Raw genomic sequence first — 52,960 nt, 5'->3', positions numbered from 1 at the left:
GCGCGTGTAGCCGCGGCGCTCGTACAGGCGCAGGCCGGCGCCGTTGTCGGCGCGCACCTCGAGGCGCAGGCGGGTGCAGCCGTGGCGACGCGCCTCGTCCTCCACCGCCTGCATCAGCCGGCCGCCGAGGCCCAGACCGGCGCGGGACGACGCCACCGCAATGGAGGAGAGCCGCGCGCTGCGGCTGTTGCGCCGCCGCTCCAGGGTGGCAGCCCCGACGAGGACGTTGGTCTCGTCCGCCTCGATCAGCAGGGCGACCAGAACCGTCATCGAGGGCGAGCGGATCGCGTGGCGGATCGCCCGGCGCTCGGCCCGGTCGGTGGAGAAGGTCGCGTTCTCCAGGGCGACCAGGGCGTCGAGGTCGTCGAGGCACGCGACCCGGACCTCCAGCTCGCCGTCGGCTTGCGGGTTCACGCGGTCACCCGCGACCGAATCGTCCGCCGTCTCACCCCGACCATGATGCCCGCCGCCCGCATTCCGCCGATTCCGATCCCGCGCCCCGGATGCCGCGGACCGGCAGGGCGTCGCCACCGTCGACCGGGGTGAGATGCCCGCACTTTACGCGCTTGGAAAGCCCGCCCGCGGACGGGCGCTGCGTTTTGGCAACAGGTCCCCGCAACACACGGGGATTCCCGCCGCTGCGGGCCGAATTCCGCTTGTGGTGGTGGTGCGCCGTTCGTATATGCGCCTTGCCCAATTTCGCACGTGCCTGTGGCCGCGTGTCGGTTGGTGGGCATCCGGCCAACTGCCGGACAGCCGCCAGGGGTCTTAAAGGATCGATGGTCGACAGGGTGGATCCCTTTCGGCCGGCATCCAGGTGGCGACACCGGACCCCGACAACAACCGGCAGCCGGAGGCGAAACCGGCGAACCCCGCTCTCCACGGGGGACGCAGCTTAAAGCAACGACGAACGGGCTTTTTTGGTCTCGTCGGCCCTCCAAAGGCCGGCACCGAAGAGGCTTGTTTCTCCTTGCCCGGCGTGCGGATGGGAAACCCCGTCCAATCCACGGCAGCCTCCGGGTGCTCGTCGCGCCCGCACGGATCGTCGCGTCTCCACAGCGCGGATCCGCGCGTCGCATCAGCCCCAGACGCCGGCGGTCCCTGAAGGGACCGTCACATCTTCGACGGCGCGCTCCCCCGTGGGCGGCCCCGCGAACCTGTGGGTTGGAACAGACATGACCGATCGCATCCGCGACTTCCTGCGCGTCCGCCGCGACCTCGGCCGCGACGAGGGCCCCGTGATGGTGCTCGACCTCGACGTGGTCCGCGACAACTACACCGCCTTCGCCCGCGCGCTCCCCGACACCCGCGTGTTCTACGCGGTGAAGGCGAACCCGGCCCCCGAGGTTCTGCGCCTCCTGGCCGACATGGGCTCGTGCTTCGACACCGCGTCCGTCGCCGAGATCGAGATGGCGCTCGCCGCCGGCGCCACCGCGGAGCGGATCTCCTTCGGCAACACGATCAAGAAGGAGCGCTGCGTCGGCCGGGCGCTGCGCCTCGGCATCCGCCTGTTCGCGGTCGATTGCGAGGCGGAGGTCGAGAAGATCGTCCGCGCCGCCGAGGCCGCCGGCATCGAGGCCGGATCGGTGCAGGTGTTCTGCCGCATCCTCTGCGACGGCGCCGGCGCGGACTGGCCGCTGTCGCGCAAGTTCGGCTGCGAGCCGGAGATGGCCGTCGAGGTGCTGGAGCACGCCCACCGCCAAGGCCTGTCGGCCTACGGCGTGTCGTTCCACGTCGGCTCCCAGCAGGGCAACACCGAGGCCTGGGACGGGGCGCTCGCCTCCGCCTCGACGATCTTCCGCGAATGCGCGCTTCGCGGCATCGGCCTGTCGATGGTCAACCTCGGCGGCGGCTTCCCGACCCAGTACCTCAAGAAGGTGCCGGGCGTGGAATCCTACGGCGACGCGATCTTCCGCGCGCTCACCAAGCATTTCGGCAACCAGCTGCCCGAGACGATCATCGAGCCGGGGCGCGGCATGGTCGGCAACGCCGGGCTGATCGAGGCGGAAGTGGTGCTGATCTCGAAGAAGTCCGCCTCGGACGACGAGGTGCGCTGGGTCTACCTCGACATCGGCAAGTTCGGGGGGCTGGCCGAGACCATGGACGAGTCGATCCGCTACCCCGTCCGCACCGAGCACGACGGCGACCGCATGAGCCCTTGCGTCCTGGCCGGCCCGACCTGCGACTCGATGGACGTGCTCTACGAACGCGACCACTACCCGCTGCCGGTCTCCCTCTCGATCGGCGACAAGGTGCTGATCGAGGGCACCGGCGCCTACACCACGACCTATGCCGCGGTCGCCTTCAACGGCTTCCCCCCGCTTCAGCAGATCGTGATCTGATCCGTGCCCCCCGCCGCCCGCCGGCGGGGGTTTCCCTGATGCACCGCGCGTTCCGTTCGGCCGGCCTTCATCCGAGGGCCGGCATGACGGCGCCCGGTCCCACGCGTCACATCACGACAGGGCGGTCACGGCCATGATCCAGATCCGGGCGGAGCACCATCACGACGTCGCGGCGCGCGAGCGCCTGCTCGACGCCTGCTTCGGCGCGAACCGCCGGGCCAAGACCTCAGAGCGGCTGCGCGAGGGGCGCCTTCCCGCCCGCGGCCTCGCCTTCGCGGCGGCCCGCCACGGGCGCCTGATCGGGACGCTGCGCCTGTGGAACGTCGCGGCCGGCGCCTGCCCGGCCCTGCTGCTCGGCCCGCTGGCGGTCGACCCGGCGCTCCAGCGCCAGGGCCTCGGCCGGGTGATGATGCACGCCGCCTTGGGGCGCGCCGAATCCCTCGGCCACGGGGCCGTGCTGCTCGTGGGCGATGCGCCCTACTACGAGCGCTTCGGCTTCTCGCAAGGCCTCGCCGCCGACCTCACCCTGCCCGGTCCGTTCGCACGCGAACGCTTCCTCGGGCTCGAGCTGCGGGCCGGCGCCCTCGACGGGGCCGCGGGCCTGGTCCGGGCGACGGGCCAGCTCACCCCAGCGGAGTTTGGCTTGGCGGGCGCGGCGGACGGACGACGACGCGCTGCCTGATCGGGCGAGCGTCGTCACCGGCGTCCCCCCGCATCCCGAATGAACCTCCCCCCTCCTCCCCGCGGGCGGGGAGAGGCCCGCACGGACCTCGTCGTGCAGCCGGGAAGCGGAGGCGAAGCCGAAGCGACGGTGAGGGGGAGCTTCCGGTAGAGCCTCATTCGGCGGCGCCCCCTTCACCGTCGGCTGCCGCCTCGCTCTGCCGACGACGGGGTCGGCAAAGCCCTCTCCCCGCTGGCGGGGAGAGGGGATGGGCGCACAGCGAACCGCCAGACGCGGAGATGTGTGAATCCGGGTGCCAGCACGGGATTGGCGGCTGCACCTGACGACGCGAATCCCGACCATGGAACCGAGACGCGCGCGCAAGAAATTCGCTTGGCTCAGCGACCGCCCGGCTCGATCGCCGGCAACTCGTTCGGGCCGAGCGCTCCGCCGGCGGCGGCCTGCGGGCCGGCGACGCCGCGGGCGCGGTTGGCCAGCGCCACGGTGAGCTTCTCGGCGGCGTCCGGCTGCATCAGCGCCAGCACCTCGGCCATCTTGCGCGGGTTCATCGCCAGGACGAGCGACACCAGCACCTCCTGCCCGAGGCGGTCGAAGACGCGGGCGGCGTCCTTCGGCTTCATGGTCTCGTACATCGTCACGAGGTTCTTCAGGCCGGCCTTCTCGGCGTCGGCCTTGGCCTTGCCGGCGGTGTCCACCTTGTCCTCGGCCTGCTTGAGGTCGCCGAGGCCGGTCTCGAGCTTGCGCTCGGCCTCGCCGAGCATCTTCTCGCGCAGTTCCAGCTCGTCGCTCTTCTGCTTCAGCGCGTCGCGCCGGGCGCCCAGCTTCTCCAGCAGCGCGCGCTCCGTCAGCGAGACGGGTTCCGGCATCGGCGGCTGGGCCTGCGGCGGCTCGGGCGCCTTGGCCTCGCCCTTCGGCGCCTCCTTGGGCGTCACCGACCCGGTGGTGGTGGGGTCGAGCAGCTCGTAGCCGATGCGGGCCTTGGCGAGCACCTGCGCGAGGGCGGGCAGTTCGGGCGCGACCTGCGGCGTCTCCACGAACATCCCGACGAGCTTCAGCACCAGCAGGCCGGCGGCGGCGAGCGTGACCGCATCGATCATCCGCAGGCGCAGCGGACGGATCTGGCGCATCCGTGCCCGCGCCAGCGCGGTCAGCGCCTTCGCGTTGTTGGCTCCCCGGACGGCCTTTGCCGCGCGCGCGCCGTCGGCCGCAGCGGGCACGGTTCGCGTCGGATCGGTCCGGGCGGGGGGCCCCGCACTCATGCGGCCCGGCTCCGCACCCGATGGAGGGCGCGCTCGGTCATGGCGAGGGCGGCGGCGGCGGCGGCGCCGAGGCGTTCGCCGTTCGGGCCGTCGGAGACCGGCGCCTCGCTGGCGACGTGGAGCGCCGGACGCGTCGGTGCCGGCTCGGGGGCGGCCGGTCGGGGCGCGGCACCACGCATCTGCGTGACGATCGCGCCGATGCGGGCGATCACGCCCTCGCCGGCCTCGACCTGAGCGGCGATGTCGGCGGCGTAGCGCTCGGCGGTGCCGAGGCGCTCGGCGAGCGTCCGGTCGCACTCGTCCAGGGTGTTGCGCAGCCCCGCGATGGCGCGCTCGGCGCTGGCGGTGGCCACCATGAGGTCGCCGATGGTCTGGCGCAGCGCCGCCTCGTCGCCCTTCAACTGGACGATGCGGCGCGACAGCTTCATCGACGACACGATGGTGGCGACGAGGAGGATCGCGACGAGGCCGTCGGCGGCGAGCGTGACGAGGAGGCTCATGACCGAAAATCCATCTCAGGCGTCGCTTCGGTTGTTCATCGAGGCCTCGTAGGCCTGGAGCGTGGTGCGCGAGCGCCGCAACGGCCGCGTCACCTGCACCGCGATGCTGTCGTCGACGCGCCCGATCCGCCCCTGCGTCAGCGCCCACTCGCCGCAGCGGACCGTGATCAGGTCGCTGGGCTTGGCGTCGAACATCAGCGTGTCGCCGACCTTGAGGGCCATGACGCGCTTCAGCGGCAGCATCATCTCGTGCAGCACCGCCTCCATCGTCATGTCCGCCTGCCAGATCTCGGTGGCGAGGTGCCCCTCCCAGACGTGGTCGCGGCCGAGCTTCTCGCCCATGAAGCTCTGCATGAGCAGTTCACGGATCGGCTCGATCGTGGCGTAGGGGAACAGGATCTGGAGCAGGCCGCCGCGCCCGTCCATGTCGAGGCGCAGGCTGATCAGGATCGCGGCGTTGGCCGGGCGGGTGATCGTGGCGAAGCGCGGGTTGGTCTCGATCCGGTCGATCCCGAACTTGACCGGGGAAAGCGGCTGGAACGACAGCTCGAGGTCGCCGAGGATGATCTCGACCAGGCGCCGCACGAGCTGCATCTCGATCGTCGTGAAGGGCCGCCCGTCGAGCCGGCTCGACGTGCCGCCGCGCTTGCCCCCGAGCAGCAGGTCCAGGGTCGAGTAGGCGAGGTTCGACTCCACCGTCACCAGCCCGGAATTCTCCCAGGCGTCGGCCTTGAACACCCCGAGCAGGGTCGGCAGCGGGATGGCGTTGAGGTAGTCGCCGAAGCGGACGGAGGTGATGTTGTCGAGGGTCACCTCGACGTTGTCCTGGAAGAAGTTGCGCAGCGAGGTCGACAGCAACCGGATCATCCGGTCGAAGACGATCTCCAGCATCGGGAGGCGTTCGTACTGGACGACGCCCGAATCGACGATGGCGCGCACGCCGCCCGCGCCGGATGCGGACAGCTCGCGCAGGGAGAAGCCGACGACGTCGTCGATCTCGTCCTGGCTGAGGATGCGGTCGTTGCCGGCGAGCTCGGGAAGGTTGTCGCTCTCCCCGTCCTCGATCATCGTCGCCCACTCGGCGGCGACGTCGCTGGCGTTGCGGGTGGTGCCCTGCTCGGCGAGCGCCGCGCCCCACTCGTCGGCGAGCGACGCGTCGCCGCCTTCGGCGCCCTGCTCGATCAGGGCCGCCGACCAGTCGTCCTCCACGTTCGGGTCGTCGGGTTCCATGGCGGGCTCGGTTGGGTTGCGGCGCGGGCGGTCTCGGCGGGGTCGTCGGCTACTGGACGATCACGTCCTTGAAGAGCACCGCCTCGACCTTGGCGGGGTAGACCGCGACGTTGACCCGCTTCAGCAACTCCTCGCGGAGGCGGTACATGCCGACCGACCCGGAGATGTCGCTGCTGCGCATGTCGCGCATGTAGACCTGCAGCGCGTCCTCGACGCGGGGCATCAGCGGCTTCACCTCGTTCTCGACCTTGGCGTCCTTGAGCTCGAGTGCGATGCGGAGCTTGGCGAACTTGGCCTTGTCGGAGCCGGGCTCGGGGCTGAGGTTCATCACCATCTCGCGCACGTCGAGGAACACGGACGGCTGCTTCACCTCGGCCTTGTCGGCGGCGTGCTCGGTCTCGGCCTGCGCGGCGGCGCGCTTCTTCATCATGAAGGCGCCCCCTCCCCCGCCGAGGAGCAGCACCGCGGCGGCGGCGATGATCACGAGCTTCTTCTTGCTCTTGGGCGCCTCGGCCTCGCCGGGCGCCCCCTCGACGGCTTCCGCTTTCTTGGGCTTCTTGGCCATGAGCGGTGTTCCGTGGTCCGTCGGCTGATGGCTGGGGTACCCGCCTATCGGGTGCGGGCCGGTTCGAGCCTCCGGTATCGGCCCGCAGGGTTAACGCGGCGTTAAGTCGGCACAATCTGCCGGGTCGGCTTTGCCGACGGTCCGATCCGGTCGTGCCGCAGAAACGTCCCGCACACGGTCAACGCCCTGATCAATCACGCAAAATCCAAAAAGATCGATCTGGCACGGGGGATGCGGATATCCCCTCGCCGCCACCGCGGCACGACGGATCGAGTTCAGATGCAGAATGCCCTCCTCGTCGGCGTATCGAGCCAAATGGCGCTTCAGCGCGAGCTCGACGTCATCGCCAACAACATGGCCAACGTCTCGACCACCGGCTTCAAGGGCCGCTCGACGCGCTTCGAGGAGTACCTCATGCCGACGGCGAGCGCCGACACCTTCTCGGGCGCCGACCGCCGCCTCTCCTACGTGATCGACCAGGGCACGACCCTCGACCTCGGCCAGGGCGCGATCGAGCCGGACGGCAACCCGACCCACGTGGCGATCCAGGGCGAGGCGTTCTTCTCGGTGCAGACGCCGCAGGGCGTGCGCTTCACCCGCAACGGCGCCTTCGAGGTGAGCGCGCAGGGCAACCTCGTCACCAGCGACGGCTACGCCGTGCAGGGCGAGGGCGGACCGATCACCATCAACCCGCAGGAGACCGGCCTCTCGATCGGGCAGGACGGCACGGTCTCGACCAACCTCGGCGTCCGCGGCCGGGTGAAGCTCGTGACCTTCGCCAACCCGCAGAGCCTGAGCAACGCCGGCGCCAACCTCTACGCCTCGACCGCGCAGCCGCAGCCCGCGGGCATCAAGGGCCGCCTCGAATCGGGGGCGCTGGAGAAGTCCAACGTCAAGCCGGTGCTCGAGATGACCCGGCTGATGGACGTCAACCGGACCTACGCGATGGTGTCCAGCGTGATCACGCGGCTCGACGATCTGCGGGGCACGGCGATCCGCCGCCTCGCCGACGTCGCCTGACCGGGAGCTAGACGATGCGCGCGCTCTACGCCGCCGCCACAGGCATGGCGGCCCAGGAACTCAACGTCCAGGTCATCTCGAACAACATCGCCAACCTTCGCACCACCGGGTACAAGCGCCAGCAGCCGCACTTCCAGGATCTGCTCTACCAGAACCTGCGCCGCGCCGGCGCCTCGACCTCGGACCAGAACACGCAGCTGCCGGCGGGCCTCGCCATCGGCTCGGGCGTGAAGACGGTGTCGACCGCCCGCATCATGTCGCAGGGCACGCTGACCTCGACGGAGAAGGACTACGACGTCGCGATCCGCGGCGAGGGCTTCTTCCGGGTGACGATGCCGGACGGCCGTACCGCCTACAGCCGCGACGGCTCGTTCGACCTGTCGGCGCAGGGGCAGCTCGTGACCCGCGACGGCTATCTCGTCGATCCCGGCGTCACCGTGCCGAACACCGCCACCGCCGTCACCATCAGCGCCACCGGCGCCGTGCAGGCGACGCTGCCGGGGCAGACCGCGCCGCAATCGCTCGGCCAGTTCCAGCTCGCCCGCTTCGTCAACAAGACCGGCCTCGAGTCGATCGGCGACAACTTGTTCATCGAGACCGCGGCCTCCGGCCCGGCGGTCGCCGGGCTGCCCGGCGGCGAGGGCTTCGGCAACCTCCAGCAATCCTACCTGGAGGAGGCGAACGTGAACGCCGTCACCGAGATCTCCTCCCTGATCGCGGCCCAGCGCGCCTACGAGATGAACTCGAAGGTCGTGACCGCCGCCGACCAGATGCTCTCCACCACCTCGCAGATGTTCCGCAGCTAGCGCCGCCCGGAGCCCGACGGTCATGTCCCATTCCTTCGCCTACGACGAACCGAGCCGCGAGGCCGACCTGCGGCCGATCACGCGCCGCGTCGCCCTGCGCACCGCACCGCTCGGCCTGCCCGTGCTGGTGCGCGCCGCGCTCGCCTTCCTCGCGCTGGCCATGCTCGGCGCCTACACCCTGCCGGCGCTCGCCGACGAGCCGATGCGCCTGCGCGGCGACGTCACCGCCCGCGGCGATGTCCTCACCCTCGAAGACCTCGTCGAGGGCGCGCCCGCGTCGGCGGCCAAGCGCCCGCTGTTCCGGGCGCCGGCGCTGGGCGCCACCGGCACGATCCAGGCGCGCCGCATCGCCGAGGCGGTGGCGGCCCTGAACCTCGGCGCCGTCGAGACCGGCGGCCGGCTCCAGGTGGCCGTGCAGCGCGCCGCCCGGCGGGTCGGCGCGCAGGAGATCGAGGCGGCGCTCCGCCGTGCCCTCCAGACCGCCTACGGCGTCGACGAGAAGTCGGTGAGCGTGCGCCTCGACGGCGACGGACCGATGCTGCTGGCCCCGATCGACCTCGACGGCCAGATCGTCGCCCTCGACCTCAACTACGATCCGCGCTCGCGCCGCGTCGGCGGACTGATGACGCTGGGCGAGCGCCAGGCCTCGCTGCGGGTGACCGGCGTGGTCATCGAGATGCGCGACGTGGCGATCGTCAACCGCACGCTCAACCGCGGCGAGCCGGTCACCGCCGCCGACCTGACCATCGAGCGCCGCCCGCGCGAGGGCGCGCCCTCGGACGCGCTCGCCTCGGGCGCGACGCTGGTCGGCGAGGTCGCGCAGCGCACGCTGAGCCAAGGCGCGGTCCTGCGGAACGGCGACACCGCCCCGCCGGAACTCGTCGCCCGCGGCGAGGCCGTGACCATCGTCTACGAATCGCCCGGCATCAGCCTGGCGATGCGGGGCCAGGCGACCGACGCGGGCCGCATGGGCGCCACCGTCAACGTCATCAACATGGCCTCGAAGAAGGTCCTCCAGGCGGTGGTGATCGGTCCGGGCCGCGTCTCGGTCGGCCCCGCACCGCTCCAGCGGCAGGCGAGCGCCGAAGCGCCGACCTCCGTCCGCTGACCGCCATCCTCGACAATCCAGGCAGAGCCGATCCGATGCGTCATCTCCCGCGCCGCCGCTTCCTGCGCCAGCCCCTGCCGCTCGCCGCCGCGCTCGTCGCCTGCGCCGGCCTCGGGGCCTGCAACACCGTCGACCGGCTCTCGAACGTCGGGGCGCAGCCGGCGCTCTCGGCGATCGAGGACCCGACCGCCCAGGCCGGCTACAAGCCCGTCCGCCTGCCGATGCCCGACGTGCAGCCGGTCTCGTATGCGCCGAACTCCCTGTGGCGCACCGGCTCGCGCGCCTTCTTCAAGGACCAGCGCGCCGCGCGGATCGGCGACCTCGTCACCGTGAAGGTGAACGTCACCGACCAGGCCAACATCTCCAACGAGACCAAGCGCTCGCGCAGCAACACCGAGAACTTCGGCCTGCCGAACGTCGGCGGCCTGGAGAAGAACGCCGCGGTGCTCGCCGCCGGCGTCTCGCCCGACAAGCTGCTCGCCGCCACGTCCAGCTCCTCCAACGACGGCGTCGGGTCGGTCCAGCGCAACGAGACCGTGTCGACCAACGTCGCCGCGATCGTCACGCAGGTTCTGCCGAATGGCAACCTCGTGGTCGAGGGCAAGCAGGAGATCCGGATCAACTTCGAGGTGCGCGAACTCGTCGTGGCCGGCGTTGTCCGCCCGGAGGACATCGAGTCGGACAACACCATCGAGTCGACGAAGATCGCGCAGGCCCGCATCGCCTATGGCGGCCGCGGCCAGATCACCGACGTCCAACAGCCGCGCTACGGCCAGCAGATCGTCGACATCCTGCTGCCGTTCTGATCGCCAGCAAGACGATCAGGTGGGCTCGATCATGTGTGCTCGGTGCCGGGCCGGTTGGGGCGCGGCGCCTCGCCATGGTTCGCGACGAAGGCGGAGCGGCTGGGGTCGTGCTTCTTCTGCGCGACGCGCGTGCGCTGCCAGACGGCGATCACCGTCGCGACCACGATGGTCCCGATGGCGAGGACCGGAATCAGAACATCGTTGCTCATGGAGGTGCCTTCCGATGATGTCATCGGATCAAGCACCGTCGAGCCCGTCGGTTCCAGGGCTCGACGTCGCATCTCGGGCAGTCCGGACCAGTCGAGACGGCGCTGTTACTGGACAAACCGATGCCGCATCGCAACAAAACTCAGTCGTCGCGGTAGACGCGCTCGCGGCGTTCGTGGCGCTCCTGCGCCTCCAGCGACAGCGTCGCGATCGGTCGTGCATCGAGCCGGCGCAGCGAGATCGGCTCGCCGGTCTCCTCGCAATAGCCGTAGGACCGGTCCTCGATCCGTGCCAGCGCCGCGTCGATCTTGCCGGTGAGCTTGCGCTGCCGGTCGCGGGCCCGCAGCTCGATCGCCCGGTCGGTCTCCGAGGAGGCGCGGTCCGCGAGGTCGGGGTGGTTCTCGTTCTCGCTCTGCAACGCAACGAGGGTGTCCTGCGCCTCGCGCAGGATGTCGCTCTTCCAGCCGAGCAGCTTGCGCCGAAAATACTCGCGCTGACGCTCGTTCATGAAGGGCTCGTCGTCGGACGGAACGTAGCCGTCCTCCAGCGTCACCTTCGCCATTCGTCGCCCTTCCATAGTCCCGTACGGCCGGTCCGCGGCGATCATTGCCTGCCGTATAGTCGAGGTGGATTGCTGCTACAACGCACCCACGTGCCGACGTCCGCACCTGCACGCGCTGCGCCAATTGATGCGGCAAAGACGCCACGGTGCGCGGCGACGAATCGAGGTTGATGTGCTCAACCCGGGATCGCCGGCCGAGCCCGCAGGCGATTGACTGCCGCGGCGATGGCGTCGGCGAGCGGCCGGGCGACCGGGAGCCGGTAATGGCTCTGGTCGAAGAACAGCGCGTCGTCGTGCGATTCGGGGGTGTCGCGGCGCTCGTCGAGCATGGCGCTGCGCGGGTGCGACGCCAGCGCCGCCGCGATCGCGGCCTTGCAGGCCTGCTCGGCTGCGGCGCGGCGCGTGCCCGGCCGCGGCAGGGCGGAGGCGTGGATGGGCGGGAACACCATCACGACCGGCGTCTCCGCTGGGACGCGGGCGAGGATCGTGGCAAGCCGCGCGGCCGCGGGGAACGGGCCGGCCCTGTGCGGCTCGGGCGTGTCCGGCGTCGCCGCCCCCGCGCCGGGCGCCGGGCGCGCGTCGCCGGCGAAGCCGAGCTTGAGGTAATCCGGCTCGTAGTTCCACCAGCCGTCGGCGGGGGCGACGGGACGCGCCCGGCGTAGCAGCCATCCGATCCGGCCGACGACCTCCTGCGCCACGTTGAAGCGCAGCAGGCCGAGCGCGTAGGCGACGGGGTCGCGCTCCAGCAGCCAGAACGGGAACGGCTTGCCCGGCGGCAGCGCCGGGTCGTCGGTGCACCAGAAGTCGTCGGCCGCCATCACCAGGGCTGCCGGCGTGGGATGGTGGCGCAGGTACCAGTCGAGGATCAGCAGCTGCTCGCCCGGTCCGGTCGCGGGCACGGAGAGCTGCACGAACGGGATGCTGGTAGCGGCCGCAAGGCGAGCGGGCTCGACGAGCTGGATGTGCGAGTTGCCGAGGATCGCACCTGAAAACGCCGGGTCGCGCCCGCGGACGGCCAGAGCCGTGCGTGGCCCCTGCGGCCGGACGGCGCCGACGGAGAACAGCCGCGACCGCCCGCTGTCGTAGGGGTCGATCGCGACGGCGAGCGCGAGGTAGCCGGACAGGATCGCGACCGCCGCGATCACGGCGGTGCGGGCGAAGGCGGACCAGGCCGTGGCAGGCGACGGGCTGCGCATCGGCTCAGAACTGGAAGTAGATGAAGTCGTAGTTGCCGTCGTCGCCGATCTTCAGCAGCACGACGACGAAGAGCAGCGCGAAGGCGGCGGCGATCAGCCGGCTCGGCGGCAGGCGGTGGACCGCCGCCCAGGCGCTCGGCCCGACCGTCGCCACGGCGGCCGCCACCGCGATCGTCCGCCACTTGAAGCCGGTGCCGGCGGGGCCGAGGCCGAACAGGCCCTTGAACACGATCAGCGCCGCCTCGAAGCTGGTGGCGCGGAACAGCACCCAGGTCAGCGCGACGAAGAGGAAGGTCAGCGTCCAACCGACCACGCCCGGCATCCGCAGGCTCGCCCGGCGGAAAAGGATGCCCGCGCCGAGGCCGGCCCCGTGCAGCGCCCCCCAGGCGACGAAGGTCAGCCCGGCCCCGTGCCAGAGGCCGCCCAGCGTCATCGTGGCGAACAGGGCGCCGACCTGGATCGCGAGGCCGCGGCGGTTGCCGCCGAGCGGGATGTAGAGGTAGTCGCGCAGGAACCGCGACAGGGTCATGTGCCAGCGCCGCCAGAACTCGCGCAGCGACGCCGACCGGTACGGCACGTCGAAGTTCTGCGGCAGCACCAGCCCGAACAGCAGCGCGATGCCGAGCGCCATGTCGGTGTAGCCGGAGAAGTCGAAGTAGATCTGGAAGGTGAACCCCAGGGTCGCCTGCCAAGCCTCCGCCATCGTCACCGCCTTGCCAGCGGCGGCGGCCTGGAACACCGGGTTGACGTAGCCGGCGAGCGGATCGCCGAAGAACACCTTCTTCGACAGGCCGACGACGAGCAGCATCAGGCCGCGCCCGATCCGCTCCGCCGCGTCCGGGCGCGCGTAGGGGCGCTCGTCGAACTGGTGCATGATCTCGCTCCAGCGCACAAGCGGGCCGGCGAGAACCTGCGGGAAGAAGGCGATGTAGAGCGCGTACTTGGTCAGCCCGAAGGCGGGCGCGCGGCCGGCCCGCAGGTCGGTCAGGTACATGATGTGGTGGAAGGTGAAGAACGAGATCCCCAGTGGCAGCACCCAGCCGAGCCGCGGTGCCTCGACGCCTGGAACCAGGCTGGCGAGGTCGGCGAAGAAGTCGAGGTACTTGAACAGCGCCAGCACGGCGAGGTTGGCGGCGATCGCCGCCGGGATCAGCCAACGGACCGGCGCCCGGACGAAGGCGCGGGCGACGAGCCAGTTCGCCAGGATCGAGCCGAGCAGCAGCGGCACGAACCGCACGTCCCACCAGCCGTAGAACACGAACGACAGCAGCACGAGCAGCGGCAGCCGCCAGCCCGGCCGACGACGCTCGACGAGGGCGTGCAGAGCGAGCGCCGCAGGGAGGAAGACGAGGAGGAAGACGAAGGAGTTGAACAGCATCGGCCAGGGCGGCGCGGCGGGGGACACCGCGACGGGCGGTCGTGCCGTCGGGCGGCCGCCTTGTCGGGGATCGGCCGGATCGCGTCAATCGATGCGGCGGCGCCTCAAGCCCCCGGACGGGTCGCGAGGTCGAGGGTGGTGGCCGTTCCGACCAGCACGGCGCGGATGCGGCTGTCGAGGCTGTCGGTGAGTTGGTCGACCCGCAGGTGCACCGTGCTTCCGGAATCCGAGCCCGTGACCCACAGGTCGTAGTTGAGCCCCTCGCGCCGGAGATGGCTGAGCAGCCGCTCCGATCCGATGCGAACGGCCTCGTTGTTCAGGGTGATGCAGCGCGCGTCCATGCCGTCTCCGATTGATCCGGAGAGTAACGCACGAACAGGGCCTATCGATCGCTCGGTAGGCGCTACCGAGGATTAAAGTCATCGACAGCGTGAACGACGCCCTCAGCGCGCAGCATAGGTGTGGTCTGCGGCGGGAAAGCGTCCGGAGCGGACTTCGTCGGCGTAGGTGCGCACCGCCTCCTCGATGTGGGCGCGCAGCGAGCCGAAGCTCTTCACGAACTTCGGCGCCTTGTCGCTCAAACCGAGCATGTCCTCGAGCACCAGGATCTGGCCGTCGCAGGCCGCGGACGCGCCGATGCCGATCGTCGGGGCGGTCACCGTCGGCGACAGCGCGATGGCGTTGGCCACGGGCTCGACGATGCCCTCCAGCACGATCGCGAACGCGCCGGCCTCGCTGATCGCGCGGGCATCCTCCATCAGAATGCGCTCGCCGTCCGGCCCACGGCCCTGCACGCGAAAGCCGCCCATGGTGTTCACCGATTGCGGCGTCAGGCCGATATGGCCCATCACGGGGATGCCGCGCTGGGTCAGGAACGCGACGGTGTCGGCGAATCGCGCGCCGCCCTCCATCTTGATCGCGCCGGCGCCGGTCTCCTTCAGCACACGCGCGGCGTTCAGGAAGGCCTGCTCGCGCGAGGCCTCGTAGGACCCGAACGGCATGTCGACGACCACGAGGGCCTGGGAGGTGCCGCGGATCACCGCCTGAGCCTGGAGGATCATCATCTCCAGGGTGACCGGCAGGGTCGATTCCATGCCGTGCATCACCATGCCGAGCGAGTCGCCGACCAGGATGAAGTCGCAATACGGATCGAGGATGCTGGCGGTGTGGGCATGGTAGGCGGTGAGCGCGATGATCTTGCGCCCTTCGGCCTTCCGCTTGGCGAGATCCACCGCCATCACGCGCCGCGATTGCACGACCTGCGACATGGCCTCGAACTCCGTTTGTCTTGGCGCGGCCGTCGGGAACGGTCCGGAACGCGATGCAGATCGGGAACGCCTGCACGTCCCTCATATAGGCTGCCGCGCGACAGGAATCCCGCTCGCGGTGCTCTTCGACCGGCTCACGCGTTCACACATCGCGGCGGATGAAGCGGGGGGGGGTCCCCTCTCCCCGCCCGCGGGGAGAGGCCCGGCTGCACCTCGTCGTGCAGCCGGGAAGCGAGAGGCGAAGCCGAAGCGGCGGTGAGGGGGAGGTGCCGGATGGGGCTCTTGCGTCGAGTCCCCCTCACCTTCGGCTGCCGCCTCGCTTTGTCGACGACACGGTCGACAAAGCCCTCTCGCCGCGTGCGGGGAAAGGGGATGCGCGCCTGCCGAGCCGACCGTTACGGGGATGCGTCAGAACGATCGGGCTCCATCGAATCGGCGCCGCGTCGTGATCTCCGCGGTTCAGCGGGCGGACGACCGCTCCCCTGCCGCAGGGTCGGCCGCCCATTCCGCATCCTGCCGGATCACAGCGGTGTCGTGCTTGTCCTGCCAGCCCTCGATGCCGTCGGGGAACCAGTGCACGGCGGTGTAGCCCTGCTGGACCAGGCGCTTGCCGGCGTTCCAGCTGCCCCAGCAATCGGGATGGCAGAAGGTGACGATGGGCTTCCCCTTGTCGCCGCCGGTCAGCGCCGCGACCCGCTTCAGGAACAACGCCTCGCGTTCGGCCGCGAGCGGTGCCGCGCCCGCGTTCGGCATCCAGACGGCACCGGGCACGGAGCGGTGGGCCGGCAGCCAGGGCCGGTCGGCCGGGAAGTTCGCCGGCTTGCGGTCGGCGAGCGCGACGTCGATCAGCACCGGCGCCTTCGCCATGAGCGCGTCGAGTCCGGCGATGTCGACCACGACGGCACCGCTCAAGGTCTTGGGGGTGTAGCCCTGCTGCACGCCCTCGTGCAGGCCCGCCGGCTCCGGCACGTCCACCGGCGAGTCGGCCGGCGCGGCCGCGAGGAATCCCGCGGCCAGAAACACCGTGGCGAGGCGGATCAGGCGATGGTCCCGGCCCGCGCGCATCAGTTGCTCGGGCTCGGCGCGTTGAAGCTGTGCTCCCAGCTGCCGCCCTGGCTGTCGGAGGCCGCGACCTTGATCGGCTTGCCCGGCTCCGGCACCAGACCGAAGTTGATCACCGGGTTCGAGGCGATCGAGATGTCCCCGTCCATGGTGAAGACCACCTTGTCGCCGGCGGTGACGACGAGCTTGTTGATGTAGCGTGCCGGCGTGTAGTCGCGGGTCACCTGGTTCATCTGCATGCCCGAGAAGTTCGGGTGGCGGATCATCAGCGTCGCCTCGATCGGCTTGCCGGCCTGCGCCTCGCCCGAGAACTTCATCCGCATGTCGCCCATGCCCTTCATCGCCTCCTCGTCGCTCATGCCCATCGGGGCCGAGCAGCCCCCGGAGGCCTTCACGAACTTCACCGCCTCGTAGAGGCCGCCGTCCTTCGTCTCGGCGACGGCGTGGACGTTGGTGTAGTTGTTGACGCGCACCCGGAGCTTCAACTCGCTCGGGTCGCCGGCCGGGCCGAAGGTGAAGTGCGCGGCATAGGGCGACGGGTTGTCGTCGATGACGAAGTGCACCGCCTTGATCTTGTCCTTCTCGGGCATGGTCAGGGTGATCGGCACCAGCGCCGCGTCCATCGCGCGGTTCGGCGCGTCGATCTGGATCAGCGTATCGGTCGGCTGGATCTTGCGGTCGCCGAACACCGACTTGGCGATCTCCTGCCAGCGCGCCGTGCGCTCGGCGTCGGTGTCCGAGGCGCCGGCCGCCAGGACCGGCCCACGGACGGCGGGGCCGGCGAGGATGGCGACCGACAGGCCGAGGCTCAGGATCAAAGAAAGGGCGGGCTTCATGGCGTTCCTCCGGTCGGATGAAAGATAAATCGGCTCGAGCCTCATTCCCACTCGAGCTCCTTGTAGGCCTCGGTGACGTTGCGGCCGTTGTAGCTGTCGAACAGGTCCCACTGTCCGCGCTCGGATTGCGCGACGGTCCGGACCGCCTTCTCGATCGACACGTCGGCGGCGATGGCCTTGCGGGTCTCGTCGCGCAGCGTGGTCAGGTAGCGGGACAGCGCGTCGAGGCCGGGCGCCAGATCGACGGAGACCGGGCCGTGGCCGGGGACGGCGCGGGTCGCGCCCGAGGCCCGCAGGCCCTCGACCTCCTTCAGCCAGCCGTTGAGGTTGCCGTCGAGCGACGGGATGCGCCCGACCGAGAGAAGGTCGCCGGTGAACAGCAGGCCGCTGGCGCTGTCGACCATCGAGAGGTCGCACGAGGTGTGCGCGGTCGCATGCGCGGTGAAGCGCAGTTTGCGGTCGCCGAGGTCGACCTCGGCGCCGTCCTTCACCTCCTGCGTCGGGTAGACGACGCTGCCAGCCTTGTCGGCGCCGAGGATGTCGACCAGGCGCTGGCGATAGTAGTCGCCCCGCGCGTCGAGGGCTTCGCGCAGGCGCGCATGGCCGATGACGTTGGGCTTGTCGGCCATGAAGGCGGCGGCGCCGAAGCAATGGTCGGGGTGGACGTGCGTGATGACCACGTGCCGGATCGGCTTCGACGTGCGCTTCACGATCTCGGCGCGAAGCCATTGCCCGTCGGCGAGGCTGCCGCCGGATTCGGTGACGAGCACGCCGTCCCTGCCGACGACGAAGCCGATGTTGGCGATGGCGTCGTCGTTCTCGGGCGTCGCGTCGGCGTTCGGCCCGCGGCGCATGAAGATGCCGGGGCCGACCTCCTCCATCGCGAAGGAGTCGGCGGAGAACCCCGGCTTCGGCAGGCAGCACAGGCAGAACCCGCCGAACAAGGCGGCGCGGCGCGACAGCACGGCCTTCATCGGGCGCACCCTTCGCGGCTCGCTTCGGCGTGGCGCTGGACCGTTCCCGGCATGCCGGTCTCCCTGAATTATTCTTCCAACCATCTAGTAGGTAGATTTCTCGGTCGTCAAGTGGCAAGACGGCGGGAGGCGCCGGCCGGCGGCGCGCTTTCGACACGGCGTTCGACCCCACGATGCGAGACACCCGCACCGAGTTGCTGATCCAGGCCGAGACGCTGGTGCGCGGGCGCGGCTGGTCGGGCTTCAGCTACGCCGACCTCGCCGAGGCGGTCGGCATCCGCAAGGCCAGCATCCACCATCACTTCCGCACCAAGGACGACCTCGGCGCGGCGCTGGTGGCGGCCTACGGCGAGCGCTACGACGCGGCGTTGGCCGAGATCCTGAGCGCGCACCCGGCCGGGATCGACCGGATCGCGGCCTACGGGCGGCTCTACCTCGGCGGCGTCGAGCAGGGCCTCGGCTGCCTGTGCGCGGCGCTGGCCACCGAGGGGGACGCGCTGCCCGAACGCCTGCGCGCCGACGTCGTCGCGTTCTTCGCCCGCCACGTGTCCTGGCTGGAGCAGGTGTTTCGCGACGGCGCGGCGGACGGAAGCATCCGCCCCGACCTCGATCCCGCGACTCACGCCCGGCTGGTGGTGGCGACGCTCGAAGGGGCTCTTCTGCTGGAACGCCTGCTCGGCGGGCCGGACGCTTTTGCCGGAACGCTGACGGCGCTCACCGAGCGCCTGCGCTGACGCGAATGCCGATCGCGCGCTCGACGAAGTCGGCGCGGAGCCGGCCATACCGTGCCCGTCGCCGGCCATGACGGCCGAGACGCCCCGCAGATTCAAGTCTTCTTTACCATGCAAGGATAGGCATAAAATCACGTCGTCCGATGTGAGCCGAACCCGATGTCCGTTGCCGCCTCGAAGATCGTCGGCCCACAGCGAACCGAGCCCGCCGCGTCGGCTCCGACGCTCGCGACGATTTCGGCGCTGACCGCAGGCGTCGGCCGGGTCGCGCACGAGAAGATCGGCCGCATCCACCAGATCACCGCGCAGGCCAAGATTTTGGCGCTGAACGCGCTGATCGAGGCCGCCCACGCCGGGGAGCACGGCAGGGGGTTCTCCGTGGTGGCGCAGGAGGTCCGCGGGATCGGCGCCGAGATCGAGGCCCTCGCCCGCGAATTGGAGACGCAGCTTTCGGGGCATATCGACGAGCTCGGTCGCACCGTCGGGGCGATGGCCGTCCAGGCGCGGGGTGAGCGCATGGTCGACCTCGCGCTGAACGCGATCGAGCTGACCGACCGCAACCTCTACGAACGCACCTGCGACGTGCGCTGGTGGGCGACGGACGCCGCCGTGGTCGCCTGCGTCGCCGAGCCCGACCCGGCCGCGGCGGCGCATGCCGGGCAGCGCCTCGGCGTGATCCTCTCGGCCTACACGGTCTACCTCGACCTCTGGGTGTGCAACCGGCACGGCCGCATCCTCGCCGTCGGGAGGCCGGACCGCTATCCCGACGCCCGCGGCGCCAGCGTCGCGAACGAGCCGTGGTTCCGCAAGGCCCTCGCCCTGCCCGACGGCGACGCCTACCTCGCCGGCAACGTGCGCCGCGAGCCGCGCCTCGGCGGCGCGCAGGTGGCGACCTACTGCGCGAGCATCCGCGACGGCGGCCGGGCCGACGGCGCCCCAATCGGCGTGCTGGCGATCCATTTCGACTGGGAGCCGCAGGCGCGCGCGATCGTGGCCGGCATCCGGGTCTCGCCGCAGGATCGCGCCCGCACGCGGGTGCTGCTGGTGGACGCGGACCGCCGGGTGCTCGCCGCCTCCGACGAGCGCGGCGTCCTCACCGAGACCCTGGCGTTCGATCCGAAGGGCGGCGCCAGCGGCGTCGCGCACGGCGCGTCCGTGACGGCCTTCCACCGCACCCCCGGCTACGAGACCTACGAAGGCCTCGGCTGGTACGGCGTCATCGTCCAGTCCGTGTGATCAGGGCGCGTCGGCCACGAACCGCGCATAGCCCGAGGCCCGCAGCGCGCAGGCCGGGCAGGTGCCGCAGCCGTAGCCCCAGGCGTGGCGCGCTCCGCGCTCGCCGAGGTAGCAGGTGTGGCTGTCCTCGACGATGAGGTCGACCAGCGCCCGCCCGCCCAGGCGCTCGGCCATGCGCCAGGTCTCGGCCTTGTCGAGCCACATCAACGGGGTGTGCAGCACGAAGCGCCGCTCCATGCCGAGGTTCAGCGCCACCTGCAGCGCCTTGATGGTGTCGTCGCGGCAATCCGGGTAGCCGGAATAGTCGGTCTCGCACATGCCGCCGACGACGTGGCGCAGGCCCCGGCGGTAGGCGAGCGCGGCGGCGAAGGTGAGGAAGACGAGGTTGCGGCCGGGCACGAAGGTGTTCGGCAACCCGCCGGCCTCGAACCCGATCGCCGTCTCGCGGGTCAGCGCCGTCTCCGAGACCTGGCCCAGGGCGTCCAGCGCCAGGGTGTGGTCTTCGCCGAGCCGTTCGGCCCAGTCCGGGCGGATGCGCACGAGGCCGTAGCGCAGCGTCGCGCGCCCGTCGAGTTCGATCCGGTGGCGCTGGCCGTAATCGAAGCCCAGCGTCTCGACGTGGGCGTAGCGGTCGAGCGCCCAGGCGAGGCAGGTCGCGGAATCCTGCCCGCCCGAGAACAGCACCAGCGCGCGGTCGTCAGTCACCCGCATACTCCGCCCAGGACATCGGCGTCTCGAACACCTTCACCGCGGAGAGCCCCGGCAGGCCCTCCTTCGTGCGCTGCCAGATCCACGCCGCGATGTTCTCGGCGGTCGGGTTCTCGAGCCCCGCGACCTCGTTGAGGCAATAATGGTCGAGCTGGAGCAGCACCGGCGCGAAGATCGCCTCCATGTCGAAGAAGTCCACCACCCAGCCGGTGCGCGGGTCGACCGGGCCGGAGACCGTCAGCTCGACGCGATAGGAATGCCCGTGCATCCGGTGGCAGCGATGGGTCTCGGGGACGTTCGGCAGGCGGTGGGCCGCCTCGAAGGTGAAGGCCTGGGTGATCTTCATGGCCCTACTCCCCCGAACCCGAATGGCCCTTGTCCGACACGCCGGCCTGCTCGAACGTCGCCATGTCGCGATGGCAGGCGAGCGCGCCCTTGAGCAGGCCCATCGCCATGCCGGCGCCCGAGCCTTCGCCGAGCCGCATACCCAGCGCCAGCAGCGGCACCAGCCCGAGCCGGTCCAGCACCTCGGCGTGGGCGCCTTCGGCCGAAACGTGGCCGGCGAGGCAATGGTCGAGCGCGCGCGGGTCGAGCGCGTGCAGCACCGCGGCGGCGGCGGTGGCGACGTAGCCGTCGAGCACCACCGGCACGCGCTGCAGCCGCGCGGCGAGGATCGCGCCGGCCATCGCCGCGACCTCGCGGCCGCCGAGCCGCCGCAGGATCTCGAGCGGATCGTCGAGATGCCCGGCATGGTGGGCGAGCGCCGCCTCCACCGCGGCCACCTTCCGCACGACGCCGGCATCGTCCAGGCCGGTGCCGCGCCCGACCCAATGCGCGGGCTCGCCACCGAACAGGGCGGCGTAGAGCGCGGCCGCGATCGTGGTGTTGCCGATGCCCATCTCGCCGATGCCGACGCAATCGGTGCCGGCGGCGACTGCCTCCATGCCGAAGGCCATGGTCGCGACGGTGGCCTTCTCGTCGAGGGCGGAAGCCTCGGTGATGTCGCCGGTGGGCAGGTCGATGGCGAGGTCGAACACCTTGAAGCCGAGGCCGTAGGCGGCGCAGATCTGGTTGATCGCCCCGCCGCCCGCGGCGAAGTTCTCGAGCATCTGGCGGTTCACCGCATCGGGAAAGGCCGAGACGCCGCGCTTCGTCACCCCGTGGCTGCCAGCGAAGACGCAGACCAGCGGCCGGTCCAGCGTCGGCATCGGTTTGCCCTGCCAGGCGCCGAGCCAGGCGACGAGCTGCTCCATCCGCCCCAGCGCTCCGGCGGGCTTCGTGAGGCGCGCCTCGCGCGCGGCGATCGCGCCGGTGGCCTCCCAGTCGGGGCCGGGCATCGTCTCGATCAGGCGGCGGATATCCGCGAACGGGCTCGGGTCGGTCATCGGGTCCGAAGGATTGTTGTGGGCGGGCCGTCCGCGGGTGGGCGGGCGCGCCGGTCCGGCGAGCTATAGTGGGACCGGGCGCGCGGGTGAAGGCTGCGCGCGCCAAGGCCATTGCGAGCGAAGGCGGCGTGATGCTGGGCGAACCGTTCCGCGGCGAGGCCGACTGGCCCGGCCGCGACCTCCTGCACGATCTGGCGGCGTGCCTGCGCTTCTACTCGCGCCTGCCGCTGCCGCCCTTCCCGGGCGAGCCCGATCCGCATGCGGTCCCCGACTTCCGGACGATCCCGCGGATGCTGCCGCTGGCCGGGCTGATCCTGGCGCTGCCGCCGGCTTTGGTGCTGCTCGCCGGCTGGTGGATCGACCTCGGACCCTTCGTCGCGGCGACGCTCGCCGTCGCGGTCGCGGTGATGCTCACCGGCGCCCTGCACGAGGACGGCCTGGCCGACGTCGCCGACGGGTTCGGCGGCGGCGCGACGCCGGAGCGCAGCTTGGAGATCATGAAGGACAGCCGCATCGGCGCCTATGGCGGCGTCGCGTTGATGCTGTCGTTGGCGCTGCGGATCGGCGCCCTCGCCACGCTGCTCGACCGGACCGGCACCGCCGCCGCCACCGGGCTCGCGCTGGCCGCGATCCTCTCGCGGGTCGCAGCCCTCGCGCCGATGGTGCTGCTGTCGCCCGCCCGGCCCTCGGGTCTGTCGGCCGCGGTCGGCCGCCCGACCCGCGCGACCGCGGGCACCGCCGTCGCGCTCGGCCTCGCCCTGGCGCTGCTCGCCGTCCCGCTCGGCCTGCCCTTGGCCGGCATCCTCGCGATGGTGGTGTTGGCGCCGCTCGCGTCGCTCGCCCTCACCTGGGTCGCCCAGCGCAAGATCGGCGGACAGACCGGCGACGTGGTCGGCGCCTGCCAGCAAGTCGCCGAGATCGCCGCGCTGCTGGCGCTGCTCGCCACGGTCTGAGCTTGATCGCCGGCCCTCGAAACGGGCATGGACGCGGGATGAACGCGCCTGTGACAACGCCATCCGCCAAAGCCTCGAGCCCGTGCACCAAGGTCTGCGTCCTCGATGGGCCGAGCGGCCTCTGCATCGGGTGCGGCCGGACGCGCGACGAGATCGGCCTGTGGGGCTCCCTGTCCGAGCCGCGCCGCCGCGCGATCATGGCCGGGCTGCCGACGCGTCTCGTGGAAGCCGGGCTCGCGCCCACGCAGGCGCCCGCATGACGATCCTCGCGCTGGTCGCGATCGGCCTCGTGGTCGCCGTGCTCGTGGCCACCGACGGCGGCCGGATCGCGGGGGCGATCGAGCCCGATCAGCTCGCCGGCCTCGCCTGGGGCGCCGGCATCCTCGCGCTGGTGGTCGCCGGGTTCTGGCGCCAGTTCGCCGCCGCGCCGGGCAAGAACCTGCAGGCGCTGCTGCTCTGGTGCGGCCTCGGTCTCGCCTGCGTCGTCGGCTACGTCTACCGCGAGCCGCTGCAGGAGATCCAAGCCGGCGTCATGGGCGCCCTGCGCCCGGGCACCCCGGCGATCGGCCCCGGCGGCACCGTGACGATCACCCGCCGGTCGCACGGCGTCTTCGGCGTCGACGCGCGCGTCAACGGGCAGAACCAGAGCTTCGCCTTCGACACCGGCGCCAGCGCTGTGGTGCTGACCGCGGAGAGCGCCGACGCCCTCGGCATCCGCCCGGAACCCGGCGCCTTCACCACCCGCGTCTCCACGGCGAACGGCGTCGCCTACGCCGCACCGGCCACCCTCGAGTCCCTCGCCGTCGGCCCGATCACGGAACGGCGCGTGCCGGCGCTCGTCGCCAGGCCGGGCGCCCTCGATGGCAACCTCCTCGGCCAGAGCTTCCTGACGCGACTCGCCGGCTACGAGGTCCGCGGCGACCGGCTGATCCTGCGCGGGCGCTGACGCCGCCGCGGAGGCCGATCAGGCGGCGTCCCGCTCCGGCATCTCGCGCGAGACCATCGCCACCGCGGCACGCAGGGTCGCGAGGTCGGCTGTCGCCTCGACGCCGGCGGTGGAGAGATGGCGCCGGTACGCCCGCGCGCCCGGCCGCCCGTTGAAGAGGCCGAGCATGTGCCGGGTGATGGCGTGGAGCCGTTCGCCGCCAGCGAGTGTCGCCGCGACATAGGGGGCGTAGGCCTCGACCGCCTCGAACGCGTCCGCGACCGGCGCCGGCGTGCCGAACAGCTCGGGATCGACGGCGATCAGCCCAGCGGGCTCGCCGTAGGCCGCGCGCCCGACCATGACCCCGTCGAGGATCGAAAGGTGCGCCTTCGCCTCCGCCACGGTGGCGATACCGCCGTTCACCGCGATGGGCAGGGCGGGACGCGCCCGCTTGAGCCGCACCACCCGGTCGTAGTCGAGCGGTGGCACGTCGCGGTTCTCCTTGGGCGACAGGCCCTTGAGCCAGGCCTTGCGCGCATGGACGATCAAGCCGTCGACGCCGGCCGCGACCAGCGCGTCGGCGAGCGCGTCCAGCGCGGCTTCCGGGTCCTGCTCGTCCACGCCGATCCGGCACTTGACCGTCACCGGCACGCGCACCGCCGCCTTCAACGCCGCGACGCAATCACCGACATGCTCGGGCTCCAGCATCAGGCAGGCGCCGAAGCGGCCGTTCTGCACCCGGTCCGACGGGCAGCCGACGTTGAGGTTGATCTCGTCGTAGCCGTAGCCTTCGGCGATCCGCGCCGCCTCGGCGAGGTCGCCCGGCTCGGAGCCGCCGAGTTGCACCGCCACCGGATGCTCGACGTCGGAAAAGCCGAGCAGGCGCGCCCGCGGCCCGTGGATGACCGCGCCGGTGGTGACCATCTCGGTATAAAGCCGCGCCCGCGCCGACAGCACGCGATGGAACGCCCGGCAATGGCGATCGGTCCAGTCCATCATCGGCGCGACGCTGAAGCGCCATCCCGCAAGGGTGCCCTCGATCTCGGCCGCCGCAATCATTCGACCCTCATCCGCTTCGCACAAACCCGGCCGCGACCGCCTGGCAAGAGCCGGGGCGCCTGAGCCCGATCCATAGGGCGCGCCGGATACCACGCGCACGCCCTCGCCAAAAGGCGAGACCCCGAGGCCCGGTCGGCGCGCGAGCCTTCGGACGCGATACCCGATCCCCTCCCGGAACGCGTCGCCCCTTCCTCGCTGTGCGCCGCACCAAGTCGATCGCACCGCGGGAGACGATCGCCCCGCTTACCCACTTGCCAAGCGCGGAACGAGCCTCTAGACACCCCCTCGCGACCGGAACAGGCCTTCACCGCCACCCGGTCCGCAGGGCGCCCGTAGCTCAGCTGGATAGAGCACCAGACTACGAATCTGGGGGTCAGAGGTTCGAATCCTTTCGGGCGCGCCATTTCCATACTGCCATTCGAAAATAATATGCTGCCGATGAGGCGGTGTTTGCTATGAAGGCCTCCGCGCTCGCATTGTCGCCGGCGATTCGGTTGATATCGGCGCTCACCTCGGCCTGAGTAACGATTGCCTGAAATCACGCTTTGCGGAACGAATTCTTGGCTTGGCCCCCCCATTCGGTGGGCCAGGTTCGAAGTGAGTGCGTCGTCGGTCTCGTGACGATGGTGGGGTGAGCGGACGGCACTGATCCGCTCGGTTCGGTGGGCCAGATGACGACCTCCGGTGCAGGTGGCTGGTCGTCGAGCGACGCGTGCGGCCGGAGGGTGTTATCGTGCCTCCGCCATTGCCCGATGACGACGCCGGCTTCCTTGAGAGTTTAGAACACCTCGCCGTTGAGAAGTTCATCCCGCAGCTTCGCGTTGAAGCTCTCGCAGTACCCGTTCTCCCACGGACTGCCCGGCTCGATGTAGGCGGTCGTCGATCCCACCTCCCCGATCCAGTCCTGAACGGCATTGGCGATCCACTCAGGTCCGTTGTCCGAATGGCGAGTTCACCATCCGGACCGAGAAGACCGGCATGGTCGTGATCGCCCCCATCCTCGCACCGCTCGCCACGTCGATCGCCGCCTCGCCGGTCGGAGCCGAGACGTTCATCGCGACCGAGCGCGGCAAGCCCTTCACCAAGGAATCGTTCGGGACGTGGTTGGGCAAGGCGGACCGCGCCGCCACGTGTCCCGGATCAACCACACGGTCTGCGAAAGGCCGGAGCCAGGCGGGCGGCCGAAGCCGGGGCCACCGAGGCGCAGCTGAACGTCCTTTGCGGTTGGGCCGACGGCAGCCGCGAAAGCGCGACCTACACGCGGACGGCGAACCGGGCGCGCATGGCTCGGGGCAATCCCACACCGCAGGCCGAGCAATCCCGCACCGCCAGAAACAACAAAGCCCGCCAATGACTTGGCGGGCTAAAATCGTCAGTTGGTGCCCAGGAAAGGACTCGAACCTTCACCTCTTGCAAGACTGGTACCTGAAACCAGCGCGTCTACCAATTCCGCCACCTGGGCTCGTCGGGCGCTCGGCGCCGACGAAGGCTCGTTTAGGGGGTGGCGTCGGTGGCGTCAATCGGGATTCCGCATCGCGGGCACTCGTCGGTCCGATACCCCCACGGCCCGTTCCGGCGGGGCGCCGGTCGGGTCGTGGTCCGCTGCGCCGGGAGCCGGCATCTCAGATTTGTGCTGCCGGCTCGGCATCCTCCGCGTCCGGTACCCGCGTGCGGTTCGATCGGCGGTCGAGCAGGGAGCGTCCGAGGGCACGGAACGGGGCGGCGAGGCGGCGGGCGTCCTCGGCGCGCTCCATGAAGCGTTCGCCGCTGCGGATCTCCTTGTCGAGGCGGGCCATCGTCCGGGCCAGCGCCGGGTCGTCGTCGTCGAGCCAGGTCTCGGTGACGCGGGCGAAGGCGATCACCACGCCTTGGAGCTTGAGCCGGCCGAGGGGGCCTTCCGTGTCGATCCCGGCCGCCGCCAGCATGTAGCGGTGCGAGTTCAGCGCCACGCCGTTCAGCGCCAGCATTGAAAGCGGATCGCCGCGGAGGGCGTAGGCGATGCGCCGCAGCGCCGGCTTGTACGGCGTCATCGCGTCGAGGCGGCGCATCAGCACGTCGAACAGGCGCTCGCGCGTCGGCTCCTCGGCGAGGTCCGAGCCGTCGTCCTCCAGAACCTTGCGGTCGATGATCCGGGCGAGACCGCCGAGGACGGCGCCCTTCGAGGGGAACAGGTCGCGCAGCTCCGCGAGGCTCAGACCGGCCTCGCGGGCGATGTCGCCGACCTCGATGTCGTTCCAGGGCTGCTCGGCCGCGAGCCGCATCAGCGCCTCCATCGCCGCCTCGCGCGGGGGCAGCGTCGGCGCCTCGGGGTGAGCGCTCGGCTGGGCCGGCTTGCGGCCCTTCTTTGGCGAGCCTGCTGTCTCGGTCATGCGGCCTGCTCCTGGCTTGTCGTGGGCGCGACGCCCGATGGGACGCGCGCCGCGTAAGGGCGATCGATGCGCTGGCACCCGATCCTGCTTCCCATCCTATGTAGGGATGCGGGCGGACGAGGGCAGTGCCTTTGTGCGCGCTTGCCGCATGACGGCCCGGGAACGACGGATATGACGGGGACGGGCGAGACGCGGTATCCTTCAGAAACGCCGGGATCGGGGGGTTACATGCGGATCGTCTGGGCCATGTTCGTCCTCGCCGCCTTCCTCGCCCCGGCGGCGCAGGCCGAGGATGCCGCGATCGCCCGGGATCTCGCCCGGGATCTTGCGCCGACAGGCACGCTCCGGGCGGCGATCAACCTCGGCAACGCGGTGCTGGCGCGCAAGGGGGCGGACGGCGCGCTGTCCGGCGTCTCGGTCGACCTCGCGCGCGCTCTTTCGGAGCGGATCGGCGTGCCGCTGGTCCTCGTGCCCTACGACAGCGCCGGCGCGGTCTCGGAGGCGGCGGCGAGCGGCGCCTGGGACGTCTGCTTCCTCGCACGCGACCCGAAGCGCGCCGAGGGTATCGTCTTCACCGCGCCCTACCTCGTGATCGAGGGCGGCTACCTCGTACCCGCCGCCTCGCCGATCCGCGCGCTGGATGCAGTCGACCGGGACGGCGTGCGCATCGCGGTCGGCCGGGGCAGCGCCTACGACCTGTACTTGAGCCGCACCATCCGCCACGCCACCCTCGTGCGCGCGCGCACCTCGCCGGCTGCGATCGCCCTCTTCGCCGAATCCGGGCTCGAGGTGGCGGCCAACGTCCGCCAGCCGCTGGAGGCCTACGCCGCCGCGCATCCCCAAGTGCGCATGCTGCCGGGCCGCTTCATGGAGATCGCTCAGGCGATGGGCGTGCCGAAGGGCCGGGACGCGGGGGCGGCCTACCTGCGCCGGTTCGTCGAGGCGATGAAGGCCGACGGCTTCGTGGCGAAAGCGCTGGACGCCAACGGCCAGGCGGCGACGGTGGCGCCGGCCGAGTGAGCATCAGGGTCTCTGCCGGGGAGGCGCGCCTGCGGCCCCTCGCCTACTCCGCCGCCACCCGCGGCGGCGACGGGTAGGTCCGCCCGTCGTTGGCGGGTCTCGCCGGGGATGTGAGCCCTGCGTCTTCCGGGTCGTCGCGCTCGCCGACGAAGCGCGCGAACAGGCGCACGATCAGGCGGGAGAGGTCGTCCATCAGCACGAAGATCGCCGGCACGAAGACCAGCGAGAGGCCGGTGGAGACGATGAGGCCGCCGATCACCGCGATCGCCATCGGAGCGCGGAACTCGCCGCCGATGCCCAAAGCCATCGCCGAGGGCACCATGCCGGCGGCCATGGCGATGGTGGTCATCACGATCGGCCGGGCGCGCTTGCGGCCCGCATCGATGATCGCGGTGGCGCGGTCGACGCCGCGGCTCATCTCCTCGACGGCGAAGTCGACGAGCATGATCGCGTTCTTCGTCACCACGCCCATCAGCATCAGGATGCCGATGACGACGGGCATCGAGATCGGCTTGTGGAACACCAGCAGCCCGAGGATCGCGCCGCCGATCGAGAGCGGCAACGAGAACAGGATCGTCATCGGCTGCAGGAACGAGCCGAACAGCAGGATCAGCACGCCGAACACCATCATCAGCCCGGCGCCCATGGCCAGGGCGAAGCCGGAGAACACCTCGCCCATCACCTCGGCGTCGCCGGTCTGGCTGATGGTCACGCCGGGCGGCAGGCTCTTGGCGGTGGGCAGCTGCATGACCTGGTCGATCAGGGAGCCCAGCGCGTCGGAGCCCTGCATGTCGCCCTCCAACGCCACGCGGATCGCCCGGTCGTAGCGGTCGATCGCCGTCGGACCCTGGCCGAGGGAGAGGTCGGCCACCGTCGAGAGCGGCACAGCGGCGCCGCCCTTGACCGGGACCTTGAGGGTCTCGAGCTGGGCGAGGTCGCCGCGCAGGCGGTCGGGCAGCTGCACCCGGATCGGCACCTGCCGGTCCCGGGCGTTGAACTTGGCGAGGTTGGCGCCGATGTCGCCGATGGTGCCGACGCGCACCGTCTCGGCGATGAGGTCGGTCGAGACGCCGAGGTCGGCGGCGACCCCGGCCTTGGGGCGGATGCGGATCTCGGTGCGGTCGAGCGGCGCGGTCGAGATCACGTTGACGAGGTGGGGCACACCGGCCGCCTCGCGCTGGAGGCGCTGGGACACGTCGGCGACCACCGCCTTGTCCGGCCCGGCGATGATCAGCGCGAGGTCGCGCTGGCCGCCCTCGCGCAACGCCCAGAACCGGATGTCGGGCTGCTGCCGCAGGATGGCGCCGACGGCGACGTCGACCTCCTTCTGCGTGCGGTGGCGGGTGTTCTTCGGCGTCAGGTTGATGGTCAGCGAGGCGAGCCGGACCTCCTTCTTGCCCGGCAGCTGCCGGCCGCCATCCACGAACACGCTGCGCACCTCGGGCAGCGTGCGGATCTTGTCCACGAGGGCGTCGGTCACCCGCGTCGTCTCGGCGAGCCGGGCGCCGGGCGGCAGCTCGACCACGAACAGGGTGCGGGCGGCGTCCTCGGCCGGCAGGAAGCCGGAGGGCAGCAGGCCGGTCGACATGATCGAGGCGGCGAAGCACGCCAGCCCCGCCACGAGGGTGACGAACTTGTGCCGGACCGACCACGCCACCAAGCGGGTGTAGCCGCGCATGACGACGCCTTCGCGCGTGTCCTCCGGCCCGTGGTCGCGCAGGAAGTAGGCGGCGAGCAGCGGGGTGATCAGACGCGCGACCAGCAGCGACATGAACACGGCCGCCGCGATCGTGAGGCCGAACTGCTTGAAGTACTGCCCGGCGATGCCGCCCATGAACGAGACGGGGGCGAAGATCGCGATGATCGTCGCGGTGATGGCGATGACGGCAAGCCCGATCTCGTCGGCGGCCTCCAAGGCCGCGCGGTAGGGCGACTTCCCCATCCGCATGTGGCGGACGATGTTCTCGATCTCGACGATGGCGTCGTCGACCAGGATGCCGGTGACCAGCGTGATCGCCAGAAGGCTCACGGCGTTGAGCGAGAAGCCCAGCGTGCTCATCACCCAGAAGGTCGGCAGCACGGAGAGCGGCAGCGCCACCGCCGCGATCAGCGTCGCGCGCCAATCCTTCAGGAACAGCAGCACGACGATGACCGCGAGCGCCGAGCCTTCGAGCAGCCCCAGCATCGCCGAATGGTAGTTGCCGACGGTGTTGGTGACGGAGGTGTCGATCAGGTCGAAGCGCACGCCCGGGTTGGCGGCATGCAGGGCCGCGATCCGGTCGGCGACGCCGACCGAGACGTCGGCGTCGCTCGCGCCCGCCGAGCGCGAGATCGCGAAGGCGACCACCGGCTCGCCGTTGAAGCGGGCGAAGGTGCGCGGCTCCTCGGCGGTGTCGGTCAGCGTCGCGAGCTCGTCGAGGCGCACCTTGCGGTTGCCGGTGACGACGATCGACGTGGCGCCGAGGGTGTCGAGGGTGGCCGACGCCGCCAGCGTACGGATCGACTGCTCCTGCCCGCCGATCTCGCCGCGCCCGCCCGCCATGTCGGCCGAGGTCAGGCGCAATTGCCGGTTCACGTCGGCCGCGGTGATGCCGAGCGCCAGCAGCCGGTCGGGCTTCAGCGTCACGCGGACCTCGCGGGCGACGCCGCCGAGGCGTTCGACGCCGCCGACGCCGCGGACGCCCTGGATCGACCGGGCGACCACGTCGTCCACGAACCACGACAGGTCCTCGGGCGTCATCGCCGGCGCCGAGGCGCCGTAGACCATGATCGGCAGGCCGGCGATCTCGACGCGGTTGATGATCGGCTCGTCGATGGTCCGCGGCAGGTTGAGGCGGACCTTCGAGACGGCATCCTTGACGTCGTTGACCGCGCGGTCGGTGTTCACCTCGAGCCGGAACTCGATGGTGGTGACCGACGAGCCCTCGGTGATGGTCGAGAGGATGTGCTTGACGCCCTTCACGCCGGCCACCGAATCCTCGACCCACTTCGTGACCTGGGTCTGAAGCTCGGACGGGGCGGCGCCCGACTGGGTGATCGTCACCGAGACGATCGGGATGTCGATGTTCGGGAAGCGCGTGATCGGCAGCGAGCGGAAGCTGACGAAGCCGAGCAGCATCAGCACGAGGAACAGCACGATCGACGGCAGCGGCCTGCGGATCGACCAGGCGGAGATGTTGAGGCGCATGGGGCGGCCCTACCGCGCCGTCGCGTCGGCGAGCGGCGTCACGGCCTCGGGCGGCACGGCCCGTACCCGGTCGCCGTCGCGCAGGAAGCTTCCGGCGCGGGCGACGACGGCCTCCCCGGCGGACAGGCCGCTGCGGATTTCCGAGAAGCCGGCGGCGGACAGGCCGGGCATCACCTTGCGGGCCTCGACCCGCCCGTCCTTCGCCACGAGGACGCCGGCGCTGCCGTCGGCCGAGAACAGCAGGCTTGAGACCGGCACCGCGACGCCGGTGCGGCGGGCGACCTCGACGGTGCCGCGGCCGAAGGCGCCGATGCGCAGGGCCGGGTCGTCGCCGAGCGCGATGCGGACCTTGCCGAGGCGCGTCGTCCGGTCGACCTCCGGGTAGACCCGGCGGACCTTGCCGACGATCTGGCGTCCGTCCTCCAGATCGAGGCGGGCGGGGTCGCCGACCATGATCCGCGGCAGCCAGGTCTCCGGCACCTCGCCTTCGAGCTCGATCTCACCCCGGGCGATCAGGCGGAACAGCGGCTCGCCGACGGCGGTCGCGGTGCCGCCGACGCGGGCGGTGCGGCGGTTGACGATGCCGGCCTCGGGTGCACGGATCGCCGTGCGGGCACGCCTCAGCGCGATCTCGGTCCCGGCGGCCTTCGCGGTGGCGAGGTCGGCCTCGGAGGCTTGCAAGCCACCGCGGGCGGAGGCGAGCCGGCCGTCGGCGCCCTGGGCGGCGGAGACGCGCTGCTCAAGGATCGCGGCGGTGCCGTTCCCGGTCTTGATCAGGGTCTGGGCGCGTTCCAGCGACAGCCGCGCCTCGGTCTGCGCGGCTTCCGCCTGGACGATCTGGCTCTTCGCCTGGACGATCGCGGCCTCGGCGCGGGCGATGGCCGCGACGTTCGAGGCCTCCTGCGTCGCGATCATCTCGGTCGAGAGCCGCGCGAGCACTTGGCCGGCGGCGACGCGGTCGCCCTCCTCCACCAGAAGCTGGATGATGCGGAAGCCCTCGATCTCGGGCGAGACCAAAATCTCGTCGCGGGGCACCAGCGTGCCGGTGATCACCGCGCGCTCGACGATCTCGCGGGTCTCGGCCGGCACGACGCTGATCGCCGGCGCGATGGCCTGCGCCTCGGGCACGGCGGCGGTCTCGACCGCGTCGGCGGGCGCGGCGCCCGCGCACAGGACCGCCGCGAGGCCGGCGACACGCAGGGCGGCAACGAAGGATGGCATCACGGAGGTGGTCCAGCTGGCAGGCGCGGGCACGCCCGAGCCGGTCGTGTCGCAGCGCAGCCCGGCGTTTTGATGGCACGGACCGGTCGGCCCACGCGCGAAGTGGAGGCTTGAAAATAGACCGCGGAATACCGGCAACCGGGCCGCATTCAGCACGTTAAGCTTTCATCACCACACCCGCGGGGCTGCCATGAGCATCTTCCAGATTCGTCAGACCAAGAACGGCGTCGTCCTGTGGACCGGCTCGGCCGAGAACGAGGCGACCGCCCTCGACGCGATGGCGCGCGAGGCCGGATACCGCGACTTCCTCGCGCTGCCGGAATCGGTGCGCGGCAACGGGCTCGAAGCGGCCCGGCTCGACCTGATTTCCTGAAGACGCCGCGCCTGCGACGGTAGACCTGTCCCTGGCGGCTCACGCCGCATCAGCCAAAAAACGTTCGACCTCGCCCGGCCCGACCGCGCGGGGTCGATGCGTCTTAAGCCATCGCGAAAAGCTTGAGGTCGAACGTCGGGTCGGCGGCCTGAGCCGGGGTCGGCGTGCGGCCGGCGCCGAGGATGCGGCGGGCGATCATGTGGTCGCCCGCGCGGTTGATCGACTCGACTGCGACCAAGCGCTCGCCGCGGTAGCGGAAGACCGAGAACGCCTCGCCCTCCCCGCGCCGGACGGACTGGTCCGACGGGCCGGACAAGCCGGCGATCTGGAGCTTGAAGCGGCCCTGGTCGCTCCAGAACCACGGTAGCGCCGCGTAGGCCGCGGGGCGCCCGGTGAGGCGGGCGGCGAGGCACCGGCCCTGGTCGATCGCGTTCTGCACCGATTCGATCCGCACGGTGCCGTCGGCGGACAGACCGGCGGCGAAGACGCTCGGGTGGCGGGTGCAATCGCCGACGGCCGAGATGGCGGGGTCGTCCGTGCCGAGGAAGGCGTCGACGCGGATGCCGTCGGCGACCGACAGGCCGGCCTCCGCGGCGAGCTCCTGGTTCGGCAACACGCCAATGCCGACCACGACGAGGTCGGCCGGCATTTCCTGCCCGTCCGAGAGGCGGATGGCGACGGCGCGGCCCCCCTCCCCCGTGATCGCGACGACGCCGGCGCCGAAGGCGAAGCGGACGCCGAGGTTTTCGTGCGCAACGCGGAAGAACGCCCCGGTTTCCCCCGAGACCGCGCGCGCCATCGGCCGGTCTGCTGCCTCGATCAGGGTCACGTCGAGGCCGCGGGTCGCGGCGACGGCCGCGAATTCGAGGCCGATGAAGCCGGCGCCGACCACGACGACGCGTCGCGCGGTCTCGAGGGCGGCGCGCAGGGCGTCCGCGTCGGCGAGGTCGCGCAGCTGGCGCACGCCCGGCAGGTCGGCGCCCGGCACCGGCAGCGGGCGGTTGCGCGCGCCGGTGGCGAGGACGAGGTGGCCGTAGGCGAGGTCGCTTCCGTCGCCGAGCCGCAGCGTCCGCGCCTCCCGGTCGATCGCGACGGCGCGGGTCCCCGAACGGACCGCGATGCGGTGCTCGGCGAAGTAGGCGTCGGGCCGCAATCTCAGACCCTCGGCGTCGGCCTTGCCGGCGAGGTAGGCCTTCGACAGCGGCGGCCGCTGATACGGCAGGCCCGGCTCGTCGCCGACGATCGTGACGGGGTCGGCGAACCCGGCCTCCCGCAGGGACGCGGCGACCTGGAAGCCCGCCTGCCCGCCCCCGACGACGACGAGGCCGGCGCTCACGCCCGAGCTCCGGCGCCGACCGAGGCGAGCGCGCCCGCGCCGAGCAGGTCGACGCCCGGGAGCCAGCGGGCGCCGTCCTGCATCAGGTACTCCCAGAACGCGGCGGCGGCCGGCCCCAGGACCTTGTCGGCCCGGCGAACCGCGTACCAGTCGCGCCGGATCGGCAGGCCCTGCACGTCGAGGAGCACGAGGCGGCCGGCCTCGACTTCGGCGGCGACCGTGTGGGCGGAGAGCAGCGCGATCCCGAGGCCGGCCATCACCGCCTGCTTGATCGTCTCGTTCGAACCGGAATCGATCCCGAGCTTCGCCCGCTTGATGATGATGCCGTTCATGAACTCCTCGAACACCGTGCGGGTGCCCGAGCCGTCCTCGCGCACGAGGTAGGCCTCCTCGGCGATGTCGGCCTTGGTCAGCCCGCGGCGGCCGGCGAGCGGGTGGTTCGGGTCGGCGATCAGCACCAGCGGGTGCGGCCCGAAGATCTCGGCCTCGATCGCGAAGTCGCGCGGCGGCCGGCCCATGATCGCGAAGTCGATCTCGTAGTTGCGCAGGGCCTCGACCGTGTTGCCGCGGTTGCGCACCGAGAGGTTGATCTCGACGCCGGTGTGGCTCTTGACGAATCCGGCGATCACCTGCGGCGCGAAGTACTTGGCGGTGGAGACCACGCCCAGCGTCACCCGGCCGCCGGCGCCGCCCTTGAGGATGCGGAGCTTGTCGGCGCAGGTCTCGAGCACGGTGTTGATGCTGTCGATCGCCCAGAGCATCTCGCGCCCCGCATCGGTCGGCTTCAGGCCGGTCGGCGTCCGGTCGAACAGCAGCAGGCCCGCCTCCTCCTCCAATTGTCGGATGCGGGCGTACAGAGCCGCCGAGGTCACGTTGAGCTCTTGGGCGGCCCGCGTCATGGTGCCGAGCCTGGCCACCGCGGCGACCGCCTGAAGTTGCTTGAGAGACAGGTTGCGCATGCGCTGTTTTTAGTTTTTTTGTAATCGGCCGCAAGAAGTTTTAGATTTCTTGGCCCCGCCCTGCACCGCTCCCTGGTGAACGGCCGGGCCCGTGCGGTATCCTGCCGACCGTCCGGCGGGTAAAGCGTGCGGCGGGCGCCGGCTCCGGATGGCGGGCGCAACGAGATTCTGGGCGGAGGGGCAAGCGGATGTCGATAGGTTCACCGGCACTCGGATCGCGGCTCGATGCATGCCTCGCCGCCGCCGTCGCGGCGGAGCCGCACTTGGCCGACACCGCCGCCGTGATCGCCGCGATCGCGGCCGCGTCGATCGACATCAGCGAGGTCATCGGGCGCGGGGCGCTCGGCGGCGACCTCGCGGCGGCGGGCGAGCACAACAGCGACGGCGACGTGCAGAAGGCGCTCGACGTGATCGCCCACCAGCGCGTCACCGAGGCGCTGCAGGCCGCGCCGGTCGCCGAGGTCGCCTCCGAGGAGGCCGAGGGCGTGATGCACCTCAACGCCGGGGCGCCGCTCGCGGTCGCGATCGACCCGCTCGACGGCTCGTCGAACATCGGCGTGAACATGGCGGTCGGCACCATCTTCGGCATCCGCCCGGCGGTGACGGCAGAGGGCGACCCGATCGCCTCCTTCACCACGCCCGGCACGGCGCAGACGGCGGCGGGCTTCGTCACCTACGGCCCGGCGACGGCCCTGATCCTGACGCTCGGCCACGGCACGCAGGTCTACGTGCTCGACCGTGACCAGCGGGCCTTCCGGCTGACGCATGCCGCGCTGGAAGTGCCGGCGGCCGCCAAGGAATACGCGATCAACGCCTCGAACGCCCGGCACTGGGACGGCCCGATCAAGGCCTTCGTCGAGGATTGCCTGCGCGGCGCCGAAGGGCCGCACGACAAGGACTACAACATGCGCTGGCTCGGCTCGCTGGTGGCCGACGCGCAGCGCGTGCTGATGCGCGGCGGCGTGTTCCTGTACCCGGGCGACGGCCGCAAGGGCTACGCGCAGGGGCGCCTGCGCCTGCTCTACGAGGCCGCCCCGATCGCCATGCTGATGGAGCAGGCCGGCGCCGGCGCCACCGACGGCGAGCGCCGCATCCTCGACATCGCCGCCACCGGCATCCACGAGCGCGTGCCGCTGGTCTTCGGCTCCGTCGAGGAGGTCGCCAGCGTCGCCAAGTACTACGACGGGCGCAACCACGCCGCCGGGCGCTCCCCCCTGTTCGGCCAGCGCGGGCTGATGCGCTCGTGATCGACCCGATCGCGCGGTAGCCCCCATGTCGGCGCGGCATCCCATCATCTCGGTCACCGGCTCCTCGGGGGCCGGCACGACCTCCGTGCGCAACACCTTCGAGCAGATCTTCCGGCGCGAGGACGTCTCCGCGGTCTACATCGAGGGCGACGGCTTCCACGCGTTCGACCGGGAGACCATGCACGCGATGATGGCGGCGGAGCCGACGCTCTCGCACTTCGCGCCGCGCGCCAACCTCCTGCCCGAGTTGGAGGAGGTGTTCCGCACCTACGGCGAATCCGGGCGCGGCCGGACCCGGCACTACGTGCACGACGTCGAGGACGCCGCGCGCTACGGGCGGCCGCAGGGCAGCTTCACGGAGTGGGAGGATTTCGAGCCCGGCTCAGACCTGCTGTTCTACGAAGGCCTGCACGGCTGCGTCGTCGACCAGAGCCTGGACCTGGCCAGGTACCCCGACCTGAAGATCGGCGTCGTGCCGGTGATCAACCTCGAATGGATCCAGAAGCTGCACCGGGACCGCTCGTTCCGCGGCTACTCGACCGATGCGGTGACCGACGTGATCCTGCGGCGGATGCCGGACTACGTGCAGACGATCTGCCCGCAATTCTCGTGGACCGACATCAACTTCCAGCGGGTGCCCACCGTCGACACCTCGAACCCGTTCATCGCCCGCTGGATTCCGACGGCCGACGAATCGATGGTGGTGATCCGCTTCAAGGACCCGAAGGGCATCGACTTCTCGTACCTGCGTTCGATGCTGGAGGGCAGCTTCATGAGTCGGGCGAACTCGATCGTCATCCCGGGCGGCAAGCTCGACTTGGCGATGCAGCTCATCCTCACGCCGATCATCATGCAACTCGTCGAGCGCAAGCGGCGACTCGCCTGAACGAACGGATCGTCGCAGACGGAAGTCCGGCTGGTCAGGCCGGCCTTCCCGACCCATCATCAGCCTACGCGAGGGGTCACGTCCCCGTCGCGATTCGGAACCCGTGCCATGCCGAAGGCCATCATCGCCCCCTCGATCCTCTCGGCCGACTTCGCGCGGCTGGCCGAGGAGACCCGTGCCGTGGACGCGGCAGGCGGCGACTGGATCCACCTCGACGTGATGGACGGGCACTTCGTGCCCAACATCACCTTCGGGCCGCCGGTGGTGAAGGCGCTGCGCCCGCACTCCAGGAAGTTCTTCGACGTCCACCTGATGATCGCGCCGGCCGACCCCTATCTCGCGGCCTTCGCCGAGGCCGGCGCCGACGGCATCACCGTGCATGTCGAGGCCGGGCCGCACAGCCACCGCTCGCTCCAGACCATCCGGGGCTTGGGCAAGCGCGCCGGCATCGCGCTGAACCCCGGCACGCCCGCCGCGATGGTCGAGCCGCTCCTCGACCTCGTCGACATGGTGCTGGTGATGACGGTGAACCCGGGCTTCGGCGGCCAGAGCTTCATCGGCAGCGCGCTCGAGACGGTGGCGCGCGTGAAGGCGATGTGTGCTGGCCGCGCCATCGACATCCAGGTCGACGGCGGGGTGGACGCCGACACGGTCGGCCGCGCGGCGGCGGCCGGCGCCAACGTGTTCGTGGCCGGCAACGCGGTGTTCAAGGACGGGCCGGACCGCTACGCCGAACGGATCGCCGCGATCCGGGCCGGCGCCGAGGCCGCGGGCGGCGGATCGATCGCATGCTGATGCCGTCGTCATGCTGAAGGCGCTGATCTTCGACGTCGACGGAACGTTGGCCGAGACCGAGGACCTGCATCGCCAGGCCTTCAACCAAGCCTTTTCCGAGCTCGGCCTGTCCTGGCATTGGGACTCCGCCTGCTACGCCGACCTGCTGACCGTGATGGGCGGAAAGGAACGGCTCGCCCACTACGTCGCGACCCGGCACGGGGACGCCGCGGACCTCCGCGCCCGCATGCCGGAGATCCACACCCGCAAGACCGCGATCTACGGCGGCCTCGTCTCGGAGGGCGCGCTGGCGCTGCGCCCCGGCGTCGCCAGGCTCATCGCCGAGGCGCGGGCGGACGACGTCCGCCTCGCGATCGCCACCACGACGACCCGCGCCAACGTCGACACGCTGCTCGCGGTCAACTTCCCCGCCGGCGACCGGCCCTTCGACGTGATCGCCTCCGGCGACGAGGCGGCCCGCAAGAAGCCGGCCTCCGACATCTTCGACCTCGCGGTCCGCCGCCTCGGCATCGCGCCGTCGGAGGCGATCGCGTTCGAGGATTCCGCCGCCGGCATCCGCTCGGCGCTCGACGCCGGCCTGCCGGTGCTGGCGACGCGCAGCCGCTACACCGAAAGCCATCGCCTCGACGGCGCCTTCTCGGCGGTGTCCGACCTCGGCGAACCGGGGCATCCGCACCGGCACGTGTTCGGGGTCGCCTGGGCCGACGGGGTGGTGACGCTCGCGGGCCTGCGGGCCTGGCACGCAAGCGCCTGAGCCGTCAGTCGCGACGCGTGGGCCGGGAGCGCGGGGTGCCGCGGCCTTTCGCTTCCGTGGCGAACAGCGTCGCGCCGGCCACCAGCCCGAGAACCGCGGCCAAGCCGAGCTTCGGCCACCGGCGGCTCTCAGTACGCCGGAGATCGCGCGTGCCGTCGCCGCGGCGATCCTCGCGTTTCGCCCAGGCGTCGGCCATTTCCGCGCAGTACCTTCGTTCGGTGGTCGGGTGGGTCGTCACGTCCGTGTCGTTCCTTCGCCATGGCCGTCGCGATGCACGGCGATCGTGGGGGCCAACGTGCGAGGCGATGGTTCTTTCCGGATCGTCCAGCCCACCTGCGGCCCGCGTTGCCTCGTCGCGTTCCGCCCGCGTATAAACCGCAGAATCCCCACGACACCCAAGAAACGCGCGACGCCATGGCCGGCCATTCCCAGTTCAAGAACATCATGCACCGCAAGGGCCGGGTGGACGCCGTCCGCTCGAAGCTCTTCGGCAAGCTCGCCCGCGAGATCACCGTGGCGGCCAAGCTCGGCCTGCCCGATCCGGCGATGAACGCGCGCCTGCGCGCGGCGATCATCGCGGCGCGCGCCGAAAACGTGCCCAAGGACAACATCGAGCGCGCGATCAAGAAGGCGTCCGGCGCCGACGGCGAGACCTACGAGGAGATCCGCTACGAGGGCTACGGCCCGGGCGGCGCCGCGCTGATCGTCGAGGCGCAGACCGACAACCGCAACCGCACGGCTTCCGACGTGCGCTCGGCCTTCACCAAATCGGGCGGGAGCCTCGCCGAGACCGGCGCCGTCGCCTTCATGTTCGACCGCGTCGGCGTCATCGCGTTCCCGGCCTCGGTGGCCGACGCCGACACGATGATCGAGGCCGCGATCGAGGCCGGCGCCGACGACGTGCGCTCGGACGAGGCCGGCCACGAGATCACCTGCGCGCAGGACTCCTTCGGCGAGGTCTCGAAGGCGCTCGAAGCCCGCTTCGGCGAGCCGACCCGCACGGGCCTCGTCTGGAAGGCGCAGAACACGATCGACGTCGACGACGAGACCGGCGAGAAGCTGATCCGCCTCGTCGAGGTGATCGAGGACCAGGACGACGTGCAGAACGTCTACGTCAACTTCGCCCTGTCCGACGCGCTGGTGGCCAAGCTCGAGGCGTAAGGCTCAGGCCTCAGCGGAGCGAGACCGTCCCGCTGCGGTCGCAGCGATAGGGCGCGACGCCCACCGCCGGGTCCTGCAGCACGCGTCCGCCGGAGGCCTCGCAGCGGGTCTGGAACGAGTCGTGCGGCCCCCAGAAGCTCCAGATCGTGAACATCGGCAGCACCATCATCAGGCAGACGCTGCCGATGACCATGCCCGCCGCCCAGGCGCTGCCGCGCAAGGGCTTGGGCGGCTCCGGGCGCATCGGCGCCATCGGGGCGAGGAAGGCCAGGGTCGGCACCAGCCAGTCGAAGGTGTTCATCCGCCTGCCCCCTCGATCGCTCCGGCGCGGTTCCGGTCACGCCCCGCGCGACGGACGGTAGTTCGGCCGCGCCGAATGCGAAAGGTGCCGGCCCGCGACCGTTTGGCGAAACCGATCGTTCACGCTATGTGCTCACACAGGGCGGGCGTGGCGTTCCGGCCCCGCGCCCGAGGTCTCGCCCATGACGCCCATCCGCATCCTCGGCATCGATCCGGGCCTTCGCCGCACCGGCTGGGGCATGGTGACGGTGACCGGCGCCAAGCTCGCCTACGTCGATTGCGGCGTCGTCACCTCGGACGGCGACCTGCCGCTGGCGCTGCGCCTGCGCGAGCTGCACGAGGGCATCACCCGGATCGTGCGGGATTTCTCGCCCGACGAGGTCTCGGTGGAGGAGACCTTCGTCAACAAGGACGCGCAGGCGACGCTGAAGCTCGGCCACGCCCGCGCCATCGCCCTGCTGGTGCCGGCGCTGGCCGGCGTGCCGGTGTTCGAATACGCGGCGAACCTGATCAAGAAGTCGGTCTGCGGCTCGGGCCACGCCGAGAAGGTGCAGATCCAGGCGATGGTGCGGTTCCTGCTGCCGAAGGCCGAGTTCAAGGTCGCGGATGCGGCCGACGCGCTGGCCATCGCCATCACCCACGTCAACCATCGCGGCGCGCATGCGCTGAAGCGCGCCAACCCGCCCCCCGGCGCGGCAGGCCCCGGCGCCGCGCGGATCGCGGCGGCCCTGGCCAAGCTCGGCTGAGCCCGTCAGTTCACCGCCTTGAACTCGCCTTCGAGGCGCAGGACCACCTCGTCGCCGAGCACCGGCAGGTAGGCGTCGATGCCGAAATCCGAGCGCTTGAGCACAGCGCGGCCGTTGAAGCCCACGGTGTAGGCCTTGTCCACCGGGTGGATGCCGGCCTGGTTGAAGGTCGCGTCGAAGGCGACCGGCTTGGTGATGCCGCGCAGCGTCAGGTCGCCGGTGACCCGCGCCGTGGTCGGGCTCGTCGCCTCGACCGCGGTTGCGACGAAGGTCGCGCTCGGGAACTTCGCGGTGTCGAAGAAGTCCGGCGCCTTGAGGTGCGCGTCGAGCTTCGGGTTCACGCCTGTGACGCTGTCGGTGCCGATCGTGACCGTGAGTCGGATCTTGGCCGGGTCCCTCGGATCGAGCACCGCGTCGCCGGCGACGTCGGTGATCTGGCCGTAATAGGTCGAGAAGCCGAGATGGCTCAGCGACCACGTGATCTTGGCGTGGTCGGGATCGAGGCGGTAGGCGCCCGGCCGCACCTGCGTCGGGTCGGCGCTCGGGGCCGCGGTCTCGGCGGCCCGCGCCGGCGCGAGGGCGAGCGCGAACGCCAGGAGGAGCAGAGGTCCGCGCATCGGGATCGCCTGTGATTGTGACCGAAGGTTTCCGGGCCGTGATCTCACGAAGCTTGGCCGCCCTCAAGGCTCGTACCGCGTTGGATGCCGTGGATGGCGGCGCGGGGCCGCATTCTGTAGGCAGCGCAGATCGAGCGGGACGCGCCGCGCGGATGATCGGGATCTCATGATCGGGAAGCTCAAGGGCGTGGTCGACTCCTTCGGCGAGGACTTCGTCATCCTCGACGTGCAGGGCGTCGGCTACGTGGTGCATTGCTCGGCGCGCACGCTGCAGCGCATGCCCAAGGCCGGCGAACCGGCCGACCTCTCGATCGAGACGCATGTGCGCGAGGACATGATCCGGCTCTACGGCTTCCGCTCGGACGCCGAGCGCGAGTGGTTCCGCCTGCTCCAGACGGTGCAGGGCGTCGGCTCGAAGGTCGCGCTCGGGCTGCTCTCGGTGCTGGAGCCGCCGCAGCTCGCCTCGGCGATCGCGCTGGGCGACAAGACCGCGATCGCCCGCGCGCCCGGCGTCGGCCCGCGGCTCGCCGCCCGCCTCGTCGCGGAGCTGAAGGACAAGGCGCCGTCCTTCGCGCCCCTCGACCCGGCTTTGGTCGCGCTGGCCGGCGCGGTGGAAAACCGCTCCGCGCCCCAGCCCGTCGCGGACGCGATCTCGGCGCTGGTCAACCTCGGCTACGCCCAGCTCCAGGCCTCGGCCGCGATCGCAGCCGCCCTGCGCTCGGCCGGCGAAGGCGCCGAGACCAAGGTGCTCATCCGCCTCGGGTTGAAGGAGTTGGCGCAGTAGGCCGACGGGCCGCGCAGACGCTGGCGCGCGATGGGATCGTGCGCTCGTGATCGCCAAAGCCTTGACCGGCGCGGCGTCGGATGGCATGTGGCCCGCAAGCTAAGGTCTTGAAAACGCATAGTTTTCAAGAATTCTAAACTGGAAGGCGGTCCGACAGGGCCGGGACGGCGTACGGTGACCGGCCTCGCAGGCGTCGAGGTCGACGAAGGAAACGAGCCTCCAACCATCGGGTTTTGGATCGTATGATCGTCTGTTCCTGCAACGTCCTCTCGGACGGCGCCGTGCGCGGGTGCCTCGGCGACGGGCCCGGCTGTCCGCGCACGCCGGCCCAGGTCTACGCCTGCCTCGGCTGCAGCCCGAAATGCGGCCGATGCGCCCGCACCATCCGCGCGATCATGCAGAACGCGCTGGCCGGCGCCGCGATCGAGGCGGGACACGAGGCCCATGCCTGCGCGACGGGTTGCGCAACCGGCTGCAGTTTGGGAAAGGTCCAGCCTGCAGAGGAGGGGATCGCCGCCTGAGGCGTGGCCCGGCTTTTCCCTCGCAAGCGTCAAGGGGAGAACGGGTTTCATGAAGGGCGACATCAAGGTCATCGAGTATCTCAACCGCGGCTTGCGCAGCGAGTTGACGGCGGTGAGCCAGTACTGGCTCCACTTCCGGATGCTCAACGACTGGGGCTACATCGACCTCGCCAAGTTCTGGCGCAAGGAATCGATCGAGGAGATGAACCACGCGGACCGGTTCGTCGACCGGATCCTGTTCCTCGACGGCTTCCCCAACCTCCAGGAGCTCGATCCCTTGCGGATCGGCCAGAACGTCGAAGAGATCATCGCCTGCGATCTCGCCGCCGAGTGCGAGGCGCGCGCGCTCTACCTCGAGGCCGCCAAGTATTGCGACTCGATCAACGACCGGGTGTCGAAGCGCCTGTTCGAGGACCTGGCCGAGGACGAGGAAGGCCATATCGACTTCCTCGAGACGCAGCAGGAGCTGATCCGCCAGATCGGCCTGCCGCTCTACGCCCAGCGCCACATCGGCGGCCTGGAGCCGATCGCCCCCGAAGCCGAATGAGACCGTCGCGGGATCGCCGGTTTTCCCGGCGGTCCCGCCTCTCAATACAGCCGCGTGCGGTACGCCTCCTCGGTGGCCCGCTCGGCGTCCGCGACGCTGACGGTGCCGCCCTGCTCGGCGAGGATGCGGCCGAGGCTCGGGAAGCTCGTGCGCTCGACCCGCACCGCCGGCGACCACAGCTTGGCGCGCATCAGCGCCTTGCCGCAGTGGAAGAACATCTCCTCCACCGTCACGCGCAGACCCGTCGTCGGGACCTTGCCCTGGGCGGCCATCGGGGCAAGCAGATCCGGCGACGTGACCAGCGCCGCGCGGCCGTTGACCCGCAGGGTCTCGTCGATGCCCGGCACGAAGAAGATCAGCCCGACGCCTGGATTGCCGAGCACGTTGCCGAAGCTGTCGACGCGGTTGTTGCCGCGGCGGTCGGGGATCAGCAGCGTCGCGTCGTCGAGGATCTGGACGAAGCCCGGCGCGTCGCCCCGTGGGCTCGCGTCGGCCCGTCCCTCCACGTCCATCGAGGCCAGGACGAGGAAGGGCGAAAGCGCGATGAAGTCGCGGGCGAAGTGATCGAGCCTGGATAGAACCTTGTGCTCGGCCATCGGCCGGATCGCGCCGACATGCGCGCGCAAGGCCTCGGGCCCGTCGAGGATCGTGTCGTCGGTCGTCCCGCTCACGTCGGCATCCTCTGGTTCGGCTGGTTGCGGTCCGGTCAGCAGGAATCGGACCATGCCCTGCGTGATCGCGGAGAGCATGATCGCGCCCCGGTTCCGGGCTCCCGCGGTACGCGCCGTCACACCGGCGAAATCGGAGGTCTTGACGGGCCGTCTCCTCGGCGCTTGATCCGGCATCGGACATCGATAGGCACCAGGCGCATGACGGCTCTCGCATCGGACGACCGCCTGCCGGCGGCTTTGCGCGGCACGCTCGCGCTGCCGGTGATCGCCGCGCCGCTGTTCATCGTGTCCGGCCCCGACCTCGTGATCGCCCAATGCCTGTCCGGCATCGTCGGGTCGTTCCCGGCGCTGAACGCCCGCCCGGCCGAACTGCTCGATACCTGGCTGACGCGCATCACCACGACGCTCGCCGTGGCGCGGGCGGCGGAGCCGACCCGGACGATCGCGCCGTTCGCGGTCAACCAGATCGTGCACGCCTCGAACGACCGCCTCGCCCGGGACGTCGCCGCCTGCGTCACCCATCAGGTTCCGATCGTGATCACCTCGCTCAGGGCGCCGGACGACGTCGTGCGGCCGATCCATGGCTATGGCGGCGTCGTGTTCCACGACGTGACCACCGTCCGCCACGCCGAGAAGGCGCTGGAGGCGGGGGTGGACGGATTGATCCTGGTCTCGCCGGCGCAGGCGGCCATGCCGGCACCCTGAGCCCGTTCGCCCTCCTCGGCGAGGTGCGGCGGTTCTACGACGGGCCGATCATCCTGTCGGGTGCGATCACCACGGGCGGCGCGATCCTCGCGGCGCAAGCGATGGGCGCCGACCTCGCCTACATGGGCACCCGCTTCATCGCGACGGCGGAGGCCAACGCCGCCGACACCTACAAGACGATGATCGCCGGGAGCGCGGCGGCCGACATCCTCTACACGCCGTTCTTCACGGGCGTGCCCGGCAACTACCTCAGCCCGAGCATCCGCGCCGCCGGGCTCGATCCAGACAGCCTTCCGCAGGTCGACAAGAGCGCGATGAACTTCGGCAGCAGCCGGGTGAAGGCGTGGCGCGACGTGTGGGGCGCCGGCCAGGGCGTCGGGACCATCGAAGACGCGCCGCCCGTGGCCGAACTGGTCGAACGGCTCAAACGCGAATACGCCGCCGCGCGAACGCGCCTCGGCGCCGCGGCCTACTCGGCCGCCTGAGCCCAGGCCTTGGACCGGTCGGGGCGCGCGTCCGGCAGCTCCACGTCGGCAAGTTCCGTGCGGCTGCGGCCGTTGTGCTTGGCGCGGTAGAGCGCGAGGTCGGCCCGGCGCATCAGGGCGTCGAAATCCGCGTCTCCGGGCCGGCTCACCGCGAGGCCGATGCTGACGCCGACCCGAAGGTTCGGCAGCGTCGGCAGGCGCAGGGCGGCGAAGGCGCGGCCGAACCGCACCGCGACCCGGCGCGCCTCCTCCGGACCGTCCACCGGGATCAGGCAGGCGAACTCCTCGCCGCCGAGGCGCCCGAACACCCGCTCCGTTGGCAGCAGGGCCCGTCCCAGGGCGCAGAACGCCACCAGCACCCCGTCGCCGACCGCATGGCCGTAGGTGTCGTTCACGCGCTTGAAGTGGTCGAGGTCGAACAGCAGCAGCGCAGCCGGCGATGGCCGCGCCAGCAGCGCCTCGGCCTCCCGGACGAAGGCGCGGCGGTTGGCGATGCCGGTGAGCGGATCGATCGACGCGGCGAGCCGTTGCGACCGCTCGGCCCGCTCCTTCGTCAGCGCCATGAACGTGAAGGCGATGGCGATCGTGAACAGCATCGCGGCAAAGCACAGGATCGCCACCCAGGGCGATTGCAGGGCGTCGGGTCCCGTCGGAAGCGGAGCGATCAGCGCCGCGGGAATCCGGATGGCGTAGCAGAGCCCGTAGGCGCAGAGCAGGACCATCGCCGGATAGCGCGACACCAGCCGTTCCGCGCGCCCGCGCCAGATTTCGTAGGCGCTCGCCCCGCAGAAGCCGGCGGCGATGGACGAGGCCAGGACGACCCGCGCCGCGATCGACTCGTAGAAGCCCGGCACGAGGCAGGCCACCGCGAAGACACCGCCGCCAAGTACCGGGAGGGCGAGGCGCAGCGTCCGCCCCTCGAAAGCCCGCACGCCGCTCCAGATCAGCCCGTACACCGCGATCATGACGGCGTTGGCGACGCCGATCGAGACCCAATCGGGGATCATGCCGCGCAACGCCAGCCCGCCGGACGCGACGGCGCCGCCGAGGTGCGCGACGCCCCAGATCGCAAGCGCGCGCGTCCCGCGCGCCTGCACCCAGGAGAGCAGGAACAGCACGCCCACGAGGAACGTGAGGACGAACGTCACCAACAGGAGGGTCGGGATGTCGAGACGCATGGACGGCTTGCCGTATCCCGCAGATCACTCCGAGGTCGGGACTGCCTCTGCACCCCTGCGTCCCGAGATTTTCAACATTGTTATTCGAGGTGATAAATAACGCCTAAAGCTTCTGCCACGACGACATAAAACCTAGCGGACTTATCATAGGTTAGGCATTTTTTGTCTTCAACCTCTTGCTCGGCTCTCTCGGTCGCGCATCCTCGCGACAGCTCAGGCTTTGATACCTTACCCGTCGCCGCGCTTGTTGCCGGCGGCCTCCAACGGCGTGATCCGCAACGTGGTGATGCGGTTCTTGGACTTGCGCAGGACCTGGAAGCGGAAGCCGTGGAAGTTGAACGCGGTTCCCTGGTCGGGAATGGCGCGCGCCTCGTGGATGACGAGGCCGGCGATGGTGGTCGCCTCCTCGTCCGGCAGGTGCCAGTCCATCGCCCGGTTGAGGTCGCGGATGGGGACGCCGCCGTCGGCGTTGACCGAGCCGTCGCCCTGCGGCCGCACGCCCGAGACCGTGACGTCGTGCTCGTCGGCGATGTCGCCGACGATCTCCTCGAGGATGTCCTCCAGGGTGATCAGGCCCATCACCTCGCCGTACTCGTCGACGACGAGGGCGAAGTGGGTCTTCTTCGAGAGGAAGGCCTTGAGCTGGTCGCGCAGGCTCGTGGTGTCGGGCACGAACCAGGTCTCGAGCGCCAGCGCCTCGACCTTGAGGCCGGAGGCGTCGCCGCCGGCCGCGTCCAGCGCCCGGAGCAGGTCCTTGGCGTGCAGCACGCCGACGACGTTCTCGGTGGTGCCGCGCCACAGCGGCATCCGGGTGTAGGGCGAGGCCAGCACCTCGCGCACGATCTCCTCGGAGGGCAGGTCGGCGTTGATGATCCGCATCTTGGTGCGGTGGACCATCACCTCGGAGACGGAGAGGTCGGAGAGGTCGAGCAGGCCGCCGAGCATGTCGCGCTCGGCCTTGGCCACGCCGCCCTCCCGGTGCAGCAGCGCCACCTGCCCGCGGATCTCCTCGGTCGCCGAAAGGATCGACTGGTGGTCGCCGATGGTGACGCCGAACGGACGCAGCATCAGCCGCACCAGGCTCTCGATCGCGATCGCGGGCGGCCCCATCACCGCCACCGCGAAGGCGACGGGGCGGGCCATCAGCAGGGCGGCCTTGTCCGGCTTCGAGATGGCGAGGGTCTTCGGCAGCACCTCGGCGAAGACGATGACCAGCACCGACATGCCGACGGTGGCGTAGATCACGCCGCTCTTGCCGAAGATCGCGGTCAGCACGCTCGTCATGAAGGCCGAGGCGCCGATGGCGACGATGTTGTAGCCGATCAGCATCGCGCCGATGAAGCGCTCGCGGATCGCCAGGATGCGGTTGACGATGCCGGCCCGGGCGTCGCCCGCCTCCTCCAGCGTGTGCATCCGCGCGCGGGAGGCCGCGGTGAAGGCGGTCTCCGCGCCGGCGAAGAAGGCCGAGAGCAGCAGCGAGATCACGACGATGCTCGCGGCCAGCCAGAGGTCGGTGTGGGTTTCCATGGTTCGGAGGCTTGCGTTCCAGGCGTTGGCGGACCCCGCGCGACCGCGGCGCGGGGTCCGCCCCGTCATACGGGATTTCTCGGGCGTTGCCCGCATCCCCCCGCAGATTCACGCGGGCGCGGCCTCGCCGCGGGACTGAGCCGGCTCCGCCGTCAGGCTGGGTGCGCGACCGTCGAGACCTTGCGCGGCGGCATCGCCGGGAGGGCGCGCGCGGCGACGCAGAGCAGGGTCGCGGCGGCGAAGAGGAAGCCGAACGGGATGCCGGTCTCGTTGACGAGCGGCCGGAACGCGGCGGTGAGGGGCGCGAGGATCATCAACCCCCGCTCGTAGCCGCGAAGCCCACCCGCGCGATGGGCTGCGATGGCGAGCAGGATCGTTGCCGGGATCAGCGGCGCGAGGTCGTAGATCGGCAGGTAGAGCGAGGCCATCGGGACGCAGGCGAGCAGGGTCGCGGCGCGCAGGTGCGTGTCCGCGCAGCGGGACCAGACCCGCCACGCGAGGGCGAAGGTCGCGCCGGTGACGCCGGCCTGGAACGCCCATGCCGCAGACATGCCGCCGCCGACGAGGCGCATGGTGCCGAAGGCGCTGAAGTTGATGTCGAGGCCCGCGGCGGCATCCCGCAGGAGGAGCCGGTCCGTCTCAGACAGCGTCGTGAGAAAACTGCGCCACGGGTCGAGACCGAAGAGCGCGACGGAGGCGAGGCACAGGGCGAGCGCCGTGCCGAGGCAGGCCGCGAGCGCCTCGCGGCGTCCTGTCAGGAGCAGTACGACGGGCGCGAAGGCCGCGAGCTGCGGCTTGTACGCGACCAGCCCGAAGCACAGGCCTGCGAGCCACGGACGGCGATCGACGAGCGTCGCCCCGAGCGTCAGCAGACCCGCGGTGATGAGACCGTTCTGGCCGTATGTGAGGTTGCAGAACACCAACGGGTGGGCGAGCGCGATCAGCACCGCGTCGCGCCGCCCGGTCGCGACGAACGTGGCGGCGGTGAAGACGGCGAGCGACAGCGTCATCCACGCGAGGATCGCGACCTGCGGCGAGAGCGCGGCGAGCCCCGCCGCCGGAATCAGGAAGACCGGGGGATAATGCCACGCGAAGCGGCATTCCGGCCCGAACGCGGCGGCGAGGTTCGCGAGATGCACCGCCAGCTCGTAGGATTCGGCGGCGCGCCCTGCGAGCGCCCGCGCCCCGGCGACCCAGACCTGCGAGAGGTCGCTGCCGACGACGTCGCCAAGCCAGTTGTGCCGTGGGTCCGGACCGAAGCCGCAGGCCGCGAAAGCGAGGACGAGGGTCACGGGGGCGAGGAAGGCAGCCGCGAGCCGGGCGAAGCGCAGCAGGCGTGCGTCGTCCGTGAAGAGGCTCCGGAGGTCCGCATCGCCGCCCGGGCGCACGGCGATACCCGATGACGCGCGCATGTGCAGTGCTTCCGACCCGGCGAGGCCGACAGGATAGCGCCCGGACGGTTAACGCAGGGTGCCGGGCCCGGCGCGGCGCGTCACGCCGCCCCCAGCTCGTCCTGCAGGAACGCCCGCACCGCGTTGGTCTCGATCCCCGGGGCGATGAAGCTCTGGCCGATGCCGCGGGCGAGGATGAAGGTCAGCGCGCCGTCCTTCACCTTCTTGTCCTGGGCCATGGCGTCGAGCAGCGCGTCGGCGTCGCCGCAGCCGCCGGGCACGGCCTGGAGCGTGGTCGGCAGGCCGGCGAGCGCGAGGTGGTTGGCGACGCGGCCGGCATCCTGGCCGGGGCACAGGCCGAGGCGGGCCGAGAAGCGGAAGGCCAGCGCCAAGCCGATCGCGACGCCCTCGCCGTGGACGAGGCGGGCGGACTCGTAGCCCGTAAGCCGCTCCAGCGCGTGGCCGAAGGTGTGGCCGAGGTTCAAGAGCGCGCGCTCGCCGTCCTCGCGCTCGTCGCGGACCACGACGCCGGCCTTGGCGCGGCAGCAGATCGCCACCGCCTCGTCGCGCTCCGGGCCGCCGGAGAAGATCCCGCGCCAATGGGCCTCGCACCAGTCGAAGAACCCGGCGTCGGCGATGAGGCCGTACTTGGCGACCTCGGCGTAGCCCGCCCGCATCTCGCGCTCCGAGAGCGTGTCGAGGGTGGCCGTGTCGGCCAGCACGAGGCGGGGCTGGTGGAACGCGCCGATCAGGTTCTTGCCGAGCGGCGAGTTGATCCCGGTCTTGCCGCCGACGGAGGAATCGACCTGGGCGAGCAGGCTCGTCGGCACCTGCACGAAGCGCACGCCGCGCCGCAGGGTCGCCGCGGCGAAGCCCGCGAGGTCGCCGACCACCCCGCCGCCGAGCGCCACCACGAGGTCGCCGCGTTCGACCTTGTGCGCCAGCAGGCCGTCGCAGACCGCGGCATAGGTCGCGTAGGATTTCGAGGCCTCGCCCGGCGCCACCGCGACGAGGCCCGAGCGCAGGCCCGCGTCCTCCAGGCTCGCGCGCAAGGCGTCGCCGTAGAGCGACGCCACGGTCTCGTCGCTGACGATCACCGCCGCCTTGCCGCCCAAAGCCGCGACGCGGGCGCCGGCGCCGGCGATCAGGCCGCGGCCGATCAGGATGTCGTAGTCGCGCCCCTGGTCGAGGGGGACGTGGACGGTGAGCGGATCGGTCATGCGGGGTTCACTGCGCGGCGACCGCGCGGCTCTCGTCGGGCGGGTTGAGGTAGGCGTCGAGGGCGTCGAGCACGTCCTGCACGACGCGGTCGTGGGCGACGTCGCGGGACAGCGCGGTCACGTCGGAGCCGGCGTAGACCGGATGGCGCAGGTCCATCAGGTCGCGCATGGTCCGCTCCGGGTCCTCGGTCTGGAGCAGCGGGCGGTTGCCGCGCTTGCGCACGCGCCGCATCAGGACGTCGAGCTCGGCCTTCAGCCAGACCGAGACGCCCGATTCCGCGATCCGCGCCCGGGTCGTCTCGCGCATGAACGCGCCGCCGCCGGTGGCCAGCACCAGCGGCCCCGCCCGCAGCAGGCGCGAGATCACCCGCTCCTCGCCGTCGCGAAAACTCGGCTCGCCGTAGATCGCGAAGATGTCGGGGATGGTCAGCCCGGCGGCCGCCTCGATCTCGATGTCGGCGTCCTTGAAGATCAGGCCCAGGCGACTCGCCAGGCGTCGGCCGACGGTGCTCTTGCCCGCCCCCATCAGGCCGACGAGCACGATCGAGCGCGAGCCGAGGGCCCGGCGCAGGCGCGCTTCGATCGGATCGCCCGTCGGCTCGGGCGTGGTCATCTGAAGGGGCTCGGCATAGCTGGCAACGGACGGGCGGATCGGCGGGTGCGGGCGCGCAGGCGGCGAAGCCCCGGGTCATATACCAAGTCCGAGGGGTTATCACCCATGCGGCCCGCCTCCCTGTCCCCCTGCCCCCCGGTATCTCGGGGCAGGCGCGTTCGCCGCGTGGTCTCCGCGAATCGCGCGCGCGCTGTGTCTCCGCGGGCCTTGCCAGCGCCGCGGCGGCGTGGTGCAACCCGAGGTGCCGCAGCGCAAAACACGCACCGTTCCCGCTGCGGCCCACGTACCCTTGCGTCCGCGTGCCCCGAGGTTCGCCCCCTGTGCCGACCCTGTTTCGTTTCTTCGCCACCCTCGCGATCCTGGCAGGCCTCGTCTTCGCCGGCATGTTCGCGCTCGCGACCTTCGTGACGCCGACGCCGCGGGAGATGAGCGTCGCCATCCCCGCCTCGAAGCTCCAGCCGGGCGCTCGGTGAGGCGGGCGCGCCCGCCCGAGCCCGAACCGCGCACGCCCCCCGAGATCGCGGCCTACCTGGACATGCTGGCCGCCGAGCGCGGGGCCGCGAAGAACACCCTCGAGGCCTACCGGCGCGACCTCGACGACTATTTCGGCTACCTGGCCGACGAAGGTCTCGACCTCGCCGAGATCGAGGCGGCGGGCCTTCGCGCCTACGTGGCCTCCCTCGAGCCGCGGGGCCTGAAGCCGGCGTCGGCCGCGCGCCGGCTGTCCTGCATCCGCGGCTTCCACAAGTTCCTCTACGCCGAGGGCATGGCCGAATCCGACCCGAGCGCGCCGCTCGCCGGCCCGCGCCGGGGCCGCACGCTGCCGAAGGTGCTCTCGGTGGCCGAGGTCGACCGGCTGCTCGCGGTGGCGCGCGCGCAGGCCGACGCGGCGGATGCGGCCGAGGCGAAAGGTCCGGCCCGCCGGGCGCGGCGGATGCTGTGCCTGCTCGAACTGCTCTACGCCACAGGCCTGCGCGTCTCCGAGCTGATCGCGCTGCCGCGCTCGGCGGCGTCCACTCGCGAGCGCTACCTCGTGGTCCGCGGCAAGGGCGGGCGCGAGCGCCTGGTGCCGCTGACCGAGCTGGCGCGCGACGCGATGCGCGGGCATCTCGCCGCCTCGCCGGGCGAGTCGCCATGGCTGTTTCCCGCCGACAGCGAGAGCGGCCACCTCACCCGCCAGGCCTTCGCCCGCGACCTGAAGGCGGCGGCGGAGGCGGCAGGCCTTCGCGCCGACAAGGTCAGCCCGCACGTGCTGCGCCACGCCTTCGCGAGCCACCTGCTGCACAACGGCGCCGACCTCAGGATCGTGCAGGAGTTGCTCGGCCACGCCGACATCTCGACGACGCAGATCTACACGCACGTCCTCGACGACCGCCTCAAGTCCATGGTGCGCGACCTCCATCCGCTGATGGACGGGCCAGCTGGCCCCGAAGGCTCGCCCGAGGTGCAGCCTTAAGGTCGCCCGCGTGAACGGGCCGGCGCGAGGGTGCCGATGCGCCGGTTGCGGCGTTGACCGTCGCGGCCGCAAAGGCGGACGGCAGAGGCGGAC

At 71.1% G+C, this 52,960-nt stretch carries 57 protein-coding genes, 2 tRNA genes and 2 pseudogenes (1 of these 61 cut by a window edge); 26 read left to right on the top strand and 35 right to left on the bottom strand.

Annotated elements, in window-relative coordinates:
- Nucleotides 1-414, bottom strand: the 5' portion of a protein-coding gene (locus MFF13_RS08815) for a GNAT family N-acetyltransferase (RefSeq protein WP_147829353.1). It extends 120 nt beyond the left edge of the window; only the first 414 of its 534 coding nucleotides appear in the window; its start codon is at nucleotides 412-414; its stop codon lies off the left edge, out of view.
- A 761-nt stretch (nucleotides 415-1,175) separates the two neighbouring features.
- Here MFF13_RS08815 and MFF13_RS08810 point away from each other — a divergent pair.
- Together MFF13_RS08810 and MFF13_RS08805 are read left to right on the top strand one after the other, a co-directional pair.
- A complete protein-coding gene (locus MFF13_RS08810) occupies nucleotides 1,176-2,342 on the top strand; it encodes a type III PLP-dependent enzyme (RefSeq protein WP_147829356.1) in 1,167 nt (388 codons plus the stop codon).
- A 133-nt stretch (nucleotides 2,343-2,475) separates the two neighbouring features.
- A complete protein-coding gene (locus MFF13_RS08805) occupies nucleotides 2,476-3,024 on the top strand; it encodes a GNAT family N-acetyltransferase (RefSeq protein ID WP_238271917.1) in 549 nt (182 codons plus the stop codon).
- 377 nt (nucleotides 3,025-3,401) lie between these two features.
- Here the strand turns inward: MFF13_RS08805 and MFF13_RS08800 are convergent, their stop codons facing one another.
- From MFF13_RS08800 to fliL, 4 genes are all read right to left on the bottom strand, one after another.
- The gene (locus tag MFF13_RS08800) at nucleotides 3,402-4,151 is read right to left on the bottom strand and encodes a MotE family protein (protein ID WP_147753239.1); all 750 of its coding nucleotides are present in this window, start codon (nucleotides 4,149-4,151) and stop codon (nucleotides 3,402-3,404) included.
- A gap of 128 nt (nucleotides 4,152-4,279) precedes the next feature.
- Entirely contained in the window at nucleotides 4,280-4,783 is a 504-nt protein-coding gene (locus MFF13_RS08795) for a DUF6468 domain-containing protein (protein ID WP_147763828.1), read from the bottom strand.
- A gap of 15 nt (nucleotides 4,784-4,798) precedes the next feature.
- Nucleotides 4,799-6,013, bottom strand: coding sequence for a flagellar motor switch protein FliM (fliM, locus tag MFF13_RS08790; RefSeq protein WP_147754318.1), 1,215 nt, complete (start codon nucleotides 6,011-6,013; stop codon nucleotides 4,799-4,801).
- A gap of 49 nt (nucleotides 6,014-6,062) precedes the next feature.
- The gene (gene fliL / locus MFF13_RS08785) at nucleotides 6,063-6,578 is read right to left on the bottom strand and encodes a flagellar basal body-associated protein FliL (protein WP_147754319.1); all 516 of its coding nucleotides are present in this window, start codon (nucleotides 6,576-6,578) and stop codon (nucleotides 6,063-6,065) included.
- 279 nt (nucleotides 6,579-6,857) lie between these two features.
- Here fliL and flgF point away from each other — a divergent pair, with 279 nt between their 5' ends.
- The 4 genes from flgF to flgH are packed head-to-tail and all read left to right on the top strand — an operon-like array spanning nucleotide 6,858 to nucleotide 10,318.
- Nucleotides 6,858-7,598: a flagellar basal-body rod protein FlgF gene (flgF, locus tag MFF13_RS08780; protein WP_147764538.1), complete on the top strand. Its 741-nt coding sequence runs from the start codon at nucleotides 6,858-6,860 to the stop codon at nucleotides 7,596-7,598.
- 14 nt (nucleotides 7,599-7,612) lie between these two features.
- Nucleotides 7,613-8,404: a flagellar basal-body rod protein FlgG gene (flgG, locus tag MFF13_RS08775; protein ID WP_147754321.1), complete on the top strand. Its 792-nt coding sequence runs from the start codon at nucleotides 7,613-7,615 to the stop codon at nucleotides 8,402-8,404.
- A gap of 22 nt (nucleotides 8,405-8,426) precedes the next feature.
- The gene (gene flgA, locus MFF13_RS08770; RefSeq protein WP_147831672.1) at nucleotides 8,427-9,512 is read left to right on the top strand and encodes a flagellar basal body P-ring formation chaperone FlgA; all 1,086 of its coding nucleotides are present in this window, start codon (nucleotides 8,427-8,429) and stop codon (nucleotides 9,510-9,512) included.
- A gap of 35 nt (nucleotides 9,513-9,547) precedes the next feature.
- Nucleotides 9,548-10,318 (top strand): flagellar basal body L-ring protein FlgH, encoded by a 771-nt coding sequence (gene flgH / locus MFF13_RS08765; protein ID WP_147831670.1) that lies wholly within the window; start codon nucleotides 9,548-9,550, stop codon nucleotides 10,316-10,318.
- Nucleotides 10,319-10,347: 29 nt separating this feature from the next.
- On the opposite strand, the gene MFF13_RS08760 is transcribed toward flgH, so the two are convergent.
- From MFF13_RS08760 to MFF13_RS08720, 9 genes are all read right to left on the bottom strand, one after another.
- Nucleotides 10,348-10,527 carry a hypothetical protein gene (locus MFF13_RS08760; RefSeq protein WP_147831668.1) on the bottom strand — a complete coding sequence of 60 codons (180 nt, stop codon included), beginning with the start codon at nucleotides 10,525-10,527 and terminating at the stop codon, nucleotides 10,348-10,350.
- A 140-nt stretch (nucleotides 10,528-10,667) separates the two neighbouring features.
- Nucleotides 10,668-11,087 (bottom strand): RNA polymerase-binding protein DksA, encoded by a 420-nt coding sequence (gene dksA / locus MFF13_RS08755; RefSeq protein ID WP_147728054.1) that lies wholly within the window; start codon nucleotides 11,085-11,087, stop codon nucleotides 10,668-10,670.
- Between the two features lie 176 nt (nucleotides 11,088-11,263).
- Nucleotides 11,264-12,283, bottom strand: a complete 1,020-nt coding sequence (locus tag MFF13_RS08750; RefSeq protein WP_147831666.1) for a hypothetical protein — start codon at nucleotides 12,281-12,283, stop codon at nucleotides 11,264-11,266.
- Nucleotides 12,284-12,287: 4 nt separating this feature from the next.
- A complete protein-coding gene (locus MFF13_RS08745; RefSeq protein ID WP_147831676.1) occupies nucleotides 12,288-13,661 on the bottom strand; it encodes an MBOAT family O-acyltransferase in 1,374 nt (457 codons plus the stop codon).
- A gap of 104 nt (nucleotides 13,662-13,765) precedes the next feature.
- Nucleotides 13,766-14,002 (bottom strand): hypothetical protein, encoded by a 237-nt coding sequence (locus MFF13_RS08740; protein ID WP_147764534.1) that lies wholly within the window; start codon nucleotides 14,000-14,002, stop codon nucleotides 13,766-13,768.
- Nucleotides 14,003-14,104: 102 nt separating this feature from the next.
- A complete protein-coding gene (panB, locus tag MFF13_RS08735) occupies nucleotides 14,105-14,929 on the bottom strand; it encodes a 3-methyl-2-oxobutanoate hydroxymethyltransferase (protein ID WP_147764533.1) in 825 nt (274 codons plus the stop codon).
- A 459-nt stretch (nucleotides 14,930-15,388) separates the two neighbouring features.
- The gene (locus tag MFF13_RS08730; protein WP_147831662.1) at nucleotides 15,389-15,994 is read right to left on the bottom strand and encodes a rhodanese-like domain-containing protein; all 606 of its coding nucleotides are present in this window, start codon (nucleotides 15,992-15,994) and stop codon (nucleotides 15,389-15,391) included.
- Complete coding sequence (locus MFF13_RS08725; protein WP_147764530.1) at nucleotides 15,994-16,827, bottom strand: quinoprotein dehydrogenase-associated SoxYZ-like carrier; 834 nt, start codon at nucleotides 16,825-16,827, stop codon at nucleotides 15,994-15,996. The genes MFF13_RS08730 and MFF13_RS08725 overlap by 1 nt, the downstream gene beginning before the upstream one ends.
- Nucleotides 16,828-16,868: 41 nt before the next feature.
- Nucleotides 16,869-17,801 carry a quinoprotein relay system zinc metallohydrolase 2 gene (locus MFF13_RS08720; protein ID WP_147831674.1) on the bottom strand — a complete coding sequence of 311 codons (933 nt, stop codon included), beginning with the start codon at nucleotides 17,799-17,801 and terminating at the stop codon, nucleotides 16,869-16,871.
- Nucleotides 17,802-17,974: 173 nt separating this feature from the next.
- On the opposite strand from MFF13_RS08720, the gene MFF13_RS08715 reads away from it, so the two are divergent.
- On the top strand, nucleotides 17,975-18,535 hold the full coding sequence (locus MFF13_RS08715; RefSeq protein ID WP_147752677.1) for a TetR/AcrR family transcriptional regulator: 561 nt from the start codon (nucleotides 17,975-17,977) through the stop codon (nucleotides 18,533-18,535).
- Nucleotides 18,536-18,691: 156 nt separating this feature from the next.
- Nucleotides 18,692-19,768 (top strand): methyl-accepting chemotaxis protein, encoded by a 1,077-nt coding sequence (locus MFF13_RS08710; protein ID WP_147831660.1) that lies wholly within the window; start codon nucleotides 18,692-18,694, stop codon nucleotides 19,766-19,768.
- Here the strand turns inward: MFF13_RS08710 and queC are convergent, their stop codons facing one another.
- From queC to cobT, 3 genes are read right to left on the bottom strand one after another with little or no spacing between them, the layout of a single operon-like run.
- A complete protein-coding gene (queC, locus tag MFF13_RS08705; protein ID WP_238271915.1) occupies nucleotides 19,769-20,473 on the bottom strand; it encodes a 7-cyano-7-deazaguanine synthase QueC in 705 nt (234 codons plus the stop codon). It lies immediately after the preceding gene.
- Complete coding sequence (gene queD, locus MFF13_RS08700) at nucleotides 20,466-20,822, bottom strand: 6-carboxytetrahydropterin synthase QueD (protein ID WP_147831656.1); 357 nt, start codon at nucleotides 20,820-20,822, stop codon at nucleotides 20,466-20,468. Before queD ends, queC begins: the two co-directional genes overlap by 8 nt.
- A gap of 4 nt (nucleotides 20,823-20,826) precedes the next feature.
- A complete protein-coding gene (gene cobT / locus MFF13_RS08695; RefSeq protein ID WP_238271906.1) occupies nucleotides 20,827-21,861 on the bottom strand; it encodes a nicotinate-nucleotide--dimethylbenzimidazole phosphoribosyltransferase in 1,035 nt (344 codons plus the stop codon).
- Between the two features lie 131 nt (nucleotides 21,862-21,992).
- On the opposite strand from cobT, the gene cobS reads away from it, so the two are divergent.
- Genes cobS through MFF13_RS08680 form a run of 3 tightly spaced genes read left to right on the top strand, consistent with a single transcriptional unit; the run spans nucleotide 21,993 to nucleotide 23,760 of the window.
- Nucleotides 21,993-22,814 (top strand): adenosylcobinamide-GDP ribazoletransferase, encoded by an 822-nt coding sequence (gene cobS, locus MFF13_RS08690; RefSeq protein ID WP_147832367.1) that lies wholly within the window; start codon nucleotides 21,993-21,995, stop codon nucleotides 22,812-22,814.
- Between the two features lie 50 nt (nucleotides 22,815-22,864).
- Nucleotides 22,865-23,074, top strand: a complete 210-nt coding sequence (locus tag MFF13_RS08685; protein WP_238271897.1) for a DUF1289 domain-containing protein — start codon at nucleotides 22,865-22,867, stop codon at nucleotides 23,072-23,074.
- Nucleotides 23,071-23,760: a retropepsin-like aspartic protease family protein gene (locus MFF13_RS08680; protein WP_238271895.1), complete on the top strand. Its 690-nt coding sequence runs from the start codon at nucleotides 23,071-23,073 to the stop codon at nucleotides 23,758-23,760. The genes MFF13_RS08685 and MFF13_RS08680 overlap by 4 nt, the downstream gene beginning before the upstream one ends.
- Before the next feature lie 18 nt (nucleotides 23,761-23,778).
- On the opposite strand, the gene dusA is transcribed toward MFF13_RS08680, so the two are convergent.
- On the bottom strand, nucleotides 23,779-24,798 hold the full coding sequence (gene dusA, locus MFF13_RS08675; RefSeq protein ID WP_283205816.1) for a tRNA dihydrouridine(20/20a) synthase DusA: 1,020 nt from the start codon (nucleotides 24,796-24,798) through the stop codon (nucleotides 23,779-23,781).
- Nucleotides 24,799-25,124: 326 nt separating this feature from the next.
- Between dusA and MFF13_RS08670 the strand changes: the two genes are divergently transcribed.
- Nucleotides 25,125-25,201 (top strand) — tRNA-Arg (locus tag MFF13_RS08670).
- 198 nt (nucleotides 25,202-25,399) lie between these two features.
- Here the strand turns inward: MFF13_RS08670 and MFF13_RS08665 are convergent.
- The 4 genes and pseudogenes from MFF13_RS08665 to MFF13_RS08650 all read right to left on the bottom strand — a co-directional run.
- Nucleotides 25,400-25,741: pseudogene (locus tag MFF13_RS08665) on the bottom strand (integrase core domain-containing protein); the annotation flags it as partial.
- Nucleotides 25,725-25,880, bottom strand: coding sequence for a hypothetical protein (locus MFF13_RS08660; protein ID WP_210250985.1), 156 nt, complete (start codon nucleotides 25,878-25,880; stop codon nucleotides 25,725-25,727). The pseudogene MFF13_RS08665 and the gene MFF13_RS08660, both read right to left, overlap by 17 nt.
- 295 nt (nucleotides 25,881-26,175) lie before the next feature.
- Nucleotides 26,176-26,260: transfer RNA gene (locus MFF13_RS08655), tRNA-Leu, on the bottom strand.
- A gap of 160 nt (nucleotides 26,261-26,420) precedes the next feature.
- The gene (locus tag MFF13_RS08650) at nucleotides 26,421-27,167 is read right to left on the bottom strand and encodes a TetR/AcrR family transcriptional regulator (protein ID WP_187273605.1); all 747 of its coding nucleotides are present in this window, start codon (nucleotides 27,165-27,167) and stop codon (nucleotides 26,421-26,423) included.
- A gap of 228 nt (nucleotides 27,168-27,395) precedes the next feature.
- Between MFF13_RS08650 and MFF13_RS08645 the strand changes: the two genes are divergently transcribed.
- Complete coding sequence (locus tag MFF13_RS08645; protein WP_238271885.1) at nucleotides 27,396-28,187, top strand: ABC transporter substrate-binding protein; 792 nt, start codon at nucleotides 27,396-27,398, stop codon at nucleotides 28,185-28,187.
- 43 nt (nucleotides 28,188-28,230) lie between these two features.
- Here MFF13_RS08645 and MFF13_RS08640 read toward each other — a convergent pair whose 3' ends face one another.
- Together MFF13_RS08640 and MFF13_RS08635 are read right to left on the bottom strand one after the other, a co-directional pair.
- Nucleotides 28,231-31,374 (bottom strand): efflux RND transporter permease subunit, encoded by a 3,144-nt coding sequence (locus tag MFF13_RS08640; RefSeq protein WP_147828525.1) that lies wholly within the window; start codon nucleotides 31,372-31,374, stop codon nucleotides 28,231-28,233.
- A 9-nt stretch (nucleotides 31,375-31,383) separates the two neighbouring features.
- Nucleotides 31,384-32,595: an efflux RND transporter periplasmic adaptor subunit gene (locus MFF13_RS08635; protein ID WP_147828524.1), complete on the bottom strand. Its 1,212-nt coding sequence runs from the start codon at nucleotides 32,593-32,595 to the stop codon at nucleotides 31,384-31,386.
- 190 nt (nucleotides 32,596-32,785) lie between these two features.
- On the opposite strand from MFF13_RS08635, the gene MFF13_RS08630 reads away from it, so the two are divergent.
- Nucleotides 32,786-32,968 carry a hypothetical protein gene (locus tag MFF13_RS08630; RefSeq protein WP_147828523.1) on the top strand — a complete coding sequence of 61 codons (183 nt, stop codon included), beginning with the start codon at nucleotides 32,786-32,788 and terminating at the stop codon, nucleotides 32,966-32,968.
- 103 nt (nucleotides 32,969-33,071) lie between these two features.
- Here MFF13_RS08630 and MFF13_RS08625 read toward each other — a convergent pair whose 3' ends face one another.
- Both MFF13_RS08625 and MFF13_RS08620 read right to left on the bottom strand, forming a co-directional pair.
- Complete coding sequence (locus MFF13_RS08625) at nucleotides 33,072-34,304, bottom strand: NAD(P)/FAD-dependent oxidoreductase (protein ID WP_147828522.1); 1,233 nt, start codon at nucleotides 34,302-34,304, stop codon at nucleotides 33,072-33,074.
- The gene (locus MFF13_RS08620; RefSeq protein WP_147761967.1) at nucleotides 34,301-35,263 is read right to left on the bottom strand and encodes a LysR family transcriptional regulator; all 963 of its coding nucleotides are present in this window, start codon (nucleotides 35,261-35,263) and stop codon (nucleotides 34,301-34,303) included. Before MFF13_RS08620 ends, MFF13_RS08625 begins: the two co-directional genes overlap by 4 nt.
- Before the next feature lie 188 nt (nucleotides 35,264-35,451).
- On the opposite strand from MFF13_RS08620, the gene MFF13_RS08615 reads away from it, so the two are divergent.
- From MFF13_RS08615 to MFF13_RS08600, 4 genes are all read left to right on the top strand, one after another.
- The gene (locus MFF13_RS08615) at nucleotides 35,452-36,510 is read left to right on the top strand and encodes a class 1 fructose-bisphosphatase (RefSeq protein ID WP_147828521.1); all 1,059 of its coding nucleotides are present in this window, start codon (nucleotides 35,452-35,454) and stop codon (nucleotides 36,508-36,510) included.
- A 25-nt stretch (nucleotides 36,511-36,535) separates the two neighbouring features.
- Nucleotides 36,536-37,396: a phosphoribulokinase gene (locus MFF13_RS08610; protein ID WP_147828520.1), complete on the top strand. Its 861-nt coding sequence runs from the start codon at nucleotides 36,536-36,538 to the stop codon at nucleotides 37,394-37,396.
- Nucleotides 37,397-37,504: 108 nt separating this feature from the next.
- On the top strand, nucleotides 37,505-38,191 hold the full coding sequence (gene rpe, locus MFF13_RS08605) for a ribulose-phosphate 3-epimerase (RefSeq protein ID WP_147828519.1): 687 nt from the start codon (nucleotides 37,505-37,507) through the stop codon (nucleotides 38,189-38,191).
- Between the two features lie 10 nt (nucleotides 38,192-38,201).
- Entirely contained in the window at nucleotides 38,202-38,945 is a 744-nt protein-coding gene (locus MFF13_RS08600; RefSeq protein WP_147828518.1) for an HAD-IA family hydrolase, read from the top strand.
- Nucleotides 38,946-38,949: 4 nt separating this feature from the next.
- Here the strand turns inward: MFF13_RS08600 and MFF13_RS08595 are convergent, their stop codons facing one another.
- The gene (locus MFF13_RS08595) at nucleotides 38,950-39,183 is read right to left on the bottom strand and encodes a hypothetical protein (RefSeq protein WP_238271883.1); all 234 of its coding nucleotides are present in this window, start codon (nucleotides 39,181-39,183) and stop codon (nucleotides 38,950-38,952) included.
- 176 nt (nucleotides 39,184-39,359) lie between these two features.
- Between MFF13_RS08595 and MFF13_RS08590 the strand changes: the two genes are divergently transcribed.
- Entirely contained in the window at nucleotides 39,360-40,106 is a 747-nt protein-coding gene (locus tag MFF13_RS08590) for a YebC/PmpR family DNA-binding transcriptional regulator (protein WP_147752348.1), read from the top strand.
- Between the two features lie 10 nt (nucleotides 40,107-40,116).
- On the opposite strand, the gene MFF13_RS08585 is transcribed toward MFF13_RS08590, so the two are convergent.
- Nucleotides 40,117-40,407, bottom strand: coding sequence for a hypothetical protein (locus MFF13_RS08585; RefSeq protein WP_147761963.1), 291 nt, complete (start codon nucleotides 40,405-40,407; stop codon nucleotides 40,117-40,119).
- 181 nt (nucleotides 40,408-40,588) lie between these two features.
- Between MFF13_RS08585 and ruvC the strand changes: the two genes are divergently transcribed.
- On the top strand, nucleotides 40,589-41,152 hold the full coding sequence (gene ruvC / locus MFF13_RS08580) for a crossover junction endodeoxyribonuclease RuvC (RefSeq protein ID WP_147752346.1): 564 nt from the start codon (nucleotides 40,589-40,591) through the stop codon (nucleotides 41,150-41,152).
- A 5-nt stretch (nucleotides 41,153-41,157) separates the two neighbouring features.
- Here ruvC and MFF13_RS08575 read toward each other — a convergent pair whose 3' ends face one another.
- On the bottom strand, nucleotides 41,158-41,769 hold the full coding sequence (locus tag MFF13_RS08575) for a YceI family protein (RefSeq protein WP_238271881.1): 612 nt from the start codon (nucleotides 41,767-41,769) through the stop codon (nucleotides 41,158-41,160).
- A gap of 166 nt (nucleotides 41,770-41,935) precedes the next feature.
- Between MFF13_RS08575 and ruvA the strand changes: the two genes are divergently transcribed.
- From ruvA to bfr, 3 genes are all read left to right on the top strand, one after another.
- Nucleotides 41,936-42,553, top strand: coding sequence for a Holliday junction branch migration protein RuvA (gene ruvA / locus MFF13_RS08570; RefSeq protein WP_147752344.1), 618 nt, complete (start codon nucleotides 41,936-41,938; stop codon nucleotides 42,551-42,553).
- 242 nt (nucleotides 42,554-42,795) lie between these two features.
- A complete protein-coding gene (locus MFF13_RS08565; RefSeq protein ID WP_147752343.1) occupies nucleotides 42,796-43,074 on the top strand; it encodes a (2Fe-2S)-binding protein in 279 nt (92 codons plus the stop codon).
- Nucleotides 43,075-43,123: 49 nt separating this feature from the next.
- Nucleotides 43,124-43,621: a bacterioferritin gene (gene bfr / locus MFF13_RS08560; RefSeq protein ID WP_147761960.1), complete on the top strand. Its 498-nt coding sequence runs from the start codon at nucleotides 43,124-43,126 to the stop codon at nucleotides 43,619-43,621.
- A gap of 41 nt (nucleotides 43,622-43,662) precedes the next feature.
- Here the strand turns inward: bfr and MFF13_RS08555 are convergent, their stop codons facing one another.
- Nucleotides 43,663-44,292, bottom strand: a complete 630-nt coding sequence (locus tag MFF13_RS08555; protein WP_281407950.1) for a pyridoxamine 5'-phosphate oxidase family protein — start codon at nucleotides 44,290-44,292, stop codon at nucleotides 43,663-43,665.
- A gap of 198 nt (nucleotides 44,293-44,490) precedes the next feature.
- On the opposite strand from MFF13_RS08555, the pseudogene MFF13_RS08550 reads away from it, so the two are divergent.
- A pseudogene (locus tag MFF13_RS08550) lies at nucleotides 44,491-45,482 on the top strand (NAD(P)H-dependent flavin oxidoreductase).
- On the opposite strand, the gene MFF13_RS08545 reads toward MFF13_RS08550, so the two are convergent.
- From MFF13_RS08545 to MFF13_RS08525, 5 genes are all read right to left on the bottom strand, one after another.
- Nucleotides 45,467-46,660 carry a GGDEF domain-containing protein gene (locus tag MFF13_RS08545; protein ID WP_147828514.1) on the bottom strand — a complete coding sequence of 398 codons (1,194 nt, stop codon included), beginning with the start codon at nucleotides 46,658-46,660 and terminating at the stop codon, nucleotides 45,467-45,469. The pseudogene MFF13_RS08550 and the gene MFF13_RS08545 sit on opposite strands and share 16 nt — an antisense overlap.
- A 228-nt stretch (nucleotides 46,661-46,888) precedes the next feature.
- Nucleotides 46,889-48,187, bottom strand: a complete 1,299-nt coding sequence (locus MFF13_RS08540) for an HlyC/CorC family transporter (RefSeq protein WP_147828513.1) — start codon at nucleotides 48,185-48,187, stop codon at nucleotides 46,889-46,891.
- 152 nt (nucleotides 48,188-48,339) lie between these two features.
- Nucleotides 48,340-49,599 carry a glycosyltransferase family 87 protein gene (locus MFF13_RS08535; RefSeq protein ID WP_147828512.1) on the bottom strand — a complete coding sequence of 420 codons (1,260 nt, stop codon included), beginning with the start codon at nucleotides 49,597-49,599 and terminating at the stop codon, nucleotides 48,340-48,342.
- A gap of 80 nt (nucleotides 49,600-49,679) precedes the next feature.
- Entirely contained in the window at nucleotides 49,680-50,798 is a 1,119-nt protein-coding gene (aroB, locus tag MFF13_RS08530; RefSeq protein WP_147828511.1) for a 3-dehydroquinate synthase, read from the bottom strand.
- A 7-nt stretch (nucleotides 50,799-50,805) separates the two neighbouring features.
- Entirely contained in the window at nucleotides 50,806-51,411 is a 606-nt protein-coding gene (locus MFF13_RS08525) for a shikimate kinase (protein WP_147752335.1), read from the bottom strand.
- 320 nt (nucleotides 51,412-51,731) lie between these two features.
- On the opposite strand from MFF13_RS08525, the gene MFF13_RS08520 reads away from it, so the two are divergent.
- Together MFF13_RS08520 and MFF13_RS08515 are read left to right on the top strand one after the other, a co-directional pair.
- Nucleotides 51,732-51,884, top strand: a complete 153-nt coding sequence (locus MFF13_RS08520; RefSeq protein WP_147752334.1) for a histidine kinase — start codon at nucleotides 51,732-51,734, stop codon at nucleotides 51,882-51,884.
- Nucleotides 51,881-52,867, top strand: coding sequence for a site-specific tyrosine recombinase XerD (locus MFF13_RS08515; protein ID WP_281407949.1), 987 nt, complete (start codon nucleotides 51,881-51,883; stop codon nucleotides 52,865-52,867). The genes MFF13_RS08520 and MFF13_RS08515 overlap by 4 nt, the downstream gene beginning before the upstream one ends.
- Nucleotides 52,868-52,960: the final 93 nt, after the last annotated feature.

It is taken from the genome of Methylobacterium cerastii, from assembly GCF_022179125.1.
Taxonomy (GTDB): domain Bacteria; phylum Pseudomonadota; class Alphaproteobacteria; order Rhizobiales; family Beijerinckiaceae; genus Methylobacterium; species Methylobacterium cerastii.
The sequence above is the reverse complement of the archived record's forward strand: the minus strand, read 5'-3'. Positions and strand labels throughout refer to the sequence as shown.

What these genes read in the sequence shown, in the direction of transcription:
- MFF13_RS08810 (WP_147829356.1), top strand. Translation starts at nt 1,176, where the DNA reads ATGACCGATCGCATCCGCGACTTCCTGCGCGTCCGCCGCGACCTCGGC.
- MFF13_RS08805 (WP_238271917.1), top strand. Translation starts at nt 2,476, where the DNA reads ATGATCCAGATCCGGGCGGAGCACCATCACGACGTCGCGGCGCGCGAG.
- MFF13_RS08800 (WP_147753239.1), bottom strand. Translation starts at nt 4,151, where the DNA reads ATGCGCCAGATCCGTCCGCTGCGCCTGCGGATGATCGATGCGGTCACG.
- MFF13_RS08795 (WP_147763828.1), bottom strand. Translation starts at nt 4,783, where the DNA reads ATGAGCCTCCTCGTCACGCTCGCCGCCGACGGCCTCGTCGCGATCCTC.
- fliM (WP_147754318.1), bottom strand. Translation starts at nt 6,013, where the DNA reads ATGGAACCCGACGACCCGAACGTGGAGGACGACTGGTCGGCGGCCCTG.
- fliL (WP_147754319.1), bottom strand. Translation starts at nt 6,578, where the DNA reads ATGGCCAAGAAGCCCAAGAAAGCGGAAGCCGTCGAGGGGGCGCCCGGC.
- flgF (WP_147764538.1), top strand. Translation starts at nt 6,858, where the DNA reads ATGCAGAATGCCCTCCTCGTCGGCGTATCGAGCCAAATGGCGCTTCAG.
- flgG (WP_147754321.1), top strand. Translation starts at nt 7,613, where the DNA reads ATGCGCGCGCTCTACGCCGCCGCCACAGGCATGGCGGCCCAGGAACTC.
- flgA (WP_147831672.1), top strand. Translation starts at nt 8,427, where the DNA reads ATGTCCCATTCCTTCGCCTACGACGAACCGAGCCGCGAGGCCGACCTG.
- flgH (WP_147831670.1), top strand. Translation starts at nt 9,548, where the DNA reads ATGCGTCATCTCCCGCGCCGCCGCTTCCTGCGCCAGCCCCTGCCGCTC.
- MFF13_RS08760 (WP_147831668.1), bottom strand. Translation starts at nt 10,527, where the DNA reads ATGAGCAACGATGTTCTGATTCCGGTCCTCGCCATCGGGACCATCGTG.
- dksA (WP_147728054.1), bottom strand. Translation starts at nt 11,087, where the DNA reads ATGGCGAAGGTGACGCTGGAGGACGGCTACGTTCCGTCCGACGACGAG.
- MFF13_RS08750 (WP_147831666.1), bottom strand. Translation starts at nt 12,283, where the DNA reads ATGCGCAGCCCGTCGCCTGCCACGGCCTGGTCCGCCTTCGCCCGCACC.
- MFF13_RS08745 (WP_147831676.1), bottom strand. Translation starts at nt 13,661, where the DNA reads ATGCTGTTCAACTCCTTCGTCTTCCTCCTCGTCTTCCTCCCTGCGGCG.
- MFF13_RS08740 (WP_147764534.1), bottom strand. Translation starts at nt 14,002, where the DNA reads ATGGACGCGCGCTGCATCACCCTGAACAACGAGGCCGTTCGCATCGGA.
- panB (WP_147764533.1), bottom strand. Translation starts at nt 14,929, where the DNA reads ATGTCGCAGGTCGTGCAATCGCGGCGCGTGATGGCGGTGGATCTCGCC.
- MFF13_RS08730 (WP_147831662.1), bottom strand. Translation starts at nt 15,994, where the DNA reads ATGCGCGCGGGCCGGGACCATCGCCTGATCCGCCTCGCCACGGTGTTT.
- MFF13_RS08725 (WP_147764530.1), bottom strand. Translation starts at nt 16,827, where the DNA reads ATGAAGCCCGCCCTTTCTTTGATCCTGAGCCTCGGCCTGTCGGTCGCC.
- MFF13_RS08720 (WP_147831674.1), bottom strand. Translation starts at nt 17,801, where the DNA reads ATGAAGGCCGTGCTGTCGCGCCGCGCCGCCTTGTTCGGCGGGTTCTGC.
- MFF13_RS08715 (WP_147752677.1), top strand. Translation starts at nt 17,975, where the DNA reads ATGCGAGACACCCGCACCGAGTTGCTGATCCAGGCCGAGACGCTGGTG.
- MFF13_RS08710 (WP_147831660.1), top strand. Translation starts at nt 18,692, where the DNA reads ATGTCCGTTGCCGCCTCGAAGATCGTCGGCCCACAGCGAACCGAGCCC.
- queD (WP_147831656.1), bottom strand. Translation starts at nt 20,822, where the DNA reads ATGAAGATCACCCAGGCCTTCACCTTCGAGGCGGCCCACCGCCTGCCG.
- cobT (WP_238271906.1), bottom strand. Translation starts at nt 21,861, where the DNA reads ATGACCGACCCGAGCCCGTTCGCGGATATCCGCCGCCTGATCGAGACG.
- cobS (WP_147832367.1), top strand. Translation starts at nt 21,993, where the DNA reads ATGCTGGGCGAACCGTTCCGCGGCGAGGCCGACTGGCCCGGCCGCGAC.
- MFF13_RS08680 (WP_238271895.1), top strand. Translation starts at nt 23,071, where the DNA reads ATGACGATCCTCGCGCTGGTCGCGATCGGCCTCGTGGTCGCCGTGCTC.
- dusA (WP_283205816.1), bottom strand. Translation starts at nt 24,798, where the DNA reads ATGATTGCGGCGGCCGAGATCGAGGGCACCCTTGCGGGATGGCGCTTC.
- MFF13_RS08650 (WP_187273605.1), bottom strand. Translation starts at nt 27,167, where the DNA reads ATGACCGAGACAGCAGGCTCGCCAAAGAAGGGCCGCAAGCCGGCCCAG.
- MFF13_RS08645 (WP_238271885.1), top strand. Translation starts at nt 27,396, where the DNA reads ATGCGGATCGTCTGGGCCATGTTCGTCCTCGCCGCCTTCCTCGCCCCG.
- MFF13_RS08640 (WP_147828525.1), bottom strand. Translation starts at nt 31,374, where the DNA reads ATGCGCCTCAACATCTCCGCCTGGTCGATCCGCAGGCCGCTGCCGTCG.
- MFF13_RS08635 (WP_147828524.1), bottom strand. Translation starts at nt 32,595, where the DNA reads ATGCCATCCTTCGTTGCCGCCCTGCGTGTCGCCGGCCTCGCGGCGGTC.
- MFF13_RS08630 (WP_147828523.1), top strand. Translation starts at nt 32,786, where the DNA reads ATGAGCATCTTCCAGATTCGTCAGACCAAGAACGGCGTCGTCCTGTGG.
- MFF13_RS08620 (WP_147761967.1), bottom strand. Translation starts at nt 35,263, where the DNA reads ATGCGCAACCTGTCTCTCAAGCAACTTCAGGCGGTCGCCGCGGTGGCC.
- MFF13_RS08615 (WP_147828521.1), top strand. Translation starts at nt 35,452, where the DNA reads ATGTCGATAGGTTCACCGGCACTCGGATCGCGGCTCGATGCATGCCTC.
- MFF13_RS08610 (WP_147828520.1), top strand. Translation starts at nt 36,536, where the DNA reads ATGTCGGCGCGGCATCCCATCATCTCGGTCACCGGCTCCTCGGGGGCC.
- rpe (WP_147828519.1), top strand. Translation starts at nt 37,505, where the DNA reads ATGCCGAAGGCCATCATCGCCCCCTCGATCCTCTCGGCCGACTTCGCG.
- MFF13_RS08600 (WP_147828518.1), top strand. Translation starts at nt 38,202, where the DNA reads ATGCTGAAGGCGCTGATCTTCGACGTCGACGGAACGTTGGCCGAGACC.
- MFF13_RS08590 (WP_147752348.1), top strand. Translation starts at nt 39,360, where the DNA reads ATGGCCGGCCATTCCCAGTTCAAGAACATCATGCACCGCAAGGGCCGG.
- MFF13_RS08585 (WP_147761963.1), bottom strand. Translation starts at nt 40,407, where the DNA reads ATGAACACCTTCGACTGGCTGGTGCCGACCCTGGCCTTCCTCGCCCCG.
- ruvC (WP_147752346.1), top strand. Translation starts at nt 40,589, where the DNA reads ATGACGCCCATCCGCATCCTCGGCATCGATCCGGGCCTTCGCCGCACC.
- MFF13_RS08575 (WP_238271881.1), bottom strand. Translation starts at nt 41,769, where the DNA reads ATGCGCGGACCTCTGCTCCTCCTGGCGTTCGCGCTCGCCCTCGCGCCG.
- ruvA (WP_147752344.1), top strand. Translation starts at nt 41,936, where the DNA reads ATGATCGGGAAGCTCAAGGGCGTGGTCGACTCCTTCGGCGAGGACTTC.
- MFF13_RS08565 (WP_147752343.1), top strand. Translation starts at nt 42,796, where the DNA reads ATGATCGTCTGTTCCTGCAACGTCCTCTCGGACGGCGCCGTGCGCGGG.
- bfr (WP_147761960.1), top strand. Translation starts at nt 43,124, where the DNA reads ATGAAGGGCGACATCAAGGTCATCGAGTATCTCAACCGCGGCTTGCGC.
- MFF13_RS08545 (WP_147828514.1), bottom strand. Translation starts at nt 46,660, where the DNA reads ATGCGTCTCGACATCCCGACCCTCCTGTTGGTGACGTTCGTCCTCACG.
- MFF13_RS08540 (WP_147828513.1), bottom strand. Translation starts at nt 48,187, where the DNA reads ATGGAAACCCACACCGACCTCTGGCTGGCCGCGAGCATCGTCGTGATC.
- MFF13_RS08535 (WP_147828512.1), bottom strand. Translation starts at nt 49,599, where the DNA reads ATGCGCGCGTCATCGGGTATCGCCGTGCGCCCGGGCGGCGATGCGGAC.
- aroB (WP_147828511.1), bottom strand. Translation starts at nt 50,798, where the DNA reads ATGACCGATCCGCTCACCGTCCACGTCCCCCTCGACCAGGGGCGCGAC.
- MFF13_RS08525 (WP_147752335.1), bottom strand. Translation starts at nt 51,411, where the DNA reads ATGACCACGCCCGAGCCGACGGGCGATCCGATCGAAGCGCGCCTGCGC.